General features: G+C 64.3%; 50 protein-coding genes, 1 other RNA gene and 1 pseudogene (1 of these 52 running past the window's edge). 23 read left to right on the top strand and 29 right to left on the bottom strand.

Annotated features, from left to right (window positions below; all coding sequences use genetic code 11):
* The coding region (locus QQJ84_RS13930; protein ID WP_284258904.1) for a transposase at nucleotides 1-376 on the top strand (376 nt) is incomplete at its 5' end.
* 217 nt (nucleotides 377-593) lie between these two features.
* Here QQJ84_RS13930 and QQJ84_RS13925 read toward each other — a convergent pair.
* Together QQJ84_RS13925 and QQJ84_RS13920 are read right to left on the bottom strand one after the other, a co-directional pair.
* Nucleotides 594-2,756, bottom strand: a complete 2,163-nt coding sequence (locus QQJ84_RS13925) for a malate synthase G (protein WP_284258903.1) — start codon at nucleotides 2,754-2,756, stop codon at nucleotides 594-596.
* Between the two features lie 134 nt (nucleotides 2,757-2,890).
* The gene (locus QQJ84_RS13920; protein WP_284258902.1) at nucleotides 2,891-5,053 is read right to left on the bottom strand and encodes a glycosyltransferase family 2 protein; all 2,163 of its coding nucleotides are present in this window, start codon (nucleotides 5,051-5,053) and stop codon (nucleotides 2,891-2,893) included.
* A 404-nt stretch (nucleotides 5,054-5,457) separates the two neighbouring features.
* On the opposite strand from QQJ84_RS13920, the gene QQJ84_RS13915 reads away from it, so the two are divergent.
* Together QQJ84_RS13915 and QQJ84_RS13910 are read left to right on the top strand one after the other, a co-directional pair.
* Entirely contained in the window at nucleotides 5,458-8,145 is a 2,688-nt protein-coding gene (locus QQJ84_RS13915) for an Rne/Rng family ribonuclease (protein ID WP_284258901.1), read from the top strand.
* Between the two features lie 192 nt (nucleotides 8,146-8,337).
* Nucleotides 8,338-9,120 (top strand): Bax inhibitor-1/YccA family protein, encoded by a 783-nt coding sequence (locus QQJ84_RS13910; RefSeq protein WP_284258900.1) that lies wholly within the window; start codon nucleotides 8,338-8,340, stop codon nucleotides 9,118-9,120.
* A 70-nt stretch (nucleotides 9,121-9,190) separates the two neighbouring features.
* Here QQJ84_RS13910 and thyX read toward each other — a convergent pair whose 3' ends face one another.
* On the bottom strand, nucleotides 9,191-10,093 hold the full coding sequence (gene thyX, locus QQJ84_RS13905; protein ID WP_284258898.1) for an FAD-dependent thymidylate synthase: 903 nt from the start codon (nucleotides 10,091-10,093) through the stop codon (nucleotides 9,191-9,193).
* Nucleotides 10,094-10,100: 7 nt separating this feature from the next.
* Between thyX and ssrA the strand changes: the two genes are divergently transcribed.
* Nucleotides 10,101-10,461: a transfer-messenger RNA gene (gene ssrA, locus QQJ84_RS13900) on the top strand.
* 287 nt (nucleotides 10,462-10,748) lie between these two features.
* Here the strand turns inward: ssrA and ispF are convergent.
* Nucleotides 10,749-11,231: pseudogene (ispF, locus tag QQJ84_RS13895) on the bottom strand (2-C-methyl-D-erythritol 2,4-cyclodiphosphate synthase); the annotation flags it as partial.
* A 123-nt stretch (nucleotides 11,232-11,354) separates the two neighbouring features.
* Between ispF and dusB the strand changes: the two are divergent.
* Genes dusB through ntrX form a run of 5 tightly spaced genes read left to right on the top strand, consistent with a single transcriptional unit; the run spans nucleotide 11,355 to nucleotide 18,654 of the window.
* Nucleotides 11,355-12,410: a tRNA dihydrouridine synthase DusB gene (gene dusB / locus QQJ84_RS13890; protein WP_284258897.1), complete on the top strand. Its 1,056-nt coding sequence runs from the start codon at nucleotides 11,355-11,357 to the stop codon at nucleotides 12,408-12,410.
* 22 nt (nucleotides 12,411-12,432) lie between these two features.
* Nucleotides 12,433-13,581, top strand: a complete 1,149-nt coding sequence (locus QQJ84_RS13885; protein WP_284258895.1) for a two-component system sensor histidine kinase NtrB — start codon at nucleotides 12,433-12,435, stop codon at nucleotides 13,579-13,581.
* Nucleotides 13,581-15,038, top strand: a complete 1,458-nt coding sequence (ntrC, locus tag QQJ84_RS13880) for a nitrogen regulation protein NR(I) (RefSeq protein ID WP_284258894.1) — start codon at nucleotides 13,581-13,583, stop codon at nucleotides 15,036-15,038. Before QQJ84_RS13885 ends, ntrC begins: the two co-directional genes overlap by 1 nt.
* Nucleotides 15,038-17,260: a sensor histidine kinase NtrY-like gene (locus QQJ84_RS13875; RefSeq protein WP_284258893.1), complete on the top strand. Its 2,223-nt coding sequence runs from the start codon at nucleotides 15,038-15,040 to the stop codon at nucleotides 17,258-17,260. The genes ntrC and QQJ84_RS13875 overlap by 1 nt, the downstream gene beginning before the upstream one ends.
* Entirely contained in the window at nucleotides 17,257-18,654 is a 1,398-nt protein-coding gene (gene ntrX, locus QQJ84_RS13870; RefSeq protein ID WP_284258892.1) for a nitrogen assimilation response regulator NtrX, read from the top strand. The genes QQJ84_RS13875 and ntrX overlap by 4 nt, the downstream gene beginning before the upstream one ends.
* A gap of 14 nt (nucleotides 18,655-18,668) precedes the next feature.
* Here ntrX and QQJ84_RS13865 read toward each other — a convergent pair whose 3' ends face one another.
* The 3 genes from QQJ84_RS13865 to QQJ84_RS13855 are packed head-to-tail and all read right to left on the bottom strand — an operon-like array spanning nucleotide 18,669 to nucleotide 21,843.
* Entirely contained in the window at nucleotides 18,669-20,114 is a 1,446-nt protein-coding gene (locus QQJ84_RS13865) for a sensor histidine kinase (protein ID WP_284258891.1), read from the bottom strand.
* 23 nt (nucleotides 20,115-20,137) lie between these two features.
* Entirely contained in the window at nucleotides 20,138-20,821 is a 684-nt protein-coding gene (locus tag QQJ84_RS13860; protein WP_284258890.1) for a winged helix-turn-helix domain-containing protein, read from the bottom strand.
* A 2-nt stretch (nucleotides 20,822-20,823) separates the two neighbouring features.
* Nucleotides 20,824-21,843, bottom strand: a complete 1,020-nt coding sequence (locus QQJ84_RS13855) for a S1C family serine protease (RefSeq protein ID WP_284258889.1) — start codon at nucleotides 21,841-21,843, stop codon at nucleotides 20,824-20,826.
* A gap of 173 nt (nucleotides 21,844-22,016) precedes the next feature.
* Here QQJ84_RS13855 and QQJ84_RS13850 point away from each other — a divergent pair, with 173 nt between their 5' ends.
* Nucleotides 22,017-22,355 carry a hypothetical protein gene (locus QQJ84_RS13850; RefSeq protein ID WP_284258888.1) on the top strand — a complete coding sequence of 113 codons (339 nt, stop codon included), beginning with the start codon at nucleotides 22,017-22,019 and terminating at the stop codon, nucleotides 22,353-22,355.
* 7 nt (nucleotides 22,356-22,362) lie between these two features.
* Nucleotides 22,363-22,752: a hypothetical protein gene (locus QQJ84_RS13845; protein ID WP_284258887.1), complete on the top strand. Its 390-nt coding sequence runs from the start codon at nucleotides 22,363-22,365 to the stop codon at nucleotides 22,750-22,752.
* Nucleotides 22,753-22,858: 106 nt separating this feature from the next.
* On the opposite strand, the gene QQJ84_RS13840 is transcribed toward QQJ84_RS13845, so the two are convergent.
* From QQJ84_RS13840 to QQJ84_RS13785, 12 genes are all read right to left on the bottom strand, one after another.
* Nucleotides 22,859-23,173: a hypothetical protein gene (locus tag QQJ84_RS13840; protein WP_284258886.1), complete on the bottom strand. Its 315-nt coding sequence runs from the start codon at nucleotides 23,171-23,173 to the stop codon at nucleotides 22,859-22,861.
* Nucleotides 23,174-23,186: 13 nt separating this feature from the next.
* Entirely contained in the window at nucleotides 23,187-25,115 is a 1,929-nt protein-coding gene (locus tag QQJ84_RS13835; protein WP_284258885.1) for a linalool dehydratase/isomerase domain-containing protein, read from the bottom strand.
* Nucleotides 25,116-25,228: 113 nt separating this feature from the next.
* Complete coding sequence (locus tag QQJ84_RS13830) at nucleotides 25,229-25,807, bottom strand: hypothetical protein (protein ID WP_284258884.1); 579 nt, start codon at nucleotides 25,805-25,807, stop codon at nucleotides 25,229-25,231.
* A 28-nt stretch (nucleotides 25,808-25,835) separates the two neighbouring features.
* Entirely contained in the window at nucleotides 25,836-26,447 is a 612-nt protein-coding gene (locus QQJ84_RS13825; RefSeq protein ID WP_284258883.1) for an endonuclease/exonuclease/phosphatase family protein, read from the bottom strand.
* Nucleotides 26,431-27,846 carry a phospholipase D-like domain-containing protein gene (locus tag QQJ84_RS13820; RefSeq protein ID WP_284258881.1) on the bottom strand — a complete coding sequence of 472 codons (1,416 nt, stop codon included), beginning with the start codon at nucleotides 27,844-27,846 and terminating at the stop codon, nucleotides 26,431-26,433. The genes QQJ84_RS13825 and QQJ84_RS13820 overlap by 17 nt, the downstream gene beginning before the upstream one ends.
* Before the next feature lie 9 nt (nucleotides 27,847-27,855).
* Entirely contained in the window at nucleotides 27,856-28,374 is a 519-nt protein-coding gene (locus QQJ84_RS13815) for a hypothetical protein (RefSeq protein WP_284258880.1), read from the bottom strand.
* A 71-nt stretch (nucleotides 28,375-28,445) separates the two neighbouring features.
* A complete protein-coding gene (locus tag QQJ84_RS13810) occupies nucleotides 28,446-29,774 on the bottom strand; it encodes an NRAMP family divalent metal transporter (RefSeq protein WP_284258878.1) in 1,329 nt (442 codons plus the stop codon).
* Between the two features lie 150 nt (nucleotides 29,775-29,924).
* Nucleotides 29,925-30,920, bottom strand: a complete 996-nt coding sequence (locus QQJ84_RS13805; protein ID WP_284258877.1) for a CorA family divalent cation transporter — start codon at nucleotides 30,918-30,920, stop codon at nucleotides 29,925-29,927.
* Nucleotides 30,921-30,924: 4 nt separating this feature from the next.
* Nucleotides 30,925-31,701, bottom strand: a complete 777-nt coding sequence (gene panB, locus QQJ84_RS13800) for a 3-methyl-2-oxobutanoate hydroxymethyltransferase (protein WP_284258876.1) — start codon at nucleotides 31,699-31,701, stop codon at nucleotides 30,925-30,927.
* Nucleotides 31,698-32,165: a CinA family protein gene (locus QQJ84_RS13795; RefSeq protein WP_284258875.1), complete on the bottom strand. Its 468-nt coding sequence runs from the start codon at nucleotides 32,163-32,165 to the stop codon at nucleotides 31,698-31,700. The genes panB and QQJ84_RS13795 overlap by 4 nt, the downstream gene beginning before the upstream one ends.
* Entirely contained in the window at nucleotides 32,162-32,608 is a 447-nt protein-coding gene (locus QQJ84_RS13790; RefSeq protein ID WP_284258874.1) for a phosphatidylglycerophosphatase A family protein, read from the bottom strand. Before QQJ84_RS13790 ends, QQJ84_RS13795 begins: the two co-directional genes overlap by 4 nt.
* A gap of 118 nt (nucleotides 32,609-32,726) precedes the next feature.
* A complete protein-coding gene (locus QQJ84_RS13785) occupies nucleotides 32,727-34,298 on the bottom strand; it encodes a lytic transglycosylase domain-containing protein (RefSeq protein WP_284258873.1) in 1,572 nt (523 codons plus the stop codon).
* 76 nt (nucleotides 34,299-34,374) lie between these two features.
* Here QQJ84_RS13785 and dapA point away from each other — a divergent pair, with 76 nt between their 5' ends.
* A complete protein-coding gene (dapA, locus tag QQJ84_RS13780; RefSeq protein ID WP_284258872.1) occupies nucleotides 34,375-35,253 on the top strand; it encodes a 4-hydroxy-tetrahydrodipicolinate synthase in 879 nt (292 codons plus the stop codon).
* Nucleotides 35,250-35,741: an SsrA-binding protein SmpB gene (gene smpB / locus QQJ84_RS13775; RefSeq protein ID WP_284258870.1), complete on the top strand. Its 492-nt coding sequence runs from the start codon at nucleotides 35,250-35,252 to the stop codon at nucleotides 35,739-35,741. Before dapA ends, smpB begins: the two co-directional genes overlap by 4 nt.
* 87 nt (nucleotides 35,742-35,828) lie before the next feature.
* Here the strand turns inward: smpB and QQJ84_RS13770 are convergent, their stop codons facing one another.
* Together QQJ84_RS13770 and QQJ84_RS13765 are read right to left on the bottom strand one after the other, a co-directional pair.
* Entirely contained in the window at nucleotides 35,829-36,455 is a 627-nt protein-coding gene (locus QQJ84_RS13770; RefSeq protein WP_284258869.1) for a uracil-DNA glycosylase, read from the bottom strand.
* Complete coding sequence (locus QQJ84_RS13765) at nucleotides 36,455-37,030, bottom strand: LabA-like NYN domain-containing protein (protein WP_284258868.1); 576 nt, start codon at nucleotides 37,028-37,030, stop codon at nucleotides 36,455-36,457. The genes QQJ84_RS13770 and QQJ84_RS13765 overlap by 1 nt, the downstream gene beginning before the upstream one ends.
* Before the next feature lie 129 nt (nucleotides 37,031-37,159).
* Here QQJ84_RS13765 and folK point away from each other — a divergent pair, with 129 nt between their 5' ends.
* The 7 genes from folK to QQJ84_RS13730 all read left to right on the top strand — a co-directional run bounded on the left by folK (nucleotide 37,160) and on the right by QQJ84_RS13730 (nucleotide 44,544).
* Entirely contained in the window at nucleotides 37,160-37,663 is a 504-nt protein-coding gene (gene folK / locus QQJ84_RS13760) for a 2-amino-4-hydroxy-6-hydroxymethyldihydropteridine diphosphokinase (RefSeq protein WP_284258867.1), read from the top strand.
* A 65-nt stretch (nucleotides 37,664-37,728) separates the two neighbouring features.
* Nucleotides 37,729-38,136: a DNA-directed RNA polymerase subunit omega gene (rpoZ, locus tag QQJ84_RS13755; protein ID WP_284258865.1), complete on the top strand. Its 408-nt coding sequence runs from the start codon at nucleotides 37,729-37,731 to the stop codon at nucleotides 38,134-38,136.
* Between the two features lie 220 nt (nucleotides 38,137-38,356).
* On the top strand, nucleotides 38,357-40,615 hold the full coding sequence (locus tag QQJ84_RS13750) for a RelA/SpoT family protein (protein WP_284258864.1): 2,259 nt from the start codon (nucleotides 38,357-38,359) through the stop codon (nucleotides 40,613-40,615).
* Entirely contained in the window at nucleotides 40,612-41,022 is a 411-nt protein-coding gene (acpS, locus tag QQJ84_RS13745; RefSeq protein WP_284258863.1) for a holo-ACP synthase, read from the top strand. The genes QQJ84_RS13750 and acpS overlap by 4 nt, the downstream gene beginning before the upstream one ends.
* Before the next feature lie 74 nt (nucleotides 41,023-41,096).
* The gene (locus tag QQJ84_RS13740; RefSeq protein WP_284258862.1) at nucleotides 41,097-42,377 is read left to right on the top strand and encodes a diguanylate cyclase domain-containing protein; all 1,281 of its coding nucleotides are present in this window, start codon (nucleotides 41,097-41,099) and stop codon (nucleotides 42,375-42,377) included.
* A 154-nt stretch (nucleotides 42,378-42,531) separates the two neighbouring features.
* Nucleotides 42,532-43,890 carry a GGDEF domain-containing protein gene (locus QQJ84_RS13735; RefSeq protein WP_284258861.1) on the top strand — a complete coding sequence of 453 codons (1,359 nt, stop codon included), beginning with the start codon at nucleotides 42,532-42,534 and terminating at the stop codon, nucleotides 43,888-43,890.
* Nucleotides 43,891-43,911: 21 nt separating this feature from the next.
* Nucleotides 43,912-44,544: a flavin reductase family protein gene (locus tag QQJ84_RS13730; RefSeq protein WP_284258860.1), complete on the top strand. Its 633-nt coding sequence runs from the start codon at nucleotides 43,912-43,914 to the stop codon at nucleotides 44,542-44,544.
* A gap of 233 nt (nucleotides 44,545-44,777) precedes the next feature.
* Here QQJ84_RS13730 and chrA read toward each other — a convergent pair whose 3' ends face one another.
* From chrA to hisB, 8 genes are all read right to left on the bottom strand, one after another.
* Nucleotides 44,778-45,977, bottom strand: coding sequence for a chromate efflux transporter (gene chrA, locus QQJ84_RS13725; RefSeq protein ID WP_284258859.1), 1,200 nt, complete (start codon nucleotides 45,975-45,977; stop codon nucleotides 44,778-44,780).
* Complete coding sequence (locus QQJ84_RS13720) at nucleotides 45,974-46,336, bottom strand: histidine triad nucleotide-binding protein (protein WP_284258858.1); 363 nt, start codon at nucleotides 46,334-46,336, stop codon at nucleotides 45,974-45,976. Before QQJ84_RS13720 ends, chrA begins: the two co-directional genes overlap by 4 nt.
* A gap of 66 nt (nucleotides 46,337-46,402) precedes the next feature.
* The gene (locus QQJ84_RS13715; protein WP_284258909.1) at nucleotides 46,403-46,780 is read right to left on the bottom strand and encodes a phosphoribosyl-ATP diphosphatase; all 378 of its coding nucleotides are present in this window, start codon (nucleotides 46,778-46,780) and stop codon (nucleotides 46,403-46,405) included.
* A 96-nt stretch (nucleotides 46,781-46,876) separates the two neighbouring features.
* Entirely contained in the window at nucleotides 46,877-47,653 is a 777-nt protein-coding gene (gene hisF, locus QQJ84_RS13710; protein ID WP_284258857.1) for an imidazole glycerol phosphate synthase subunit HisF, read from the bottom strand.
* A complete protein-coding gene (gene hisA, locus QQJ84_RS13705) occupies nucleotides 47,647-48,378 on the bottom strand; it encodes a 1-(5-phosphoribosyl)-5-[(5-phosphoribosylamino)methylideneamino]imidazole-4-carboxamide isomerase (RefSeq protein ID WP_284258856.1) in 732 nt (243 codons plus the stop codon). The genes hisF and hisA overlap by 7 nt, the downstream gene beginning before the upstream one ends.
* The gene (locus QQJ84_RS13700) at nucleotides 48,375-48,908 is read right to left on the bottom strand and encodes a GNAT family N-acetyltransferase (RefSeq protein WP_284258855.1); all 534 of its coding nucleotides are present in this window, start codon (nucleotides 48,906-48,908) and stop codon (nucleotides 48,375-48,377) included. The genes hisA and QQJ84_RS13700 overlap by 4 nt, the downstream gene beginning before the upstream one ends.
* Before the next feature lie 71 nt (nucleotides 48,909-48,979).
* Nucleotides 48,980-49,615 (bottom strand): imidazole glycerol phosphate synthase subunit HisH, encoded by a 636-nt coding sequence (gene hisH, locus QQJ84_RS13695; RefSeq protein ID WP_284258854.1) that lies wholly within the window; start codon nucleotides 49,613-49,615, stop codon nucleotides 48,980-48,982.
* Nucleotides 49,616-49,620: 5 nt separating this feature from the next.
* Complete coding sequence (gene hisB / locus QQJ84_RS13690; protein ID WP_284258853.1) at nucleotides 49,621-50,211, bottom strand: imidazoleglycerol-phosphate dehydratase HisB; 591 nt, start codon at nucleotides 50,209-50,211, stop codon at nucleotides 49,621-49,623.
* 113 nt (nucleotides 50,212-50,324) lie between these two features.
* Here hisB and QQJ84_RS13685 point away from each other — a divergent pair, with 113 nt between their 5' ends.
* The 3 genes from QQJ84_RS13685 to QQJ84_RS13675 form a co-directional block, all read left to right on the top strand.
* On the top strand, nucleotides 50,325-51,518 hold the full coding sequence (locus tag QQJ84_RS13685; protein ID WP_284258852.1) for a multidrug effflux MFS transporter: 1,194 nt from the start codon (nucleotides 50,325-50,327) through the stop codon (nucleotides 51,516-51,518).
* Nucleotides 51,519-51,525: 7 nt separating this feature from the next.
* Nucleotides 51,526-52,263, top strand: coding sequence for a gamma-glutamyl-gamma-aminobutyrate hydrolase family protein (locus QQJ84_RS13680; protein WP_284258851.1), 738 nt, complete (start codon nucleotides 51,526-51,528; stop codon nucleotides 52,261-52,263).
* A gap of 90 nt (nucleotides 52,264-52,353) precedes the next feature.
* Nucleotides 52,354-52,788: the 5' portion of a hypothetical protein gene (locus QQJ84_RS13675; RefSeq protein ID WP_284258850.1), read on the top strand. It continues 45 nt past the right edge of the window; only the first 435 of its 480 coding nucleotides appear in the window; its start codon is at nucleotides 52,354-52,356; its stop codon lies beyond the right edge, outside the window.

The raw sequence follows: 52,788 nt of genomic DNA, 5'->3' as shown, positions 1-52,788 counted from the left end.
CTCGGAGGTGTGGCTCGTCGGCGAGCGGCGGTCGACAGGCGAGCAAAAATATTATGTGTCGAACCTACCGGCCGATACCCCTATCAAGACGCTGGCCGCCGCGATTAAAGCCAGGTGGGTCTGTGAGCAGGCGCACCAGCAACTCAAAGAGGAACTTGGCCTCGATCACTTCGAAGGCAGGTCCTGGATCGGGTTACATCGACATGTCCTGATGGCAATGATCGCCTACGCCTTCCTCCAATCCCGCCGCCTCAAAGCAGCGGGACGGAAAAAAAAGAATCGAGGGACCACCGCCGCAACCGACCATGCCCGCAATCAGAAACGCGATCCTCAATCTCTTGGCACAGCCTCCACCTCGACGATGCCCGCACTATGACACGCTCCTGACAAAAAACGATAATAAAAATATGCCAAAGTAGTGCTAGTACAACGCCTTGCCGGTGCGTTTTGCGCACGCCTGCAACAGCGCACGCTGCCGGGCGTTTATTGTTTAACACCTTTGCGATCATGCACGGCCGGTCCCAGGGGGAACTGTCCCCTGGGACCGGTCCCCCTGGTCTCGCCTGCTTAAATACCGGCCGGTATTTTCAGGATTACCCGGCGGCTTTCGCCTCGCGGCGGCGGCGGGTCAGCACGAACTCGGTATAGCCGTTGGGCTGGTTGCGGCCCTCGAACACCAGTTCGCAGGCGGCGGCGAAGGCCGGGCCGTCATAGCCGGGGGCGAGCGGGGTATAGGCCGGATCGCCAGCGTTTTGTTTGTCCACCACCAGGGCCATGCGCTTGAGGGTTTCCATCACCTGTTCCTTGCTGGCGATGCCATGGTGCAGCCAGTTGGCGATGTGCTGGGAGGAGATGCGCAGTGTGGCGCGGTCTTCCATCAGGCCGACATCGTGGATGTCCGGCACTTTCGAGCAGCCCACCCCCTGGTCCACCCAGCGCACCACATAACCGAGCAGCCCCTGCGCGTTGTTGTCCAGCTCCTGCTGCACTTGCGCGGGGTTCCAGTTCGGCCGGCCGGCCAGCGGAATGGTGAGCAGGTCTTCCAATTTGGCGGGCGGGCGGGTTTTAAGCTCGTCCTGGCGGGCGAACACGTCCACCGCGTGGTAGTGCAGCGCATGCAGCGTGGCGGCGGTGGGGGAGGGCACCCAGGCGGTGTTGGCGCCCGCGCGCGGGTGGGCGATTTTCTGTTCCAGCATCGCCGCCATCTGGTCGGGTGCGGCCCACATGCCCTTGCCGATCTGCGCGCGCCCCTGCAACCCGCATTCCAGGCCGAAGTCCACGTTGCGGTCCTCGTAGGATTTGATCCAGGGCTGGTTCTTGATATCGCCCTTGCGCAGAAACGCCCCGGCCTCGATGGAGGTGTGGATCTCATCGCCGGTGCGGTCGAGGAAGCCGGTGTTGATGAACACCACGCGCGACTTCGCCGCCGCGATGCAGGCCTTGAGGTTGGCGCTGGTGCGGCGTTCCTCGTCCATGATGCCCATTTTCAACGTGTTGGCGGGTAGGTCAAGCAATTTTTCCACCGCGCCGAACAGCGCCACCGCGTTGGCCACCTCCTCCGGCCCGTGCAGCTTGGGCTTCACGATATAAACCGAGCCGGTGCGCGAGTTGCGCCGGGCCTTCAGGTCATGCATCGCGATCAGCGAGGTGATCACCGCATCGATGATGGTCTCGGGAACCTCATTGCCTTGCGCATCGAGAATCGCATCGGTGAGCATGTGGTGGCCGACATTGCGCACCAGCATCAGCGAGCGGCCGTGCAGGGTGAGCGTGCCGCCATCCGGCGCGGTGTATACGCGGTCCGGGTTCAGCCTGCGCTCGAATGTTTTGCCGCCTTTCTCCACCGGCGCGCTGAGCGTGCCCTGCATCAGCCCCAGCCAGCTGCGATACACATCCACCTTGTCGTGCGCATCCACCGCGGCAACACTGTCCTCACAATCCATGATGGTGCTGATCGCCGATTCCATGATGATATCGGCCACCCCGGCGGCGTCATCCCGGCCGATGGCGTTTTGCGGGTTGATCACCAGCTCGGCGTGCAGATTATGGTTCTTGAGCAAAACGCCGGTTGGCTGGCCGGCGTCGCCGGTGTAGCCCGCGAACTGCGCGCCGTTCTTCAATCCAACCTCGCCGCTGGGCAACACCACGGCCAGGTGCCCGTGGCGCACGCGGTAGGCCCGCGCATCGGCATGGCTGCCGTCGGCCAGGGGAAAATGCGCGTCGAGAAAGGCGCGGCCACGGGCCACCACCAGCGCCGCGCGGGCCTTGTTCAGGCCCCCGGCGGATCTGGCGGCCCCTTCGGTCTCGGGGATGGCGTCGGTGCCGTAGAGCGCGTCATAGAGGCTGCCCCAGCGGGCGTTGGCGGCGTTGAGCGCGTAGCGGGCGTTGCTCACCGGCACCACCAGCTGCGGCCCGGCGATATGCGCGATCTCATCGTCCACCCGGTCAGTGTCGACGCTGAAGGGCGCCGGGTCAGGCAGCAGATAGCCGATTTCGCGCAAAAATGCCTCATAGGCGGCGGGATTGTGCGGCTGGCCCTTGTGCGCCAGGTGCCAGGCGTCGATTTTTGCCTGCAGCGCGTCGCGCTTGGCCATCAGCGTGGCGTTTGTGGCCGAGAATTCCTTGATGACCGCAGCGAAACCGGCCCAGAAGGCGGCGGGATCAACCCCGGTGCCGGGCAGCGCCTCGCTCACCACGAAATCATATAGAACAGTGGCGGGATTGATATCGTTGATCGCGGTGCGGGCGTCGGACATGCTGGGCGGCTCCTTGACGTGGCTTTCCCCCGCCTGATGCCGCAAGGGAGGGGCGAAAGGCAAGGGGGGGCTGAATTTGGCGCACCCGGCGCCGCGCTGTAGTCTCGCCATGTAAAATAAGGGGGGTGGCTCTCTCAGAGTGTCCCGCCCGGATGTGTCATGGCGCCGAACACCTCGACCTGATCCAGATGCAGGTAGTCGCGCCCCAGCAGGGTGACGCGCACAAACCGCGCCCAGGCGGCGCCGGGGCCAGCCCAGATGAAGGGAGCGCCGCCGCCGCCCACCACTTCGTCATCTTCCTCGCGCGTGATCTCCGTCCATGACTCGCCGTCGATGGACACGCTGAGGCTGAAGCTGGCGCCGCGAGGGGCGTGGACCCGGATTTCGCGGATCGTGGCGAAACCGCCGAGATCGACCTGCCAACAGGGAGCTGCGGCTGGTATGGGGCTTTGCATGACCGGCTTGCCACGGCTGATATTGCCGTCGCTGACGAAAGCATGATCCGGCGCGGCGAGGGCAGGTGGATCGCCTTGATGCCCTAGATACGCTTCCAGCGATGCAAACTCATTGGTGGTTCCGATTATCGGGGCAAGTTCGTCTGGCGCGGCGGCGGCAATCTCGGCCAGGAACGCGCGCATTTGCGCGTCCTCGCGCCAGACATGGCGATAAACCGGCTCCGCGCCCAGCTCCATCAGCAATCGGCCATTGGCTTGCAGCTCTTCCGGGGTTCCGGACGTCACCGAGGGAACGCCCCGCAATCCGCCGTCAATGACATAGAACAGTGCCTTTTGCCCCGCGGCCTCCTGCACGGTAATGCCACCATGCCCGGTTCTCAGCGCGCGGAAGGATAAGTCGGAATGTTCGTGGCCATAACGGCCGAAACGCACGTCCATGTAGCCAATGGAGGCCAGGATGAAACGATTGAACGCCAGTGCCCAGCCCGGAATGGTGGATGCCAGACCCGGATCGGCGGCCGTGAGCGCACCGGCAACGAGTGAGTTTTTATAGGCCGGATGGGCGTGATTCACATGTCCATAGCGCCAGGCTGCCTCGATCCACTCCACCTCCCAGCCGGGGGTCACGGGCACGATGTCATCGTCAAGCAGAATAATGACATCGCATTGCGAGACATGCAGCAGATAATAAATGCCGCGATTTTTGTTCCAGGCGATACCGCGGTTGGTGCCCCCGATAACACGCACCCCCATCGCCCGCAGGGTCTGCGCCGTGCCGTCGGTTGAGCCGTCGTCGCAAACAACCAGCTCATGGGGGCCACTCGTGAGCGCGCGGATTTTCACGGCGAGATCAACCACCAGCTCGCGCCGGTTGAAGGTGGTGATGGCAATGCCCAGGCGTAAACCCGGCGGCATTGCCGCCGCGGGAGCGGGCCGCGCATTGGCTGGTTGTGCCTTGCCGGCCTCGTTTTGCTGGAATTCAGCAAGCCGACGGTCCTCCACCGCGTTCACTGAAGCAAGGAATTCGCGATACCGCTCTGGCTCCGCCGCCAACTCGCCCCAGATTTTCTCGCCGGCGAAATTGCCATTCAACCCCCGCGCCACGCGGCCGGCAAAGGCCTGTTCGGAGCGAAAGGCGTAATGGTGGATCATGGCGGTGGCGAAAAGTCTCTCCTGCCGAGGCGGATGGCGGGCGAACGCCGCCGCACCGGCAGGAAAATCGGCGTAATATCCGGCCATATCCTCCCCCAGCACATTCACCGAGCGGATCGGCCGGGCGAGATATTCATCCAGCCGGTGGACGAAGGAGTTGTCCAGGCACTTTTGGAAAAGCTGCGGATCGTTGAAGACTGTGCTGCGCGCTACATATTTGGTGAAAGGGTGCACCAGGGCTTCGCGCCGCGTGTAGGATTCCAGCACCGGGCGGTCCGGCGGCGTCTTGTGACCGTTGGGACCGAAGAATACCCAGTTGAACAGCACGCAGTCGGCCACCGGGGCAAGCGGCGCGATGAACTGGGCGATGCTCTGGCCCGGCGGCAGACGGATGAACTCGTCGAGGTCGAGAAAGCTGATCCATTCTGCGGCGTGTTGGTCGTGTGCCAGAAAGTGCAGCATCATTTTGCGATGTTGCCCCTGGTCGGGATAAAACCGAAAGGTGACGAAGGGGGCCGGGCCCTGGGTGAAGGGCAGCACCGTCTCATAGAGCGCGCGCGGATCGTCGTCGTTGCAGTAGAGATAGACATGCTCGAAGCCGATGGCGCGGTGGTAGTTTAGCCACTCCACGGCGTAGCGAGTCTCCCAGCGCGCGCAGGCGGCAATCACGAAGCGGTATTTATGCGTCATTGGCCGTGCCGCCCTCCTGTCTGCGGCGCCATTCTGCCCGAGGCAGCCGCCCTCCGCCAGCCGGGCGTTTCACGCAGGGCTGGCAGTAACCCCCTTGCGGATGCGCGGTATTTCCGTCATCAACAACCCCAGGTGCTCGATTAAGAGCGGATTTTGGCCTTTTCCGGCCGTTTCCGCCACCCGAACCCTGAGGAATACCCACATGGCCTGGCGCGCAAGCCCTGGCCTACGAGATCAAGGACCGATGACCGCTCTGCCGACCGACTTTAATTTTTTCCGTTCGGATATGGCGTGGCTCCGGTCTGCACCCCTTAACTTACATCAAAATCGTGGCGTTGCGGCATTGAGAGCCATTACAGGCTCATGGCTGCCCGCGGATGCCGCGCATCGGAGCTCCCATTTAAATGACGAAAAAAATGTTAATCGACGCCAGCCACGCGGAAGAAACGCGCGTGGTGGTACTGGACGGCAACCGGCTTGAGGATTTCGACGTTGAGACGGCCAATCGCAAGCAGATAAAAGGCAATATCTACCTCGCCAAGGTTATCCGGGTTGAACCCAGCCTGCAGGCGGCGTTTGTGGAATACGGCGGAAACCGCCACGGATTCCTGGCCTTTGGCGAAATCCACCCTGATTATTACCAGATTCCGGTGGCTGACCGTAACCGCCTGCTGGCTCTGCAGGCCGAGGACGAGCGCGAGGAAGCCCGCGCCGCCGATGCACGCGAGGAGCAGGCCGCCGAACCCTCCGAGGCCGAGGCCGAGGCCGCGCCGGATCATGGTGCCGCGCAGGCGCTGAGCGTCACTCCGATTGAAATTATCTCCGCGCCGCCGCCGGAAGAGACCGGCGAAGCCGTGGCCGCAACCGAGGCCGAAGTGGCGCCTGAACGCGCCAGCGCCGAGGAAACCGGAGACGGCAGCGAAAGCAGCGCCGAGGGTGAGGCCGAACCGGCCAACGGCCATGATGCTGACGAAGCCCCCGCCGCCCCGCCGCCGGAAAACCTGGGCGGTGATGGCGATGACGCCGCCGAGGCGCGCGAGCGCCGCCAGCGCCAGCGCTTTTTGCGCAACTACAAAATCCAGGACGTTATTCACCGCCGCCAGATCATGCTGATCCAGGTGGTAAAGGAGGAGCGCGGCAACAAAGGTGCGGCCCTCACCACCTATCTCTCCCTGGCCGGGCGTTTCTCCGTGCTCATGCCCAACTCGCCCTCCGGCGGCGGCGTTTCGCGCAAAATCACCTCGGTGGCTGACCGCCGCCGCCTGAAGGAAGCCATGGCCGAGCTGGACGTGCCCGAGGGCATGGGCCTGATCGTGCGCACAGCCGGCGCCAACCGGCCCAAGCCCGAGATCAAGCGCGACTGCGAATATCTGCTCCGCCTGTGGGACGACATCCGCGAGCGCACCATGGAATCCGTGGCCCCGGCGCTCATCTACGAGGAAGCCAGCCTGATCAAGCGCACCATCCGCGATGTTTATACGCGCGACGTGGAAGAGGTGCTGGTCGATGGCGAGGAGGGCTTCAAGGCCGCGCGGGACTTTATGCGCATGCTCATGCCCAGCCACGCCAAAAAGGTGCAGTTGTGGACCGAGGGCCAGCCGCTGTTCGCCCGCTACCAGGTGGAAGCCCAGCTCGACGCGATGCTCAACCCGATCGTGCAACTTCGCTCGGGCGGCTACATCGTCATCAACCAGACCGAGGCGCTGGTCGCCATCGATGTGAACTCAGGGCGCTCCACCCGCGAGCGCAGCATCGAGGACACGGCTCTGCGCACCAATCTGGAAGCCGCCGAGGAGGTGGCCAAGCAGTTGCGCATGCGCGATCTGGCCGGGCTTATCGTCATCGACTTCATCGACATGGAGAGCCGCAAGAACAACACGGCGGTCGAGCGCAAGCTCAAGGATTCACTGAAGAACGACCGCGCCCGCATCCAGATCGGCTCGATCAGCCATTTCGGCCTGATGGAGATGAGCCGCCAGCGCCTGCGCCCCTCGCTCACCGAGGCGTCACTCATCACCTGCCCGCATTGCGCGGGTATGGGCTCCATCCGCAGCCCCGAGAGCGCGGCGCTGCACATCCTGCGCGCCATCGAGGACGAGGGCGGCAAGTTCCGCGCCGCCGAGATCGCCGTGGTGCTGCCGCCGGAAATCGCGTTCTACCTGTTCAACCACAAGCGCGAGCGGCTTTCCGCCATCGAGGCGCGTTATGCCATGCGGGTGATCTTCACGCCCGACGCCGCGATGACCGGCACGAGCTTCCGCATCGAGAAAATCCGCGCGCAGACGATCACCGCGCCAGTGGTGGCGCCTGCCTCCTACACCGGGCCGATCACCCCGGAACGCAACCTGGAGCGCGCAGTGGCCGTTCCGGTGGCCGAAGAGGTGGAGGCCGAGGAGGAAGAACAGGACACCGACGCGCCCAACGCCAACGATACGGCCGAGGAAGGTGAGCGCAAGCGCCGCCGCCGCCGCCGCCGTGGCAAGCGCCGTGGTGAAAACGGCGCGGGTGAGGCCGCCGCGGGTGAAGCCGGAGCGGAAACCCCGGCCCCTGCCGCTGAAGGCGAGGCCCCAGCCGCACCTGCCCCGGCAGTTCCCGATGACCAGCCGACCGAGATTGATCTGGTGATGGCCGCCGAACTGGGCGAACCAGCCGAGGAAGCCCCGGTGCTGACCGAGGAACCAGCCCCGCGCCGCCGCCGCACCCGTGGCGGCACGCGCCGCCGCCGCGCCGGCGAGGATGAGACCCCGGCCGCCGAGGTTGCCCCGGCTGAGCCCGTGTATGCCGATGTCGCCGATATTTTCGAGGCGGCCGAGCGCGCCGAGGAGCAGCGCCTGCGCCTGCGTGATCTGGCACAGGCGGCACCCGAGCCTGTGGTGACACCAGAAGCTCCTGCCGCCGTGGCAGAAGGCGTTGCCGCGCCCGAGCCTGCCCCAGCGGTTGAAGCCGCCCCGGTTGAAGCCCCGGCCGAAGCCGCTACCGAAGCTTCGGGCGAAACCCCGGCTGCGGCGCCGGAGCCCTTGGTCAAGCCGCGTGTCATCGGCGGTGATGATGTGCCGGTCGCCGAGAAAAAACGCGGCTGGTGGCGCCGCTAGCCTAACTTTGTCCTTGACCGGCGCTATTGCCGCCGGTCAAGGACAAAAGCGCTTTTGTTGCCTGAGTGCCTTTTCTTGCCTGTGCAAAATGTCCCGCTGGTGGGATGAATACGTTGTCACTTGAAATGTAACCAGAAACAACGAATCTGTAGCGCATGGCCGCATGGCCATTTTCAGGAGCGAATATATTCCATGGCTTATGACCCCAATGCCAATTCCTATCGCACGGCACAGTCCGGCTACGCAGCCTCCGGCGCCGCGGCGCTGGACGCGGGCCTGCGCGCCTACATGCTGCATGTCTACAACTGGATGTCCTCCGGCCTGGTGCTGACCGGGCTGGTCGCCTTCGGTATCGCGCATACCAGCCTGATGAACGCCTTCTACCCGCTGCGCCAGATGGCGGACGGCAGCTACGCCAATGTGCCCTCCGGCCTGGCCTATATCAGCATCTTTGCACCCCTCGCCTTCGTCATGGTGCTCAGCTTCGGCGTGAACAAGCTCTCCACCACCGCCGCGCAGGCGCTGTTCTGGGCCTTTTGCGCCGCCATGGGCGCCAGTCTGACCAATATCTTCCTCATCTACACCCAGACCTCCATCACGGAAGTCTTCTTCATCACCGCAGGCACCTTCGCGGGCACCAGCCTTTACGGTTACGCCACCAAGCGTGACCTCACCAGCATGGGCAGCTTCCTCATGATGGGCCTGATCGGCATCCTCATCGCCATGGTGGTGAACATCTTCCTGCACTCACCGGCGGTCGCCTTCGCGGTCAGCATCCTCGGCGTGCTCATCTTCACCGGCCTCACCGCGTATGACACGCAGCGGATTAAAACCACCTACCTGCAATATGGCTCGTCCTACGGTGTGGAAATGGCGGGCAAGCGCAGTGTTTATGACGCGCTGACCCTGTATCTGAACTTCATCAACCTGTTCATGTTCCTGCTGCAACTCTTCGGCCAGCGCAACAGCCGGTAATCTGGCTGCAAAATCCAGCCTTGCCTTTAACGGCGCCCCTCGCGGGCGCCGTTTTTGTTGCCGCCCGAGGTTACCGCCCCAGTGCGGCCAGCATCTCGCTCCACTCGCGCTTGGAGAGGCCAGAGCCGGCCTGTTCCACCGGCTCATCAGCCAGAAGCTTCTTCAGCACCGTCATCATTTTCGCCGAAAATGTCACCGCGCCCAGCCGGTAGTCGCAGAACGCACCGTAGGAGAGCGGAACCCAGGCCTTCACCGTCTCCATCATCGCCTCGGCGTAGACGCGGATTTCATACTGGGCGTGGCTATCGGCGCGCAGGCGCAGGAAGTGGAAGAGATTGTGCAGATCCGTCTTCCAATACCATTGCGTATACGTGTTCAGCGTCAGGTTCATGCGCGCCAGTTCGCGCGCCAGGCCGATCTCCTCGCCCAGCATGTCCTCATAATGGCCATAGGTCTGCTCCGCGTCCGCGCGCAGCAGGTTGAGCACGCGCTCGGCGGTTGGCTGATCCAGCACCTCGCCACGCCCTTGCCGGTTATCGGAGGACTGCGCGGCAAGCTGCCCGGGGGCCGGGATGTAGTAATCCTTGTCCATGATGGAGTAGCGCGCCGAATATTCGTTCACATTCGCGGTGCGATGGCGAATCCACTGCCGCGCCACGAAGATCGGCAGTTTTATGTGAAATTTGATCTCGCACATCTCAAACGGCGTGGAATGGTGGTGGCGCATGAGGTAGCGGATCAGCCCTTCATCCTCCAGCGCCTTGCGGGTGCCGCGCCCGTAGGAGACCCGTGCGGCCTGCACCACGGCGGAATCGTCGCCCATATAGTCCACCACGCGGATAAACCCGTGGTCCAGCACCGGAATGGCGGTGAAGAGCATGGCCTCCAGCGCCGGCACGGTGGGGCGCAACGTAGGCGTGGCGCCACCCCGCGCGGTTTCGATCTCAGTTTGCTGTTCCGGCGTGAGGGTCATGAATCTCTCTCTTTCATATCCCTCATAACGCGCCTATATAGGTTCTGCCAGCTTGCTGGCTATGGTGATAAACGGTGCGTGGAATAATCGTTGTGGACCCGGGGGCAGTACCCGGCACCTCCACCAGTTGCTCCAGGCGTCCCGATGACGAAGCGGCGTTGCCGCGTAGTCTGAATCGGGCCGCCCGGATTTACGGGGGTGAAACAGACTCGACACGCGTGGTAAAGACCCACCTTTTGCTCGGCATTGTACCGCCGTTATCGGGCTATAACTTAAATGCGAACGATAACAACGTAGCATTCGCGGTCGCTGCCTAAACAGCAGCTAAGCGCGGTTCGGGGGGCACCGGGCAACAGAAGCCCCCCACTTTCTTTTCTGCTCGTGAGGTTTCGCTTAACCTCCGCCCGTGGGGTTTGGCTTAACGCGGAGCACCCCAACAAAAAAAAGGCGGCGCATACAGCGCCGCCAAGTTTAGGGAGGAAACGTCCAAGAAAGCAGGAGAGCAAGCTCATCCTGCTGAAGCCTTTATATGCGGGCAGGGGGGTCTGCCGCAACAAGCTTTTGCGCAGTGCAGCAATGCTCTTTCGCGCGGGACAATGCAGTCTTTTTCATTGCTTAGCCCGGTGTCCTTAAGCCGCTGCAACATCATACAGGTTTATGCGGGCACCAGCACGATCACCGCCGCCTGCGCCGCGATGCCCTCGCCCCGGCCGGTGAAACCCAACTGCTCGGTGGTCGTCGCCTTCACTGAAATTGCGTCAATGCCAACACCCAGCAGCTCCGCCAGCCTGGCCCGCATGGCGGGGGCGTGCGGCGTGATTTTTGGCCGTTCGCAGATGATGGTGACATCGGCATTGGCGAGTCTGCCCCCGCGCGCCGCGATCCGCTCCGCCGCATGGCGCAGAAACCGCGCGCTGTCGGCGTCTTTCCAGGTGTTCTCGGAGGGGGGGAAATGCCGTCCGATATCGCCCTCCGCCAGCGCGCCGTAAATCGCGTCGCATAAGGCGTGGATGCCGACATCGGCGTCGGAATGTCCGGCCAGCCCTTTTTCGAACGGTATCGTCACGCCGCAGATAATCATGGGGCGCCCTTCCGCCATGGCGTGAACGTCAAACCCGGTACCGATGCGCGGAATCATGCCAGTCTCTCCAATGTAATCCGCCGCAGATGTGAAGCCGCCATGGCTTAACGTCAACCGTGCCACGGAAATGTCCAAAAGGTGATTGCGCCCGCCGCGTGCGGACGGTAGTTTGCCCAAATCATGAGCAATGTTTCGCCCCCTCTTATCAAGCCGATCACCCTGGGCAACGGGCCGCGCGCGGTCACGTTGGAAACCCCGGTTATCCTGGCCCCGCTTTCGGGCGTCACCGATCTGCCGTTCCGCGCCCTGGCCAAATCGCTCGGCGCTGGCCTTGTGGTCTCCGAGATGATCGCCTCCTGGGCGATGGTGCGCGAAAACCGCAACACCATGCGCATGGCCGAGGTCGTGGCTGGTGGCGGCCCGTCCTCGGTGCAGCTTGCCGGCTGCGAGCCCGATGCCATGGCCGAGGCCGCGCGCATCGCGGTGGCCAACGGCGCGGACCTGATCGACATCAATTTTGGCTGCCCGGTGAAAAAAGTGGCGGTCGGCCAGGCCGCCGGGTCCGCGTTGATGCGCGATGAAATTCTGGCCGGTAAAATCCTGGCCGCCACCGTGGGGGCGGTGGATGTGCCGGTGACGCTTAAAATGCGCATGGGCTGGGACCATAACAGCCTGAACGCGCCCACCCTGGCGCGAATTGCGGAAGCGTCGGGCATCGCCATGGTTACCGTGCATGGCCGCACCCGCCAGCAGTTCTATGAGGGCGTGGCGGACTGGGATTTCATCGCCAGCGTCAAAAACGCGGTCAAAATCCCCCTCATCGTCAATGGCGACATCACCACCGAGGCAAAAGCCGCCGAGGCGCTGCGCCGCTCGGGGGCTGATGGCGTGATGATCGGCCGCGGCGCCTACGGGCGCCCCTGGTTTCTCAAGCAGGTGGCGGACTATCTGCTTACCGGCGCGCACACCGCCCCGCCCACCCTGGCCGCGCAGAAGGAAATCCTGCTGCGCCACTACGCCGCCATCCGCGCGCATTTTGGCGAAAAGGGCGGCGTGCGCCTCGCGCGCAAACATGTCTCCTGGTACAGCCACGGCCTACGCGGCTCGGCCGCCTTCCGCGCGCAGATGAACCGGCTGGACAATGGCGCGGCGGTGGAAGCGCTGATTGACGCATTTTATGACCCGCTGATCGAATCCGGCTTTATCCGTCAGGACGAAATGGCGCTGGCGGCGTGACTATTTACGCAAGGGGCGCAAAGTGAGCGGTATCAGAAAAGCCTTTGGCATGGTCAATCGCAAGCCCGTGGCCGCACGTGAGGTCCGGGTAGACCCCCTGCAAATTTTTGACGCGCTACCGCTGGCGGTGGCCGTGCTGGACGAGAACGACACGTTCTGTTCGGTGAATTACGCGGCGGAGGAGTTTTTCGGCTCCTCCAAGGCGCTGCTGCTGCATAGCAACTTGTGTGACATTCTGCCGCTGGACCACCCGCTTTTCCTGCTGCTGGAGCGGGCGCGGCGCGCCGGTGTTACCGTCGCCGAGCATGACATGATCCTGGAGGGTCCCCGCCTGCTGCGCAGGGGTTGCACCGTGCAGGCCGCCCCGTTGCAGGAAGTGCCCGGCTGCGTGGTGCTTACCTTGCAGGACGAATCGGCGGCGCGCGCGTTGGACCAGCAGATGTCCGCCCGTAACGCGGCGCGCAGCATCACCGGCATGGCGGCGATTCTGGCGCATGAGGTGAAAAACCCCCTGTCGGGAATCAGGGGTGCCGCGCAGTTGCTGGAGGCCAGCGCCACGGCCGAGGACCGTGAGCTTGCCGTGCTGATCCGCGAGGAGGCCGACCGCATCCGCGCCATGGTTGAGCGCATGGAAACCTTTGGCGAGAAGAAGCTGGAGCGTCAGGCGGTGAACATTCACCGCGTTTTGGAACATGTGCGCAAGCTCGCCCGTTCAGGCTTCGCGCAGCGCATTAAATTCATCGAATCCTACGACCCAAGCCTGCCGCATGTGCAGGGCAGCCGCGACCAGCTCATCCAGGTGCTGCTCAACCTGGTCAAAAACGCCGCCGAATCCATTGACAGCATGGACCGCCCGGACGGCGAAATTCACCTCACCACCGGCTTCCAGCATGGCGTGCGTCTCTCCGCCTCCTCCGGGCGGGGCCGCGCCAACCTGCCGATCTTCGTCTCGGTGCGCGATAACGGCCCCGGCATCCCCGAGGACATCCGCCGCCATCTGTTCGAGCCCTTCATCACCACCAAGGCCGCGGGCAGCGGGCTGGGCCTGGCGCTGGTCGCCAAAATCGTCGCCGACCACGGCGGGTTGATCGACGTGGACAGCCGCCCCGGCCGTACCGAATTTCGCATCCATCTGCCCGTCTACGAAGACCCCCCGGAAAGTAACCATTGATGAGCACCGTGCCAACCGTTCTGATCGCCGATGACGACCGCTCGATCCGCACCGTGCTGACCCAGGCGCTAGGCCGCTCGGGCTATCAGGTGCGCGCCACCTCCTCGGCGGCCACGCTGTGGCGCTGGGTGGAGGACGGCGAGGGCGACGTGGTGATCACCGATGTCATCATGCCCGATGAGAACGGCCTGGACCTGATCCCGCGCATCAAACGCATCCGCCCCGAACTGCCGATCATCGTGATGAGCGCGCAATCCACCCTCACCACCGCGGTGCAGGCCACCCAGCGCGGCGCATTTGACTATCTGCCAAAACCTTTTGACCTCGGCGAACTGCTCGCAGTGGTGGACCGCGCGCTGAAACAGCCGGTCTATGCCGCCGGCGGCACGCAGGCGCCCAAGCCCACGGGCGATGAAAATCTGCCGCTGATCGGCCGCAGCCCGGCGATGCAGGAAATCTACCGCATCATCGCCCGCCTCACCACCACTGACCTCACCGTGATGATCAACGGCGAATCCGGCGCCGGCAAGGAACTCGTCGCCCGCGCCCTGCATGACTACGGCCGCCGCCGCGCCGGGCCGTTCGTCGCCATCAACATGGCGGCGATCCCGCGCGAGCTGATTGAGAGTGAGTTGTTCGGCCACGAGCGAGGCGCCTTCACCGGCGCCACCAACCGCCATGTCGGCCGTTTTGAGCAGGCTGCGGGCGGCACGCTCTTCCTGGATGAAATCGGCGACATGCCGCCAGAAGCCCAGACCCGCCTGCTGCGCGTTTTGCAGGAAGGCGAGTTCACCACCGTCGGCGGCCGTCAGCCCATCCGCGCCAATGCCCGCATTGTCGCTGCCACCCACCGTGACCTGCGGGCGCTCATCCGCTCGGGCCAGTTCCGCGAAGACCTGTTCTACCGCCTCAACGTCGTGCCCATCCGCCTGCCGCCCCTGCGTGAGCGCCCCGATGATATCCCCGTGCTGGCCCAGCACTTTCTCAACAAGGCGCAGAGCGAGGGCCTGCCCGGCAAGACCATCGACGCGGCGGCAATGGCCATGCTCTCCGCCTACCGCTGGCCGGGGAATGTGCGCGAGCTTGAAAACCTGATCCGCCGCCTCGCCGCCCTGGTGCCGCAGCCGGTCATCACCGAAGCCATACTGACGCAGGAACTCGCCGATTACACCGTGGCCGAGGAGCCTCAGACCGTCCCCGGCGACGAAGCCGACACCATGGCCGCCGTGGTGGAACGCCATGTCGCGCGCCTGCTTGCCGCGATCCGCGAGTCAGGCGAGGAGGGTGTGCTCTACGAACGCGCCCTGGCCGAGCTGGAGCGGCCGCTGATCCGCATGACGCTTGCGGAAACCCGCGGCAACCAGATCCGCGCCGCCGCCCTGCTGGGCCTCAACCGCAACACCCTGCGCAAAAAAATCCGCGAGCACGGCATCGGCGTGCAGCGCCGGGTGGGATGATGCCGGGCGCCGCTACAACGCCGCGAACCCTGCGCGGGTCTTTGCTGGACATCATGCTGGGCCGGGTCTCGACCCTGCTGGTGGCCTCGATCGCCTTGTTCCTCGGCATCGCCTCGTTCGCGATCCTGGCGGGGCGGGTGAAGCTGGATGTCCATTCGGGCGTGGCAATCGGCCTGATCGTCGCCGATTTCGCGGCGCTGCTGTTGCTCATCATCCTGCTGGTCGGGCGCGTGGTGCGCGTGGTGCTGGAACACAGGCGCGGCGCCGCCGGGGCGCGGTTGCATGTGCAGCTGGTGTTTCTTTTCGGCGGCGTGGCGGCGGTGCCCGCGATTCTGGTGGCCGTGTTCGCCATCGTGTTCTTCAATTTCGGCATTCAGGCCTGGTTCAACCAGAGGGTTCAAACCGCGCTGGACGAGAGCAACCAGGTCGCCCAGGGCTACCTCGCCGAACATGACAACGACATCCGGCTCGACGCCCTGGCCATGGCCAATGATCTCTCCCAGAATGGCTCGGTGTTTTTTGGCGACCCCAACGAGTTTGCCCGCTATCTGGTCAATCAGGCGACGATACGCGGCCTCACCCAGGCGGTGATCTTCGAGCCGCTGAACGGCGAGATCGTCGCCTCCGCCGGGCTGTTCGCCGGTTTCGCCGCCTCGGTGCCCGACCAGCGCCAGATATCCCTGGCGCAGACCGGCCAGGTTCCGGTTTTCAGCCCGCAGGGCAGCACGGTGGAGCAGGCGGTCATCAAGCTCGACATCACGCCGCCGATGATGCTGATGATCGAGAAGCCGATCGACCCGGCGATTCTCGACCATGTGAACAAGACCGAGCAGGCCGTGGCCGAATACCAGCGGCTCTCGAAAAACCGCGCCGGGTTGGAAATCTCCTTCGCGCTGGTCATCGCCATTCTCTCCCTGCTGGTGCTCTCGGCGCTGGTCGGTTTTGGTCTGGTCATCGCCAACCAGATCGCCAAGCCGATCGGCCACTTAATCCGCGCGGCGGAGAATGTGCGCGCGGGTGATCTCTCCGTGCGTGTGCCCGAGCGTGATACGGGCGATGAGATGGCCGGGCTCTCGCGCGCCTTCAACCGCATGACGGCACAGCTCGCTGCACAACGCACGGAGCTGATGGATGTCAACGGCCAGCTCGACGCGCGGCGGCGTTTTACTGAGACCGTGCTGGCGGGTGTTTCCGCCGGGGTGATCGGGCTGGACAACAAGGGCCGCATCGAGCTGCCCAACCGCGCCGCCTCCGAATTGCTGCGCATCGGCCTGGAGGCGGAAATCGGCCAGTATCTGGTCGAAATCGTGCCTGAATTCGAGGGTCTCATCAACGCCGTGATGGCCAATCCCGAGCGCCCGGTGACCGCGGAAATCGAACACGGCCCGGCAATGCACAAGCGCGTGCTGCTGGTGCGCATCGGCGCGGAAATGAAGGCCGGCGAGCCGGACGGCTTCATCGTCACCTTTGATGACGTGACCGAGCTGCTCTCCGCCCAGCGCAAGGCCGCCTGGGCCGACGTGGCCCGGCGCATCGCGCATGAGATCAAAAACCCGCTCACACCCATCCAGCTTTCCGCCGAACGCCTGAAGCGCCGCTTCACCAAGGAGATCACCTCCGACCCTGAAGGCTTCTCCCAATGCGCCGACACCATTGTGCGCCATGTGGGTGACATCGGCCGCATGGTGGACGAATTCTCCACCTTCGCGCGCATGCCCGCCCCGGTGATGCGCGAGGAGTCGCTGGAGCGCATCGCGCGCGAGGCCATGGTGCTGCAGCGCGTCGCGCACCGCGAGATCAACTGGGATGTCCGCATTGCAACCTCCTTGCGCGCCATCTGCGACCGCCGCCTCATCGGCCAGGCGCTCACCAACCTGCTCGCCAACGCGGCCGATGCAGTGGCCATGCGCCCGGGCGCCAGCCATGTCACTTTGACCCTCGCCGCGCAGGACGATCATGCGGTACTCAGCGTGACAGACGACGGCATCGGCCTGCCCGAGACCGACCGCGCCCGGCTGACCGAACCCTATGTGACGCACAAGCCCAAAGGCACCGGGCTTGGTCTTGCCATTGTCCGCAAGATCATGGAGGACCATGGAGGGCGGCTGGAACTTGACCAGTTGCCGGATGGACCCGGCGCCAAGGTCAGCCTTATTCTGCCCGCGCTGCCGGTTGAGCCTGAAAGCAAAAACGATAATGTTAAGGAGTTGCCCGCGACATGACTGAAATCCTGATCGTCGACGACGAGCCGGATATCCGCCTGCTGGTCGAAGCGATTCTCCGCGACGAAGGTTTCGAGGCCCGCAGCGCCGGCAATTCGGACGATGCCATTGCCGCCTACCGCGCCCGCCGCCCCGCGCTGGTGATCCTCGATGTCTGGCTGCAAGGCTCCAAGCTCGATGGCATCGGCATTCTCGACGTGCTGCACCAGGAGCAGCCGCGCGTCCCGGTGGTGATGATCTCCGGCCACGGCACCATTGAAACCGCGGTCGCGGCGATCCAGCGCGGCGCGTATGACTTTATCGAAAAACCCTTCAACTCGGACCGTCTGCTGCTGGTCGTGCGCCGCGCCCTGGAAGCGGCCCGGCTGGAGGCGGAAAACGCGGAGTTGCGCCTGCGCGTCGGCTCCGAGACCAGCCTGACCGGCGAGGGGCACGGCATCGTCAGCCTGAAAGCCTCGATCGACCGCGTCGCCCCCACCGGCTCGCGTGTGCTCATCACCGGCGCTCCCGGCTCCGGCAAGGAAACCGTGGCGCGCATGATCCACGCGCAGTCCCGCCGTGCCGATGGCCCCTTCGTCGCCCTCAACTGTGCCATTCTCGCGCCCGAGCGCTTCGAGGTGGAGCTTTTCGGCGTCGAGGCAGGCGCCGACCCCCACGCCGCCCCGCGCAAGGTGGGCGTGCTGGAGCGCGCCCATGGCGGCACCCTGCTGCTCGACGAAGTGGCCGATATGCCGCTGGAAACCCAGGGTAAGATCGCCCGCGTATTACAGGAGCAAAGCTTCGAGCGAGTCGGCGGCGGCGCCAATTCGCGTGTGAAGGTGGATATCCGCGTGCTGGCCTCCACCGCCAAGGACCTCGCCAGCGCGATCGCCGCCGGTCATTTCCGCGAGGATCTCTACTACCGCCTGGCCGTGGTGCCGCTGCGCGTGCCCTCGCTGAAGGAGCGCCGCGAGGATATCCCCGCCCTGGCGGCTGATTTTCTGGCCCGCGCGGCCGAAATTTCCGGCCTGCCGCCGCGCACCCTGGGGTCGGACGCCATCGCCGCCCTGCAGGCGCATGACTGGCCCGGCAACGTCCGCCAGCTGCGCAACATCATGGACTGGCTGATGATCATGCGCTCCAGCGAGACCGAGGTTTTCCGCGCCGAACACCTGCCCACCGAACTCTCCGCCCACGCCCCGCGCGCCCTGGCCATAGACCCCGCCGCCGATGTCATGGCCCTGCCGCTGCGCGAAGCGCGCGACGTGTTCGAAACTCAGTACCTGCAATCCCAGTTGCTGCGCTTTGGCGGCAATATCAGCCGCACCGCTCATTTCGTCGGCATGGAACGCAGCGCCCTGCACCGCAAGCTCAAGCAGCTTGGCATAGGCGCCGAGGACCGCCTGCAAGCGTAAACAGGCCGGTTGATCTACCCCCGCCGCGCCGGAAGCGTGATGATGGCCCGCAGGCCGGGGTTGTTGTTGGCCAGGCGCAGTGTGCCGTTGTGGAGTTGTGCGACAGCGGCGACGAGGGCGAGCCCGAGGCCGGAGCCTGCGGTCGAGCGCGCGGATTCAGCGCGGAAGAAGCGTTCGGTGGCGCGGTTGCGGTCTTCATCGGAGATTCCAGGGCCGCTATCGGCGATGCTGATTTCGATCAGGGATTCTTCCATCCGGGCGGTGAAGCCGATGGTGGTTCCTGATGCCGAGAATTTCAGCGCATTGTCGAGCAGGTTGGCGACCGCCTGTTGCACCAGCTCGCGGTCGCCGAGCAGGGGCAGGGGGCTGTCGATCTTGGTATCCAAAATCAACCCGCGTTCCTCGGCGACGGCGCGGTAGAGTTCGTCGATATCATGCAGCATCGGCGCGAGGTCGATGGGGGCGAAGGCGGCGCGGCGCGATCCCGCCTCGATCTCCGCAATACGCAGCAGCGCCTCAAACACGCCAACGACACCATCCAGGTCCAGCATCGCCCGCTCGATGGCCGATTGCAGGTCTTCCTCGGTATGGGCGTGCAGGGCCGCGTCTTCCAGGCGGGTGCGCGCGCGGGTGATGGGTGTGCGCAGGTCATGGGCGATGGCGTTGGAGACCTGGCGCACGCCGTCCATCAGCCGGGAAATACGCTCCAGCATATCGTTGATGATTTCCGCCAATTCGTCGAATTCGTCGCCATCGCCATGCTTGGGGATACGCCGTGTCAGATCGCCGAGCGCGATGGCGCGCGTGGTGGTCGAGATATCGCGGATCATGCGCCGGAACATCGAGCGTATGAGCACAGCGCCGAGCAGGCCGAGCAGGATCATCAGGCCCAGGGCCCAGAGCAGCGCATCGCGCATCACGTTGCGCAGCTGCGCCCTGGCGCTCACGTCCCGGCCGATCAGCAGCTGCTCGCCGCCGCTCAGCGTATAGGCGCGCAGCAGCGAAACAGAGCGCACGCCCTTGCGGGTGACGGGCAGTTCATACCAGGTGTTGATCTGGTTGAGGCCCTGAGGCCATTGGTCCAGGTTGCCGATGATATGGTTGCCGAGCGGGTCGAGCAGCAGATAAATGCCGTCGCTGTCGCCTGAATCGGTCAACCGGCCATGGATGGCGTTGATGAGCGAGGGCAGGCCGCCGATCTGGTAGTGCTCATTCAGCGCCGTGGCATCGTTGAGAATCGCGAATTCCACCTGGCGCTGCAGCAGGCCGACCGTGGAATACCACAGTGAAAACGCCAGGGTGAAGGCCGAGAGGCCAAACACCACGGCATAGGTCACCGCAAAGCGGATGCCGGTTGATTTAATCAGCGGCTTTGCCCGGGCGCGGGCCTCGCGGGGCGGTTTTACCCGCCCGGGTTTGCGCTCGGCCGGTTCAGGCCCCGGTGCCGGGATTGTCTCCATCTAAAATCCCGCTGGTTGCCGCGTTACACCTCTTCCGCGCGCAGCATGTAACCGGCGTTGCGCACCGTATGCAGCAGCGGCAGCTCGAAGGGTTTGTCGATCTTCTGGCGCAGGCGCGATACATGCACGTCGATCACATTGGTCTGCGGGTCGAAATGATAGTCCCACACGCCCTCCAGCAGCATGGTGCGCGTCACCACCTGTCCGGCGTGGCGCATCAGATATTCCAGCAGGCGGAATTCGCGCGGCTGCAGGTCTATCTTCTGCGTGCCCCGGCGCACGCTGCGCGAGAGTAAATCCATTTCCAGGTCCCCCACGGTCAGCTTGGTGGCCGGGCCGTCGCTCTTGCCGCGCCGGGTCAGCGCCTCCACCCTGGCCAGCAGCTCGGCGAAGGCGAAAGGCTTGGTCAGGTAGTCATCGCCACCGGCCTTCAGCCCTTTCACCCGGTCATCCACCTGGCTCAGCGCCGAGAGGAAGAGCACCGGCGTCGCGTTATCCTGCGCGCGCAATGTCTCCAGCAGGCGTAACCCGTCGATCCCGCCGGGCAGCATCCGGTCCAGGATGATGGCGTCAAAGTTCTCCGACGCGGCAAGGAACAACCCATCCCGCCCGTTATCGGCATGTTCCACGGTATGCCCCGCCTCGCGCAGGCCCTTCAAAACAAATCCAGCAACGTCCTTATCGTCTTCGACGACGAGTATACGCATCGCTATTCTCCCAATTGTACCGGCCTGCGGTCGATTGTTACCGGCAGGTCGAATATGTGTTGATTATCACTAACCCCAAGCCGCACCTTAGTCCCCGGCGCCATGGAGGCAATGGCCCGTGTCAGCGCGGTGGCGCCCGCAACCGGCTGGCCATTGACTGAAATCACGATCTCCGCGGCGGTCAAACCCGCCCTGGCGGCGGGGCCGCCGGGCTCCACGCCGGTAATCTGCGCCCCTTGGCCCGCGCCGTTGGACGGGTCGGCAACCGAGATGCCGAGCCACCCGCGCGCGATCTCTCCATGCGCGATCAACGCCATCACGATGGGCCGCGCGCTGTTGCTGGGAATGGCGAAGCCGATGCCCACCGAACCGCCGGAAGGCGAGACGATGGCTGAATTTATACCAATGACCGCCCCCGCCATATTGAACGCGGGGCCGCCCGAATTGCCGGGGTTGATCGGCGCGTCCAGCTGAAGAAAATGGTCGAACGGCCCATCGCCGATATCGCGCCCTTCGGCGGAAATAATACCCAGGGTGAACGAGTTGCCCAGCGCGAAGGGGTTGCCCGCCGCCAGCACCCAGTCGCCCACCTGGGCGTTGGCCGAGTTGCCCCAGGCCGCCGTGGGCAGCGGATGGGGTGACGTAATTTTAATAATGGCGATATCGGTCAGATCGTCCGCCCCCGCCAGTTTCGCCGGAAATTGCTCACCGTCGTTTAGCGTCACCATAATCCGGGCCGCTCCGGCGATGACATGGTCGTTGGTGACAATCATTCCATCCCGGCTGATGATGAAGCCCGAACCGGCAGCCTCCGCAACGCCGCCCGCCGGGCCGGATTTAGCCGGCGTGCCGGGCGCTTGTGTTACGGTAATGCCAACAACAACCGGCGCCACCGCGCGCACCAGCGGCGCCAGGGAGACCGGCGCACCCATCATCGCCGCCGCCGCCGGGCCGCCGGCCCCGAGCGAAAGCGCCACAAAAAGAATCGGGCCGGCAATAAACAGGTCAAGGAATCGCTGCATACCCTAAGCGACATGCCACCGCCCCCCGCGTGGTGCAAGACAAGCAAGCAGGCACCAGCTCCGGCCCTTGTCCGTTTCAGTATGAGATTGTGTAAGATAAGCAATGATAGCTGTTTAGTGTCAAAAAGCTTATACTCTGTTGCGCTATAGCAGCCCCTTCAGGAGTTCAGAGCATGACCGGCCCCCATACTGATACCGACGCCACCGAGATCAATTTCCTGAAACAGGAGTTCAACCGCTTCCGCGCCGAACTGGCCGGAATGAAGACCAAACTCAGCGCCAACCCCGCGGAGGCACTGGAACATTTCAACACCTATCTGCACAGCGAGGAAGTGGCGGCGCGGCTGGCGGCCCTTGAGCACCAGCTGGAGAGTTTTGGCGGCAAGGCTAAGGATGCCGGCAAGGGCGCGGTCTCCCGGCTCGAGAAGGAAGTCGCCGAGCGCCCCGTCACCAGCGTCGCCATCGCTTTTGGCATCGGCTTATTGGCGGCCAATTTGCTGCGCCATCGCTAGGCGCGCCGTGTCTCTCTCCCGGCATGTGAGCTTCTATGCCAGGGCTTCGGCCCTTTGGGGGGCCATGGGTGTGGCCGTTCTGGCGCTGGCACTCGCGGCCCTCGGGTTTTTCATCGCCGCCACCTATATATGGTTGTGCGGGCATTTTACCCCTGCGGTTGCCTGTCTCATCACCGGCGGCACCCTGCTGGCGCTGGCCGCGGCCAGCGGACTGATCGGCAGCGCCGCGCTGCGTGCTGCCCAGGCCCGGGAGCGCGCGAGGCTGGCGCAGTTTAACGTCACAATCAGCACAGCCCTGAGCCTAGCCGCCTATCTGGTCCGCCGTGACCCCAAAAAGGCGATCATTTTCTCGCTCCTCGCAGGCGTCCTGGCGGAATTTCTCAGTGGTGAGAGCTGAGCCCTCGCCGGGCGCCCGATCAAGCAATACGGAAAAAAAAGCAGTCGAGCGCAATAGCGGCATAAATCAGCGATGCCCGCCCGCGCTCTCGCGGCGCCGGTTAATTTCAGTGGCAGTAAGGCAGCAGCGCGCTCACCGGCAGGCCGGACAGCAGAGCAAATTGCAGCATCAACCGCGCCACATGCAGCGAATAGGCGATGTAGAGTGAAAACGGCATCATCACCGCGCTCATCGCCAATTGCGCGCGCAGCGGCCGCGCCCAGGTCAGGCTGGCCTGCTCGGGTGTAGCCGCGTTCAACCGCCACATTGCGGCATTGGGCCTTTCTACGGCCACCGGCGCCAGACCCAACAGCCCGCGCACCGCGCGCACCGCCCGCATCAAAAAACCGAAAATGATCGCTCCGAGAATACAGCAGCCCATGCCTACAATCCTCTCACCCGCGCACGGGCGTAATGCTCACTTGGGTGCGGCCCTCGAGCATAACCTCAATCTCGGCGCCGCCTTGCGCATCGGCGGAAAATACCAACCCTTCAGGCGCCAGCGCGTAGCTCCGGCCCGGGCGTAGCCGCCCCAGCTTCAGCTTCTGCGGCCCCGCCGCGCCGCCGGCATACAGTACCAGCTCCAGCGCCTCGCCATCACTATACGCTTTTGCCACCAGAACATCAGGATATTTCGCTTCCGCCAGCACTGGCCCGCTCAGCGCGCCCGGCGGCGGCCCATCGCGCAGCAGCCCGCGCATATCAAAGCGCCGCAGCAGCCGGCCCATGATAATGGTCGCGTTATTCACGTTGGACGCCTTGGCGTAGGAGACCACGCCATCGCGTTCCACGCGCCCGAAATCCTTATCCAGCTTGCGCAATATCGCCTCGGCCACCTCCTGGTCGCCCTGCTCGCGCGCGAGCATCAAAAATTGCGCATACAGCCCCGCCTCGCTCTTTTTGTAATTGCCGGTATCAATCCGGTCATAGGCTTCCGCCGCCAGCGTAATTTCGCCATCGCCGCCAAAACTCACGCATTCCTCGCGCGAGGCCGCCCAGGTGCGGCGGCTCAGGTCGGGGAAAAACGGCGAGGCCATCCAACCCCACATCGCCGCCACATGGTTGCAGGTATAAACCGGAATCCTGATCCCCAGCGCGGTCATCCGCCCCGCATGGGGCGATCCGTCAATACCCATCATCTCCGACATATGCAGCGGTTTCAGATCATGCAGCAGTTTGGGGGCATGATTTGTCGCGAAGATCCGGTCGGCGGTCAGGTGCGCCATCTGCCCCCATAAATTGCACGCGCTATAGGTCAGGCGCGGCTCGCACGGATACAGCGGCGCATACACCGCCTCGCGCTGATTTTTCCGCCCCGCTTCCAGCACGGTGCGCAAGTCGTGTTTGAACACAATGCTTTCATTCCAGCGGAAGGTCAGCGAGCCAGGCTCCAAATACCGTTCATCGCCGGTCAGCGCTGTATAAAGTGCAATGTGGTTACTGGAGAAGCCGCCGAACATGATGTTGTCCTTGGCGATCGGGTCCAGATTGAAGCTGAAATTGCCAAGCAGATTTTCCCACCGCCACCACTTCCACACCATCGGCACGGTCAGCTTGCCGATCAGGTTGCGCTGCGCCTGATTCAGATACCCATGGAAATTCGGCGTATAATAACATTGCGAAAGTTGCAGCGCCCATAACAGATAATCGATCTGGTAGCGCACCGAGGATGTCTGGAACTGCTCGATCACGTCGAACCCGGCAAAGCCATCCACCGGCTGTAATCCCCGCTCCAGCGCATAGCGCAAACTGGCGAGGTCCGCCGGGCTCATCTCCCGCTCACCGGCCGCCGGGGCGTCCACCGCGCGCGCATCAACCGCAGCCATGGCCGCCGGCAGATAAATCGCCCGCGCATCGCGCCGTGCGGCCTCGCCCGCCATGGTGCGACGGCTCAAATAGCTGCAACCCGCGAAGAACCCCGCCGTCAGCAACAGCGTTGCCCATGGGGCCCAAGGGGCAATATGCCCGCCTGCCAGTCCACCGGCCAGCGCCGCGCCGCCAAACCACACCACCAGCGGTGCCACGGCATTGGCCATTAGCACCCAGGAGGCAAAGGCGGCGAACATCAACGCCACGGCAAAGGGAAACAGCAGCACCGCCCAGCCGCCATCGGCCAGGAAACCGGCGCCGGGGCAGATCACCCCAAGCCCCGCGGCCTGCCATCCGGCCGAGAGATGCAGCGCCAGCGGCGCCACGCCCAGCCCCACCAGCAGCGCATAGACCATTTGCGCCCGGCGCCGCAGTCTCCCACTCGCCACCGCGGCGCCGAATTGCGCCACCTGATCAGCCGGGGGCAGTTCCCCCGCCGCAATCGCCACAGACATCACTTTTCCCCTTTGCGCGCCGGTGTCCGGGCGCATTCTTTGTTTTCAGGGGCAAGTCTACACATTTCTCAGCGAATAGTGAACATCTATATATTGATCTAGCGCACCAAATCTCAGCTCCGCCGGCGGAACCCCAGCCTCGCCGCCAGCACCTGGCGGATCGCCGCAAAACGCCTGATGATACCCGCCCGGCTGCGGCGCAGCAGCCGCAGTGCCAGCTCTTTGCCCGGCCGTATCTTCTCCAGCACCCAGTCGCGCCCGCGCAGCGCCTGCCGGTGAACCACCGCGAACCAGCGGATGGAGAGCAGCTTGCGTTCGCAGCTCTGGTAGATCCACACCACCATCAGCGTGGCGCTGCCTTTAATCACGATTCCAGCCACCATCGCGGCCGCCCACTCCCCGCGGGTGACCAGATAGGCCGCCCAGAACCCGCCGATATGGCTTAAAATCTCGGGTACCAGAAACAGCGGCAGAATAACCGGGGCGGGCAGTGCCATAAGTTGCTTCTGCAAGGCCCTTACCGGCCAGGTCCGCGCAATCTGGCGCAGCAGCGCCGTCGCCCCGTTCCAGAAAATCTCCTCGATGATCACGTACAGCAGGGCAGGGGGCAGCAGCAGCGCATCGCGCAACTGCCTTACCCATTTGCGCCGCATGATCTCGTTACTCGGATTAGGCCGCCGCGCATCACTCATACGCGCTTGTAGCTCATGCCGGGGGGCTTCAACCAGATGCCAGCACAACCAGCAGTGGCCGGTGGTCGGAGGCGCCTTGCGCCAACACCTCGGCAGAGACGCAGCTCAGCCCGCGCACGAAGCAGCGGTCCAGCCGCAGCGGCACCACCCCGCTCATCCGGTGCGTCGCGATCCGCGCGCCCACATCCTCAAAGCCCGGCAGCAGCGGCGCGCCCAGCAGGTTGCAGTCGCCCAGAATCGCCGCCCGGTGCGGCAGCACACTGGCAATCCGGCGCAACTGCCGCCGGTTGAGCAACTGCCCGTGCGATAGATGCACATTCGCCACGCTGAAACCGCCGAGGTCGAGTATCTGGCATACCCGCCGCACCACCATGCCGCGCTGCAAGGCCAAACTCCCCGCCGGCGCATGAAACGGGCGCTTGCTCCAGGCTGCCAGCCCGTGGTGGCGGCCCGGCAGCGCCACGCGTGCATAATGCCCGCCCAGCCGCTCCGGCAGATCGTCGATCCCCGCCGTCGCCTCCTGCATCAAACATAAATCAGGGTCGTGCTGCTCGATCAGCGCCCGCACATGCGAGGCCTCGGCCCCCACTGAGTGCAGCAGATTCCAGCTGATGATCCTGAACTCAGCGGGCAGCGTCATTCCGGCTCGCCCACCAGAGTCTCAACCCCCGCACCACCAGCCCCACGCCGGGCCAAAGCGCGAAGGCCGCAACCGCCCAGGCGATCACCCGCGGCAGAAAAACCGCCACGGCCCCGAACACGAGCAACACCAGCCCGCCGCCCAGCACCACCAGTGATTCCGTGGGATCGAGCTGGCGCCGCCGGGTGAAGGAGGCGTTCAGCGTGCTGCCAAGGCCGATAGCGCCCGAGAGCAGCCGCCCGGCCTTGGCGGGGGAGCGCTCCTGCGCATGGCCATCAGGCGCCACCGGCCTTGGTATCCCGCTGCGCCCGCGCGCCAGCACCACCTCGGTCGCGTTGGTCATGTCCGCCTCGTACATCGCCTCCATCTGCCCTGCGAGCGCATGGTCCTTTATGGTCACGTCCAGCTCACGGTTGGTGATCCAGCTCGCCAGATTGGAGTTGCTCGACCCGATCCGGCTCCAGCACCCATCCGCCACGGCGGTCTTGGCGTGCAACATCGGCCCGTTCCACTCAAACACCCGCACCCCCGCCTGCAGCAGCGGGCGGTAGGCTGATTTCGAGAGCGCGCCCACCAGCGGCCAGTCGCTGGAGCCGGGCACCAGCAGCCGCACATCCACCCCCGCGCGCGCCGCCCCGGCCAGGGCGCGCACATAGGCGGTGGTGGCGACAAAATACCCATCCGTCAGCCAGAGCCTGCGCTCCGCGATCTCCGCGATCAGCTGCTCCAGCCGGTATAATCCCAGACTATCCGGCCGCCCCGCGATCACCGAGACATCCACGTCCCCTGGCAGCACAGGGGCGCCCGGCGCAACCTCCATATCGCGTTGCGGCAGCCCGCCGGCCGCCTCCCAGCTATCCACGAAAGCGGCATCCAGATACGGCACAGCCGGACCCTCGATCGCCACCGCCGTATCGCGCCACGGCGCAATATTGCGCGCCGCATCCCCCGCCCAGTCCTGACCGATGCATAAGCCCCCGGTAAAGGCGCTATCCCCATCCACGCAGAGCACCTTGCGATGGTCCCGGCTGATCCAATGCAACGGATGCAGCACATTTGGCCGATTATATTCGCGCACCTCGACTCCGCCCGCGCGCAGCTTCTGCCAGAAGCTCGGGCTGGTCCGGCGCAGGCAGCCCAGCCAGTCATACAGCACCCGCACCGCCACCCCGCGCCCCGCCGCCGCGATCAGCGCCTGCGCGAACGTGGCCCCTGTGGCATCTTCCTGGATGATGTAGTTCTCCAGCCACACATACCGCTTCGCCGTATTGATCGCGCTCAGCCATGCGGCAAACGTCTCCGGCCCGTCGCGCAGCAGCCGCACCCGGTTTCCCGCCGCATGCCGCGCCTCGGCGACACGGCGGAAATCCTCGGCCATCAGTGCGTCAAGCAACTCCATGCGTCCGCCTCAGAGCTGTACCTCATGCGCATGCACATCATGGGCGGAATGCTCGCGCAGGATTTGCAGCGCCTTCTCTTCCTGGGCGGCGTCGCGCACGCCCACCCACAGCACCAGCCCGCCGCGTTCCAGTTGCTCCTTCACCCGCGCGGCATGGTGGTGGTGGATCAATCCGCCCATCGCGGCGCCGAGCAAAAATCCGCCGCCGGCCGCGATCACGGCCGGCAAGGCCACGGTGGCGCCCGCAAACATCAGGCCGCCGATGGCAGCCAGGGCAGGGGCCGGCAAATAGGTTGCCTCCAGCCGGGAGATCCGCGAATAAAACGTATCGCGCGGGGCTGCCGGATTATCCTCCATTTCCTTGACCAGCTGATAGCGGTGGCCAAGCTTCTGCTCCACCGCTTCCTCGCTGGCCAGCAGCGAGAACGCGGCACGGTCAAACCCATGCGTCTCCAGCGCGAATACCGCCGCGTCGAGCGCCTCGGCAGTATCGAACACGGCGACGGCTTCCCGGTAAGTGGCTGACATGGCGTTGTCTCTCCTGTGTTGTTCCGGTGCGCCGACACTGCGCCTGTTTCCCGCCCAAGCAAACCCCGGCTTCAGGGCAGCAATGTGGCAAACATTCCCAGCGCGCACATCCCCATGACGCCAAAGGTCAGCCACACCAGCGTCCGCGATATCGGGCCGCCCCGGTTTAATCCCAATATCTCCTGGCTGGCATTGATCCGCGCGATGATGAACAACAGCGGCACCGCGGCGATGCCGTTGAACACGGCGGTGAACACCAGCGCCTTCATCGGGTTGATATGCGTGAAATTCAGCAGCAGGCCGACCCCCGTTGAGACGATAATGACGCCATAAAACCCGCGCGCCTCGCCAAACTTGCGCGACAATCCCTCCCGCCACTGAAAGGCCTCGGCCATCGCATAGGCCGCCGAGCCAGCCAGCACCGGAATCGCGAGCAGCCCCAGGCCGATCACCCCCACGGCGAACAAATCGCGCGCCACCTGGCCGGAGTTGGGGAAGGAGCGCACCAGCGGCTCCAGCGCCGCCGCCGCGTCGGCCGCCGTGGCGATATTCGTGATCCCATGGCGAAACAGCACCGAGCCGGTGGTGATTATGATGAACCATTGCGCCAGCTCCGCGAAGACCATGCCAACCGCGGTATCGATGCGCATATTGCTGAGAAAGTCCCAGGGCAGCCGGGGTTGTCCGTCATCCCCGTTGGTCACCCCCAGGGCGATTTCCTCCTCAACTTCCTCGGATGCCTGCCAGAAAAACATATATGGCGAGATCGAGGTGCCGAACACGCCGGTGACGATGAAGAGAAATTGAAACGAAAACTCAACATGCGGAATCACGGTGGCGCGCAAAATCTCGCCCCACGGCTCCTTGATCATGAAAGCCGTCGCCGGATAGGCCAGCAGCGCCAGCGCCAGCCATTTCAGCGCCTTCGCGTAGGTTTTATAGCTGATCTGCACCTCCAGCGTCACCACGATCACCGTGGTCAACACCGTGAACACCCAGAGCGGCGCCTTCACCACCAGCTGCGCCGCCGCCGCCACCGCGCCGATGTCCGCGCCGATGTTGATGGTGTTGGCCACCACCACGAGCAGCACCATCACAACCAGGATCGAGCGGCTGTAATGCTGGCGGATCACCCCGGCCAGGCCCTGGCCGGTCACCGAGCCGATCCGCGCGCAGCATTCCTGCACCGCCACCATCAGCGGTATCTGGTAAAGTGCTGTCCAGAGCTGGCCAAAGCCGAATTGTGCGCCGGTCTGGGAGTAGGTGGCGATGCCGGAGGGATCATCATCCGCCGCGCCGGTGATCACCCCCGGCCCCAGCAGCCTGAAAAACCGCCGGAGCGCACCCGCGGGGCGGGGGTCCTCAGGCAGGGCATCGGGTTTCTCGGAGAATTGTTGCACAGGCCTCCATGGTCGGCCCGCGAGGTGAAACCAGGCCTTTCGTCCGCATGCTTACCGGCAATCTCCCCGGCAGTGCAATCCGCTCGGCGCGCGGAGCGATTCCACCGGGCCATGAACCGGTGCGCCGAACTGGCCGCCGGGATTATAAACTCAGAGCAATCTCAAACGCTTCAGCCACGCAACCACGGCGATAACCACGAGCACCGGCAGCAATATCCCCAGCATGAGAAATGCTCCGCCGCCGCTGATCAGGCGTTCCAGCCAGAAAAAATTCATGCCGAAAAACCCGGTCAGAAAGGTCAGCGGCAGAAAAATAAGCGACACGATCGTCAGGCGGTTGATCTGTTCGCCCTGGCGCTGCGCGATGGCCGTGGCATAATCCTGCGACATTTTCGCGGCCCACTCGCTGCGCTCATGCAACCGCCGCTCCACATCGGCCACCTGGCTGGCATAATCGTTCAGCTCGCGGGCGGCATGCCGGTTCATTCCCGGCAAAGCCTCCACGCCGACAATGGCGGTGCGCACCGCGCTGCTGTAGCGGTCGATATTCGACCACGCCGATTGCAGCGTCTGGAACCGCCCGGTCAGCGCCGGAAAATCAACGCTCTCCGGCTTTTGCCCAAGCTGCATCTCAATCGTCTGAAACCGGTCGTCGAGCTCGCTGATCGCCAGTTGCAGCGTGCCCAGCAGAAGCTGCAACAGAATCCCCGCCGCATGGTGCGGGCTTTTCTCCAGCGCCGCGGCCCGTTCGGCGAAATGCTCCCGTATTTCGTCCAGCACGGCTGAGGTGCCGTTCCACACGGTCAGCAGGCTGGTGCTGGTGCAAAGCACATGTATCTCCACCAACCCCCGGCCGTGTTCCGCCACCCAGGTCACCGCCAGCAACCGCTCACGCTCTATGGTCATCCGCCCCGTCTGGCCAAAGCGTTGCAGCCAGGTGGCGTCGGCCTCGTCCAGCTCCAGCTCGCTGAGCAGTTCCGCCCGCGCGGCCACACTGCCACCGGCGATATCGAGCCAAAAAAACCGCCCCCCCGCGGCCAGCTCCCGCAGCCTGGCTTTCGACTCCACCTGCCGCACCCCGTCCGCGCTGACAAAGGTGGCGGCCAACGCCGCTGGCGGTTTGGTTGCGGCGCCTGGTTTGGGCATGCGGCTAAACCGGGAACTTTCCGTCCCGCACGTCGGCGGCGTAATCACTCAGCGCCGCCTGCATCAGCGCCGCGCCGTTCACATACTGGCGGGCAAACCCTGGCGCGCGGTCCATGTTCAGCCCCAGCACATCGTGCAGCACCAGCACCTGTCCGTCCGTGCCCGGCCCGGCGCCAATGCCGATTGTCGGCACGCTCAGCCGTTTGGTGATCTCGGCTGCCAGTTCGCTGGGGATCGCCTCCATCAGCACCATGCGCGCCCCGGCCTCCTCCAGCGCGATTGCCTCATCGAAAATCCGCGTCGCGGCTTCCTGCGTCTTGCCCTGGCGCTTGAACCCGCCCAACTGGCGCACATGCTGCGGCGTCAGCCCGATATGCGCGCACACCGGGATCGCCCGCTGCGAGAGATATCTCACCGTCTCCACCATCGGCATTCCGCCCTCCAGCTTCACGATATCCGCGCCCGCCTTCAGCAATCTCGCCGCCGCCGCGAAGGCCTGCGCCGGGCCTTCCTCAAAGCTGCCAAACGGCAGATCGGCCATTACCAGCGCTTTGGCCACGCCCTTCGCCACAATGCGCGTATGATACACCATCTGCTCGAGTGAAACCTTCAGCGTATCGGCATCGCCGGCCACCATCATGCCCAGCGAATCGCCCACCAGCACGGCGTCCACCCCGGCCGCGTCGGCGAGGCGCGCAAAAGGGTAGTCATAGGCCGTTATCATGCTCATCTTGCGGCCCTCGCGCTTGGCTTTTTCCCATACGCCCAAATTCTTGCTCATGCGTGCGCTCCCTCGCTCAACAGCTCCAGGGCGAATGCCACACTCGCCTGCCGCACTTCATCGCGGCCGCCGCTGAAAACCTTATGATAGATGGTGACCCCGCTGGCCATCGCCAGGCCGAACCACACCGTTCCCACGGGCTTGAGCGCGCTGCCGCCATCTGGCCCCGCGATCCCGGTGACCGAAACCGCCAGATCCGCCCCTGATTTCTCCCGCGCCTCAATGGCCATGCACCCCGCCACCGCTTCCGATACCGCGCCAACCTCCGCGATCAGCTCATCGGGCACGCCCAGCATCTGCGTCTTCGCGGCGTTGGAGTAGGTGACAAACCCATGGGTAAACACCGCCGAGGCCCCTGGCACCGCGGTAATGGCGGCGGCGATCATCCCGCCCGTGCAGCTCTCCGCCGTGGCGATGGTCAGCCCCTTGGCCTTGCAAACCTCCACCAGCCGCGCGGCGCTCATAGCGGCAGCACCAGGCGCAACAGCGCCACCACAACCGCCGCCATCACCCCGGCGATCAGGTCATCGCCCATCACGCCATATTCATCATGCCGCGCATCGGCCCAGCCCACCGGCCCGGGCTTGAAAATATCGAACAGCCGGAACAGCGCGAAACTGAATACCATCCCCATAACTCCCACATGGCTGAGCATCAGAAGCGGGATCATCTGCCCGGCGATCTCGTCAACCACAATCCATTTGGGGTCGTGCGCGGCATTGCCCGTTGCGCGGATCGCCTCCACCCCCACCACCGAGAACACCACGATCCCCAGCAGCAGCGGCAGATGCCCATAATACAACAGCGCCGCCCCGAGCGCCAATCCCACGAGTGAGCCAAACGTGCCCGGCGCCTTGGGCGCGTAGCCCGCGCCAAAGCCGGAGGCGAGAATTGTCCAGAATTTCATTTCCGCATCCAGGGGCTAGATCGATATTGATTTGGATTGAATCGCCCGATTCGATCCAAATCAATGAAATCGATCGCTAAACAAAGATTTGAGCCTGATTGATATACAGCAATCAGGCTCAAAACGGAAAATCCGCCGAGCCGGTAAGCTGCGCCCGGTAGATGGTAATGCTTTCGCAGACCCGCTGCACATAATTGCGCGTCTCGTTGAAGGGAATTTCCTCCACCCAGTCTATCATATCCGCCCCGCCGGGATTGGCACCCAGCTCCGGGTCGCCATATTCGGCGAGCCAGTTGGCAACATTGGTCGGCCCGGCGTTATACGCGGCGATCGCCAGCGGCAGGCTATTCCCGAAATGGCGCACCAGCCCGGCGAAGTAGGCGCTCCCCAGCATCATGTTCTGCGCCGGGTCGAACAAATTGTCATAGTTCAGGCCGTTTTTCCTGGCGGTCAGCTGCGCGGTGGCCGGCATCAGCTGCATCAGCCCCACCGCCCCGGCGCCGGAAACCACCGTCGCATCGAAACTGCTCTCCTGGCGCATGATGCCGTAGGCGACAGCCGGCTCCAGCGCCCCCTGCGGTGGCGTCACGGCCAGCGGCCAGCCCTCGCGCACCAGCATCTGGCCGTCGCTTCCGGCGGTGCGCGCAATCGCCACCGCGCTCTGTGGAATCCCCAGCCCCAGCGCCAGCTTCGCGGCCAGCTCGCGGGTGCGGTCGTCAATCGCCACCTGCCCCAGCCGGTTCAAAAATATCGCCGCGTCCCTGGGGTCGTTCATCTGCACCAGCAGCGCGGCGGCGCGGGGCAGCTCCATCAGGCCAAAGTCCAGCGCGTCGGCGGCGCTGAATGCAGGCTCCCCGGCGCTCAAAATCCGCGCCGCCAATTGCTGCGGCGTATCGCCCAGCGCGATTGCGGCCAACTGCCCGTAATATGTATCCGGATACTGCGCCGCGCGGGCAAAATCAGCCTGCGCCTGCGCCCCGCTCTGGCTGCGCCCCAACCAGTACCATGCCCGCGCCTGCGTAATCACTGAAGGCGACAGGCTGGCCAGGTTGGTGAACCAGATTGCCGCCTGATCGGGTTGTTTCAGGAACCGCAGTTGCAGAAATCCAGCCAGAAAATCCCGGTCCTCCACCTGTTCCTGCGCTTTGAGGCCATCGGCCGGCGGGTTTACGGCGGTCACCACGGCGTAGGCATCCTTGGCATCCCCCGCCGCGAGCAACGCCCGCGCCAGCGCGTTCTGCGCCGGCCAGAACATCAACTGCTGCTCAAAATCCGCCGCCGCCGCCGCCGCCTTGCCCTGCGCTGCCCAAACCGCCGCCGCCTGGGTATCCTGCCCGGCCGCGTGCAAGGCTTTCACCTCGGTCAAAAAATCCGGCACCGTGTTGACCATGCTGGGCGATTGCGTACCCGCCGCCTGCGCCTGGCGCAGCGCCAGAAGCCCCTGTTCCGGCCAGTCAGGATTGGCATTGATGAACGCCCCGATCTCATCCGCCGTGCCGCCGCCCGGGTCCAGCAGCTTAAAAAACGTCACGAGCTTCACCATCAGCGGGTCGCCGGTGGCGGCCGCCAGGGCTTGCGCCCCGCTAAAATCACCGGCCTTCACATCCGCCATAATTTGCGGCGAGGCCGGGGTTTGCGCGAAACCCAGAACCGGGACGAGGGTAATAAGCAGGGCAGCCAGACATCTCATGCACGGTCTTGTAGCAGCTGGCGGCTTGCAGGCTACCCCCGGGACGATTACGTCACATTCCTAGCAGGAGTAGATAATGTTTCATGGTTCACTAACCGCTTTGGTGACGCCGATGCACGAGGACGGCAGCATCGACGAAGCCGCCTATACGCGTCTGATCGACTGGCAGATTGAGCAGGGCACGCAGGGTATCGTCCCCGTGGGCACCACGGGCGAATCGCCGACGCTCTCGCATGAGGAACATAAACGCGTGGTCGAACTGGCCATCGCCGCGGCGCGGGGCAGGGTGCCCGTCATCGCCGGCGCCGGCTCAAATTCCACCGCCGAGGCCATCAGCCTGGCCGCCCACGCCAAACGCGCGGGCGCCGATGCGGTACTGGTCGTCACCCCCTATTACAACAAGCCGACCCAGGAAGGCCTGTTCCGCCACTACATGGCGATCGCGGATTCGGTGGACATCCCGCTGTTCATCTACAATATCCCCGGCCGCTCGGTCATCGACATGTCGGTGGAAACCATGTCTCGCCTCGCCGCGCATAAAAACATCGTGGGCGTGAAGGACGCGACCGCCAATCTCGCCCGCCCGCTGCACACGCTGCGCGCCTGCGGACCTGAGTTCATCCAGCTCTCCGGCGAGGACCATACGGCCCTGGCCTATCTGGCTGCCGGCGGGAGCGGCTGCATCTCGGTCACCGCCAACGTCGCCCCCAAGCTCTGCGCGCAACTGCACGCCGCCTGGGCGCGCGGCGACCTCAAGGAGGCTATGGCCATCCAGATGCGCCTGCTGCCCTTGCATGACGCCATGTTCTGCGAGAGCAACCCCGGCCCGGTTAAATATGCGGCCTCGCTGCTTGGCTTTGGCGCCAACACGGTGCGCCTGCCGCTGGCCGAGGTCACCGCCGAATCCGCGGGGCGCATCAAGGCGGCGATGCTGGAAGTGGGCCTGCTCGCTTGACCGCCAACGACAAGGAAAAAAGCAAATCGGGCTACATCTCGCACGGGATCGCGTCGCAGAACCGTAAGGCCCGGTTTGACTATAAAATCCTCTCCACCATCGAGGCCGGGATCGTGCTCAAGGGCGTCGAGGTGAAGTCGCTGCGCCTGGGCCGCGCCACGCTGAGTGAAGCCTGGGCCGGCGAGCGCGACGGCGAACTCTACCTCTTCAACGCCTATATCCCCGAATACCAGGGCGGCGTGCTCTCGCGGTTTGACGTGCGCGGCACCCGCAAGCTCCTGGTCAAGAAAAAAGAACGCAACCAGCTGTTCGGCGCCATTAACCGCGAGGGCGCCACCGTGGTCCCGCTGGACATCCACTTCAACCCGCGCGGCCTCGCCAAGGTGACGCTGGGCATCGCCGAAGGCCGCCAGAAACACGACAAACGCCACGCCATCGCCGCCCGCGACTGGCAGCGCGACAAAGCCCGGCTGCTACGCAACAAATAGCCCCGCCGACCATCCCGCCAGCGCCTTGCCGTCACGCCAGCACCCCAACGTCATGCCAGCGTAAGCTGGCATCCCCCCGCACACCCGCTACGCCCTTAAAGCCTCCAACATCCCCGCGACCACCTTCTCAAACATCGCAGCGTTCAACCGCTTCGTGCTCGTGTTGTAGCGTGACACATGGTAGCTGTCGGCCAGCAGCAGCCCTGGGCGCGGCTCGTGCATCGCCCCATGCGCGAATACATGTCCTGCCGCCTTCACCCCCAGCGCCTTCAGCACCATCAGATGTGAAATCCCCCCCAGCGCCAATATCGCCCGCAGATTTGGCATCGCCGCAATTTCCGCCCGCAAGAACGGATTGCAATGCGCCTTGTCGGAGGTTTCCACCTTATGCTGTGGCGGCGCGCAGCGCACCGCATTGGTGATCCGGCAGTTCACCAGCTCCAGCCCGTCATCGGCCCGCTCCTGATACACCCCCCGGGCAAGGCCGAACTTCACCAACGTGTCATACAACAGCACCCCGGCATAATCCCCGGTAAAGGGCCGCCCCGTCCGGTTTGCCCCATTCACCCCCGGCGCCTGCCCAACCACCAGCAACGCCGCGTCCAGCCCGCCAAAACTCGGCACCGGCGCATTAAACCACCCCGGCTCGCGTGCGCGATATTCCTCCCGGTACGCCACCAGCCTGGGGCAGCGCGGGCAATCGCGGTCCGGCATCAAGCGAAGTCATCCTCCCGATTCGCCATCGGCCCGCGCGGCTCGCGGGGCTTGCGCGTAAATTCGGCGGCAATCTCGGCCAGCTCGGCAAACTGGTCCGCCTGCCGGCGTAACTCATCGGCAATCATCGGCGGATTGGTTTTTACCGTCGAAATCACCGTCACGCGCACGCCCTTGCGTTGTACCGCCTCCACCAGACGGCGAAAATCCGAATCACCGGAAAACAACACGGCATGGTCAAGCCGCGGGGCCAGCTCCAGCATGTCGATCGCCAGCTCGATGTCCATATTACCCTTTATCCGCCGGCGCCCCAGCGCATCGGTGAACTCTTTCGCGGGTTTTGTGACAAGGCTGTAGCCGTTATATGCCAGCCAGTCGGTTAGCGGCTTCAGCGGCGAATACTCCTCCGTATCCAGCAGCGCCGAATAGTAATAAGCCCTTACCAGATTGGATCTTTCGCTGAAATAATCCAGCAACCTGCGGTAGTCCACATCAAACCCCAAACTGCGCGTCGCCGCATAGAGATTTGCGCCATCTATGAATAAAGCCATGCGTTCCTGCGGGACAAAGCGCATATGGGTCATTTCCTAAAAGTAAAAAAATAGTTAAACGTGATATACAATATTGCAATAAATGTTAGAATATAGACACTCCTAATTAATCTTACCATTTTCTGGAAGGAAAGTCGTGAAGCGCTTTCAGTTATGATCCTCATTGCGATTGGTGCCAATCTCACCGGGGTGGATGGTTCCACCCCCGTTGAGACCTGCCGCGCCGCCGTGCCGCTGCTGTGTAGCATTTCTGGACTGTCGTTTGTCGCCTTGTCCAACTGGTACCGCACGGCGCCGCAGCCGCGCGGCGGCCAGCCAGACTATTGCAACGGCGTCATCCGCTTTTTCGGCGAGATCGGCCCGGTGGAGCTGCTCACGCGCCTGCACGAGATCGAAGCCCATTTCGGCCGCCGGCGCGCCGAGCCTAACGCCGCGCGCACGCTCGATCTTGACATCATTGACCTCAACGGGATGATCCGCGCCACCCCGGACCCCATCCTGCCGCACCCGCGAGCGCATCAGCGTGCCTTCGTGCTCCGCCCGATCCTGGACGTGGCCCCAGGCTGGCGCCACCCCACCCTGCGCCAGAATGTTGCCACCCTGCTGGCCGAACTCCCCCCGCAAGGCATACAGCCCTGGCATGAGGACCCCTCGTAAAGGGTTGCATCGCACCAGCCCGCAGGCTAAGGCGAGCGTTCAATTTTCTGCCTGGAGCATTTCGGATGGCCCGCGTCACCGTTGAAGACTGCGTTTTAAAAGTGCCGAACCGGTTTGAACTGGTTCTGCTGGCCGCTCAGCGCGCCCGCAACATCAGCCGTGGCGAGCAACTGACCATCGACCGGGACAACGATAAAAACCCGGTCGTCGCCCTGCGTGAAATCGCCGAGGAGACCCTGGCCCTGCCGGAACTCGAGCAGGATCTGGTCAAATCCCTCTCGCGCGTGCCCGAGCCGGAGCCTATTGACGAGGAAGTGGCCGACCTGATCCCGACCGACCAGAATATTTTCGGCCTGCAGGATGTCTCCGCCGAGGAAGAAGCCGCCGCCATGGCCGCCGAAGCCGAGGAAATGACCCCGGAAGACATCCAGGCAGCCATCGAGGCAGAACTCGGCGGCAAAACCCGCCGCTGATTCTAGAGCCGGATGACATTACATCAAATCGCTCCGCGATTTTATGCAATGTCTGAATCCACCTCTAAATCAAAGAAGTAGAGGTCAATTCAGACATTATGTTCGCGCGCAAAGCGAGCGCATCTAATGTCATTGCGCTCTAAAGTTTTTTTGCCTCCCGCGGCTTCGGCCGCATTCAGTGCTTTGCACCGCAGCATAGCTGCCGTAAGCTGACCCCATCATGCTAACAGCTTGCAGGGCACCAGTTATTTGTTTTGCGCCGGAGGGCGTGGGGGCTGGCGGGTTCCACCCGGAACTGGGCGGCCTGCTCTCGCGTATCTCCGCTTACGACAGCAAGGCAGACCCGGCGGTCATCGACGACGCCTATACCGTGGCCCTCAAGGCGCATGAGGACCAGAAGCGCGACGACGGCGAACCCTACATCACCCATCCGCTGGCGGTGGCGGGCATCCTGGCCGGCTACCGTCTGGACTCTTCTTCCATCATCACCGCGCTCCTGCACGACGTTGTGGAGGACACCTCCGTCACCCTGCCCATGGTGCAGAAGCGCTTCGGGGCCGAGGTCGCCGGCCTGGTCGATGGCGTAACCAAGCTCACCCGCCTGGAGCTGCAATCAGACCGTACCAAGCAGGCCGAGAACTTCCGCAAGCTCGTGCTGGCCATGAGCAAGGACATCCGGGTCCTCATCGTCAAGCTCGCGGACCGCCTGCACAATATGCGCACCATTGGCGCCATCGGCGCCGCCCATAAGCGCCAGCGCATCGCGCGCGAGACCATGGAAATCTATGCGCCGCTGGCCGAGCGCATCGGCATGGAATCGCTGAAGACCGAGCTGCAAACCCGTTCTTTTGCCGAAATCGACCCCGAGGCATACGATACCATTCAGGCCCGCCTCAACTTTCTGCGCGGCCAGGGTGCCGATGTCATCGAGGAAGTCCGCCAGGAGCTGCTGCGCGTCTGCCGCGAGGCGGGGGTAGATGTTGTCGAAATTTCCGGGCGCGAGAAATCGCCTTATTCCATCTGGGAAAAAATGCAGCGCCGCAACGTGGCGTTCGAGCAGTTGTCGGACATCATGGCCTTCCGCATCATCGTGCCGACGCGCGAGGCCTGCTACGTCGCGCTGGGCGGCATCCACGCCGCCTATCCCGTCATCGCCGGGCGCTTCAAGGACTACATCTCAACCCCCAAGGCCAACGGCTACCAGTCGCTGCACACCGGCGTCACCCTGCGTCATCCGCGCAACCAGAAAATCGAAATCCAGATCCGCACCGCCGAGATGCAGATGGTCGCGGAAAACGGCGTTGCCGCCCACTGGCTCTACAAACAATCCGACGCCTCCCAGTCGGATATCAAACAATTCCGCTGGGTGCAGGATCTTCTGGAAATTCTGGAAAACTCCGCGGCGCCGGATGATTTTCTGGAAAACACCAAGCTCGAGCTCTACCAGGACCAGGTGTTCTGCTTCACCCCCAAGGGGCAGCTCATCCAGCTGCCGCGCGGTGCCACCTCGGTGGATTTCGCCTACGCCGTCCACAGCCAGATCGGCGACGCGTGCGTCGGCGCGCGCATCAACGGCCGGTTGATGCCGCTTCGTTACGAATTGCAGAACGGCGATCAGGTCGAAATTCTAACCGCGCGCGGCGGCACGCCATCCCCGGCGTGGGAGCGTTTCGTCGTCACCGGCAAGGCGCGTGCGCGCATCCGCCGTTTCCTCACGCAGCAGGTGCGCGAGCAGCACCGCGATGCCGGCAAATCCACCCTGGCCAAGGCCTTCCGCCAGGAAGGTGTCGACGGCTCTGAAAAAGTACTGGAAGCCACGGCAAAAACGCTCAAGCAGGCCTCGCTCGACGATCTTTTCGTCGCGGTCGCCACCGGTGCGCTGGGCCCCAAGGATGTCGTCTACGCCGCCTACCCGGAGCTGAAGGAAGTCCGCGCCCCGCGCATGCTCCCGGCCTTCATGGGCCAGTCGCTCACCGCCCGCTCGCCCCGCGGCGCGGGCCACAAGGCCGAAACCGGCATGGCTGTCACCGGCCTCGTCGCGGGGATGGATGTCCACTACGCCGGCTGTTGCCACCCGCTGCCCGGCGACAAAATTGTCGGCATCGTCGCCAACGGCAAAGGTGTCACCGTCCACGCCAAGGATTGCGCGACCCTGGAGACCTTCGCCGCCACGCCGGAACGCTTCATCGACGTTGACTGGGACACCACCCACCTCGGCCGCGCCGATTCCAAATCCCCCCGTTTCACCGGCCGCATCAGCGTTATCGCCAACAACGGCCCCGGCGCGCTCGCAGCACTGACCAACGCCGTCGCGAAACAGGACGGCTCCATCGCCAATCTGAAGATCACGCATCGCCAGCAGGATTTTTTCGAAGCCCTCGTCGATGTCGAAGTCCGCGACTCCCGCCACCTCGGCCAGGTCATCGCGGGCCTGCGCGGCGCCGCCGGCATCGCCCAGGTCGAACGCGCCAAGTCATGATCCTCGGCCTTGGTTCCGACCTGTGCGACATCCGCCGCATTGAGGCGAGCCTGGCCCGGTTTGGCGAGCGTTTCACCCACCGCACATTTTCCGAGGGCGAGCGTGCGCGCGCCGATCTGCGGCCGGTTACGCGCGCAGCCAGCTACGCCAAGCGTTTCGCGGCGAAGGAGGCCTGTGCGAAAGCTCTGGGCACGGGCTTCCGCGATGGTATCTTCCTCTCCGACCTGCGCGTGGTGAATTTGCCCAACGGCCAGCCGGCGATGCAGCTGCACGGCGCGGCGCTGGCGCGCTTGCACGCCATGGTGCCGCCGGGGCACGCGCCGCACATCGCCTTGTCGCTGACTGATGAATATCCCTACGCCTTCGCCCAGGTGATTATTTCCGCCGAGCCGTTAGCCACCGATTAACTCTGTGACTGCTAGCATATGAAAGACACCGGATCTTAACAAATCCGGCAGATTTATTTCCAAGGTGGAACAAAATGCTCGCAAACACATTTGGCGCGATTGCGTATATTGCGATGGCCATGGCCGTTAACGACATGTTCACGGCCAGCGAAACCTCCGTGCTCGGGCAGCGGCGGGGGGTGCTGCTTGCGGTACTCAGCACCGGGGCGCTGGTGCAGATGCTGCTGGGGCTTGCCGCGCATTTCAATTTTCCCGTTGCCCTGCCGGCTCTGCAGATGCTGGCGGCGGCCTGCCTGGTGGCCTTGCCGCTCAATTTCTGGCCGGTGGTGGCGCGCATCAGGCGTGGCCAGTTGCGTATCCTCAACAGCCGGCTGCTGGCGCGCGCGCAACGCGCCGAGGCGGCGGCGGCGGCGGCGCGCAACTGGCTGGCATTGGCCGAGCAGAGCGGGCATGTCGGGCATTGGCAGCTTAGCGTGCCGGACTACCAGTTGAGCTGGTCGGATGAGATGTATCGCATTCACGGCCTGTGGCGCGAGCACTACAAGCCGCGCCTCGAGAGCGCGCTGGCGGCCTTCCACCCGGTGGACGGCAAGCGGATCGGGGTGTTGCTGCAGGAGGCTGCCGTCAACCAGAACAATTTCGAGGTCGCGGCGCGCCTGCGCCGTCCTGACGGCGAGATACGCCATGTCATTCTGCGCGGCGCGGCGGCGCTGGATGCCAGCGGGCAGGTGGGGGAGCTGAACGGCGTGATGGTGGATGTCACCGAGCCCAAACGGGCTGAGGCAATCTCCGCGCTTTCCGCCGCGCGCGGCCTGCCGCTGGAGGATGAACTCACCGGCCTGGCTGACCGCCGCCAGTTCGACCTCAGCCTTGGTTACGAGTTCAAACGTGCCGTGCGCAGCCGCAAGCCGCTGGGCATGGTGCTGCTGGAAATCGACCATTTCCGCGCATTCGCCGCCTATTACGGGGCGTTGGACGCCGATGCCTGCCTGCGCGCGGTGGCCCAGGCGGTGCAGGCGGTCCCCCGCCGTACCGGCGATGTCGTGGCCCGTTACGGCGACACTGAAATCGCTGTGCTGCTGCCTTTGGCTGACTCCGCCGGAGCCCAGCGCGTGGCCACCCAAATCCTTGAGGCCGTGCGCGCCCTCGCCCTGCCCAACGCCGGGCATGAAACGGGGGGGCTCACCGCCTCCTGCGGCGCCGCCGCGTTTGTCGGCATGGACGATCTTTATAACCCGCTGGAACTCACCCGCCGCGCCGCCCGCGCCCTGGCTGACGCCAAGGAAGCTGGCGGCAACCGTGCCAGCGGCTACCGTGAGGTGGAACTGCTCAGTGTCCTCGCCGCGCGCGGCTGAATCCGCGCCGGTTAGCCGAATATTAAACCCTTGCCCCCTAGGTTGAGCCACGCCCGGACATTGGGATCACCGGATGGGTTTCCGGCCTGATGATTTGGCCTTGATAATTTAATTTGGCGGCGCAGGCGCGAGCCTGCCCAGGAGGTTGAAGCCAATGACGATCGGGCAAGCTGAACTCTCCGCGTTGATGAGCGCCCTGGCCTATGCTTCGGTGACTCTTGCTCTGCTGCAAGTCTTCCGGGCGCGCGATGCCAATATTTTGGGTAACCGCCGCTGGATCGTCGCTTGTGTGCTCGCCGCCGAAGCCGGGCTGCAAACCCTGCTGCTGCTCGGGCTCGCGCACAAATGGCAAGGCGCTGCCTCGGCCCTGCCCCTGGCCGCCGCCGCCGGGCAACTGGTCATCGGCCTTAGCCTGTGGCCTTTGCTGGCTGGCATGAAATCGCAGTTGGCCCGCGCCATGGGGCGGTGTCTGCGGCGGCGGATCGAGCATGCCAATTCCGTGGCCGAGAGCGCCCGTGCCATGCTGGAGCTAGCCGAATCGGCGGCACAATTCGGCCATTGGCGGGTGGATCTGGCGGGCAGGGTGTTCGAGTGGTCAGCCGCCATGTACCGCCTGCACGGTGTCACCCAGGCTGGTTTCCTCCCGGCGATGGATACCGTGCTGGAGCTGTTTCCCTCCGAAGACCGCCAATCGCTGTCGAATACTCTTGCCGCCACCATGGCCGAAGGCGGCGAGTTTGAACTTAAGCTGCGCCTGTGCCGCCCTGATGGCGAGCAGCGCCACGTCATCATGCGCGGCCGCGCCATTGGCCGCGCCACGGCCGCTGGCGTGCTGGTGGATGTCACCCTCCAGCACCAGGCCGAAGCCAGCCTGCGCGAGGCCAACACCGCTGTCCTGCAGGCCAACGCCGCCCTGCGGGAACTGACCCTTGAGGACGATCTCACCGGGCTCTCCAACCGCCGCCAGTTCGATCTCAGCCTGGTCCATGAATTCAAACGCGCGGTGCGCAGCAGTCTCCCGTTGGGGCTGGCGCTCATCGATATCGACAATTTCCGCGACTACAATAAAATTTATGGCAGCATCGCCGGCGATGCCTGCCTGCGCCGTGTCGCCCAGGCGATCAAATCCGTGCCCCGCCGCACGGGGGATGTGGTAGCCCGCCACCGGGGCGGGCAAATCGCCGTTCTGTTACCCCTGGCGGACGACAAAGGCGCCGCGCGCGTCGCCAGCGTCATTTTGGAAACCGTGCAGGCGCTGCAAATCGCCCATACAGGCAGCGGCACCGGCTTCCTCACCATCAGCTGCGGCGCCGCCGCCTTCTCCAGCCTCGCCGATGCCAACAACCCGCAGGAGCTGGTGCGCCGCGCCGGTCAGGCATTGGATAAAGCCAAAACCGAAGGCCGCAACCGTGTCGTCAGATTCGATCTGGCCATGAACGGCGACCTGCATGAATTCCACAACCCGCCCCAGTCGCTGGACATGGAACGCCTGATTAAAAGCCGCGTGAGTTGATCTAGGGCGTCTCGGAGGCATATGCTGCCACATATGGACGGCACAAAATATTTCTACGAACCCGCATCAGGCCACGGCCTCGCGCATGACCCGTTCAACGCAATCGTCGGCCCCCGGCCGATCGGCTGGGTTTCCACCCAGGGTGCTGACGGCTCGGTCAATCTGGCGCCCTACAGTTTTTTCAACGCCTTCAACTATCACCCGCCGATCATCGGCTTCTCCAGCATCGGCGCCAAGGATTCACTGCGCAATGTGCGCGAGACCGGAGAGTTCGTGTGGAACCTCACCACCCGCACGCTGGCGGCGGCGATGAATGAGACCAGCGCCCCAGTTCCTTACGGCACGGATGAATTCACCCTGGCGGGCCTCACCAAAGCCCCTTCGCGTTTGGTCGCCCCGCCGCGCGTGGCTGAAAGCCCGGTGAATTTTGAGTGCAAGCTGGCCGACATCATCCAGCTCAAATCCGCCGCAGGCGCCCTTGTGCCAAGCTGGCTTGTCCTGGGGGAGGTCGTGGGCATCCATATCGCTCCTGTCTTGCTCAAAGACGGTGTGTTCGACACGTTCGGCGCGGGCATCATATTGCGCGCCGGCGGGGCCTCCGCCTACGCTGAAATTCAGCCTCAAGCCCGTCTGGATATCACCCGGCCAAAATAAGCCGCGCCGGAGTCCCACCAGTCCACATCACCTGGAGCGCGATCGTTTGAGGTTCGCTCAACCGAGCGAGCCGAAAGCGTGAATCGCCCTCAGAAAAACGGCTTTAGCCTGATCGCACTTAAAGCGATCAGGCTAAAGCGCGATCGTTTGAGGTTCGCTCAACCGAGCGAGCCGAAAGCGTGAATCGCCCTCAGAAAAACGGCTTTAGCCTGATCGCACTTAAAGCGATCAGGCTAAAGCACCATCCCGGCGGCGGCGCAGAACACCACCACCAGCAGCGGCCTTGCGCGCCCCACCGTGAGCAGCAGCAGCGCAGCGGCGGTAATAGGCAAATCCCAGACGCTCCGCATCGTGCTCAGGGTCAACAGATTAATCAACGCCGCTCCCAGCAACCCGACCACGGCGGCATTCACGCCCATCATCGCCGACGCCAGGCCGCGCCGGCCGCGCAAAACCTCCCAGTAGGGGAGGGTGGCCGCCACTATCAGCAGGCCCGGCAGAAAAATCGCCATGGTGGCAACCGTGGCCCCCAATAGGCCACCGGGGCCGCCGCTGGCCAGCGCGCCCAAAAACGCCGCCACGGTGAACAATGGCCCCGGCACGGCCTGCGCCGCGCCATAACCGGCCAAAAACCACCGCGGCGAAATCCAGCCCGGCACCACCACCGCGTCGCGCAGCAGCGGCAGCACCACATGCCCGCCGCCGAATACCAGCGCCCCCGCGCGGTAAAACGCCCCGAACAGCGCCAGCACGCCGCTCTCAGGCGCCAGAAAGGCCAGTATAAGCAACACCAGAAACGCCAGCATGCACAGCAGCGCCGCGCGATGCGTCCGCAGGGATATCCCCGCAGCCGGCCTGAAAGGTGCTGCGGGCCTGTCCTGCTCCAGCGCCAGGCGGCCAATCACCGCGCCGATCACCAACACCAATATCTGTCCGGCCGTATCAGGCTGCAGCCCCAAAATCGCCGCCGCCAGCAGTGCGAGCGCCCGGCGCGGCGTATCAGGACAAAGGCTGCGCGCCATCACGCACACCGCCTGCGCCACCACGGCCACTGCCGCCAGCTGCAACCCATGCAGCGCCCCGCGCGCCATCGGCATGCCCTGGAACATGTCCATCCAATGCGCCAGGGCCAGCATCAGCAAAGCCGAGGGCAGGGTGAACCCCACCCAGGCCGCCAGCCCGCCCCGCCACCCGGCGCGTTTCAGCCCTATGCAAAAGCCGGTCTGGCTGGATGCCGGTCCCGGCAGAAACTGGCATAGCGCAAGCAGCCCGGAGTAATCATGCTCGCTCAGCCAGGCGCGTTTTTCCACAAACTCCCGGCGAAAATACCCAAAATGCGCCACCGGTCCGCCAAACGATGTCAGCCCCAGCACAAAAAACGCCCGCAGCACTTCCAGCGCGGAGCCTTCCGGTTGGGGGGAGGGCGGCTTCATGCGGGAGTAAGCAATGGTCCGAGTCTGCGCCCCCCGAGGATATGCACATGGAAATGCGGCACTTCCTGATGGCTATCCGGCCCGGCATTGGCGAGCAGCCGGTAGCCGCTCTCCTCAACACCTAAGCGCTTGGCCACCAGCGCCACGGCGCGAAAAAACCCGGTAATCTCTTCCGGGCTGGCCTTGGCGCCAAAATCGGCGATGGAAATATACGCCCCCTTGGGGATCACCAGCACATGGCAGGGCGCGGCCGGCCGAATATCGGGAAACGCCAGCGCAAACTCATCTTCGTAGAGTTTTTCGCACGGTATTTCACCGCGCAAAATCCGGGCGAAAACATTCATGGTATCATAGCTCATGACACCTCCATAATGTAATTTTGGTCTCAGGAAAGCAGTCTGACCCGGCTATTTCAAAAAAATTCTTTATGGAATTTTTTTTGTCGGCAACCCCTCCATCGCCAAAGGCTTGCGCGCTGCCTTTTCCGCGATTCCGCTCAACCCCTCGCGGCGGCTCAGCTCCGCCCATATGTGTTCAGGCCGCAAGCCTGCATCTACCCATAGCACGAGCAGATGGTAGAGCACATCAGCACTTTCGGCGATCAGCGAAGGCTTGTGCCCGGCCACCGCCTCGATCACGCATTCCACCGCCTCTTCGCCAAACTTCTGCGCGATCTTCGCGGTCCCGCGCGCCAACAGCCGGGCTGAATGGCTCTCTGAGGGGCTGGCATCCTTGCGCGAGAGCACCGTTGCCCACAGCCGGTCCAGCACGCGCGCATCCGGTGCATCCAGCGGCGGCGGCATGGTCACGGTGCTGGCGCGCGAAACCTGCTTCTTCTTCGGCACGGCAGCGGTGGATTTGGCGATTTTCTTGGCCATCGGCGGTTCTTGCGACTCCTTCTAGCTTTGGAGTATCGCGCGCGGCAGGCGCACCGGCAAGCCTGCAGCCGCCAAAGCCTCCTTAACCTGGGTGATGGTGAACTGGCCAAAATGGAACACGCTGGCGGCCAGCAGCCCGGTCGCCCCGGCCTGCGCGCCCTCCACGAAGTGCTGCAGCGTCCCCACCCCGCCCGAGGCGATCACCGGCAGGCGCACCGCCGCGCAGATGCGCCGCAGCAACTCCAGGTCAAACCCCTTGCCGGTGCCGTCGCGGTCCATCGAGGTCAGCAAAATTTCTCCCGCCCCCAGGCTTTCCATCTGCTTCGCCCACTCAATCACATCCAGCCCGGTATTGGTCCGCCCGCCGTGCGAGAACACCTCCCATTTGTCCGGGGCGGACTGACGCGCATCAATCGCCACCACCACGCACTGGCTGCCAAATTTCCGCGCCGCCTCGGCCACCAGCTCCGGCCGGCTGATCGCGGCCGAGTTGATGCTGCATTTATCCGCCCCCGCCAGCAGCAGCCGGCGCATATCACCGGTGCTGCGTATTCCCCCACCCACGGTCAGCGGCAGAAACACCTTCTCCGCTGTGCGCGAGACCACATCGAGGATCGTATCGCGGTTGTCCGAGCTTGCGGTAATATCCAGAAACGTCAGCTCATCCGCCCCGGCGGCGTCATACACCACCGCCTGCTCCACCGGGTCTCCGGCATCGCGCAGCGAGACGAAGTTAACGCCCTTCACCACGCGCCCGTCCTTCACATCCAGGCAGGGGATCACCCGCAACTTCAGCATGCCGCCAGCGCCTCGGCGGGCTTCAGGCTACCGTCATAAAGCGCGCGCCCGAGAATCGCGCCGTTTAGATTGGGGCTTTGCCGCGCCGCCGCCTTCAGCGCCACAATATCGGCGACTCCGGCGACTCCGCCCGAGGCGATCACCGGCACATTCACCGCATCGGCCAGCGCCGCCGTCTCCTCCAGGTTCAACCCGGTCTTCATCCCGTCACGCGCGATATCGGTGTAGATTATCCCGGCAATCCCCGCATCCTGCAGCCGCACCGCCAAATCCGCCGCCCGCAGGTTCGATGTCTCAGCCCATCCCTCGGTCGCCACCATGCCCGCCTTGGCATCGATGCCCACCACAATCCGCCCTGGAAATTTTTGGCACGCCTCAAACACCAGCGCCGGGTTTTTCGCAGCCGCGCTGCCCAGAATCACCCGGTTCACCCCGGCCGCCAGCCAGCTCTCAATCCCCGCCAAGTCCCTTATCCCGCCGCCCAACTGCACAGGCACGCTCACGGCAGCCAAAATCGCCCTTACCGCCTCGCCATTCACCGGCCGCCCGGCAAACGCGCCGTTCAAATCCACCACATGAATCCAGCCAAACCCCGCCGCCTCCCAGGCCTGCGCCTGTTTGCCAGGATCTTCCCCATAAACCGTCGCCTGGTCCATCTCGCCGCGCAGCAGCCGCACGCAGGCACCATCCTTCAGGTCGATTGCCGGATACAGCGTTAAGGTCATTTGCTCAGCTTCTTGTAATAAAAATGCCCCGCCACAGTGGCCCCCTTCACCCGCGCATAGGCCGGATGCGTCCCCCAGCGCGTAAACCCGCAAGCCTCATAGAGCGAAATCGCCCCGGTCTGCGTCTCGCGCACATCCAGGTTCAACACCTGATACCCCAGTTTGAGCGCCTGATCCTCGGCACAAAGCAGCATCAGCCGCGCCAGCCCGTGCCCGCGCGCATAGGGCGCCACGAAATGATGCATCAGCGTGGCCGCAAACGCCTGCGCCTCGTTATTGCGCGAGGGCCGCACGAGTTGGATCGCGCCATAAATCACGCCGTCCATCCGCCCCACGATCAACTCGCGTTCCGGCACCAGCGCCACGCCTTTAAAATATTGCTCGACCACGCTGGCCTTCGGCGGCTTCACCCAGCCGAACCCGCCGCCATTGAGAATCGCCGCGATCGTGGCCTCTGCCAGCGCATGCACATCCGCCTCATGCTCGAAGCGTTCCAGTCGTTCGGCCAACAGCGTGGCCGGTGGGGGCATATCTTGTTTCACCGCTGCCTAATCGCGCGTGCGGCCCGCGTAATCAAGTCATCTACCGTGAAGATGCCACTTTAAGGCGACCATTCCAGGAAGTTGCCCAAAATCCGCAAACCCACCTGCTGACTCTTCTCGGCATGAAACTGCGTGCCCGCCCGGTTGCCATGCGCCACCATCGCCACCACCGGCCCGCCGTAATCGGTCGTGGCCAGCAATTGCGCCGGGTCGGCCCCGGCCAGCGCGTAGGAATGCACGAAATAAGCATGGTCGCCCGGCTGCAGGCCCTCCAGCAATTTATGCGACCCCGGCTCGAACGCCAGCTCGTTCCAGCCCATATGCGGCAGGCGCAGCCCTGGCGCGGGCAGCGCCCGGATCTCGCCGCGCACCCAGCCGAAACCCGGCGTCACCTCATGCTCCAGCCCGCGCTCGGCCATCAGCTGCATGCCAACGCAAATGCCCAGAAACGGCGCCCCCGCGTCCACGCGCGCAAACATGGCCTCTTCCAGCCCGTCCACCCCCGCCAGCCCGGCGGCGCAATCGGCGAACGCCCCCTGGCCCGGCAGCACAATCCGATCCGCCCGCGCCACCACATCCGGGTCGGCGGTAATACGCACATCCGCCTTTATGCCGCGCTGCGCCGCCGCCAGCACAAGCCCCCGCGCCGCGGACGCCAGATTTCCGCTGTTGTAGTCAATGACCGTTACAAGCATGGTCCTTAGATCACGCCCTTGGTCGAGGGTATCTCCCCCGCCGCGCGCGGCTCAATCGCCACCGCCATCTTCAACGCCCGCGCCACCGCCTTGAACGTGGCCTCCGCGACGTGATGCGCATTGGTCCCGGCGAGCTGGCGCACATGCAGGTTGAACAGCCCGTTCCCCGCCAGCGCGCGGAAAAACTCCTCGATCAGCTGCGTATCCATGCCGCCCAGCATCGGCCGCTCGAAGCTGACCCCCCAGGCGACAAACGGCCGCCCGGACAAATCCACCACCGCCTCCACCAGCGCCTCATCCATCGGCACGCTGGCCTGGCCAAACCGGCTGATCCCGCGCTTCACATCCAGCGCCGAGCCCAGCGTCTGCCCGAGCACGATGCCCACATCCTCAACCGTGTGGTGCGCGTCGATATGCAGATCCCCCACCGCGCGGATGTTCAGGTCAAACAGCCCATGCCGGCCAAAGGCGTTCAGCATGTGGTCAAAAAACCCAACCCCGGTCGCGATCTCGGTCCTGCCGGTGCCATCAAGGTCCAGCCGGACCACAATATCGGTTTCAGAAGTCTTTCTGCTCAGTTCAGATGTGCGTGCCATGGCCCATGGCCTACAACAAACCCCCGGAAATTTAAACCGGGAAGCTCCAATTCAGGTCTCGGTTGCATTTTTCAGGGGTTCCGGCGCTCCCATTGCCCCTTTAAGTTCAGCGCATGGCCCGGCTAATCAATAAAAATCTTCCGATTCTGCTGGGCTTCCTCATCGCCGTCGGCCCCGTCTCGACCGACATGTACCTCCCGGCCTTCCCCGCCATCGCGCGCGACCTTCACAGCGCGGCGGCGCCGCAATATTCGCTGGCCGCCTATTTCATCGGCCTTGCCATCGGCCAGATGACCCAGGGCGCCCTGGCTGACCGCATGGGCCGGCGCACGCCGCTGCTGGCGGGCCTCATCATCTACACCATCGCCAGCACCGGCTGCTGGCTGAGCTGGAATGTCGAGAGCTTCATCGTCTTTCGTTTTCTCACGGCGCTCGGCGCCTCGGCGGGTGTTGTCATCCCTCGCGCCATGGTGCGCGATCTGGCCGATGGCCCAGCCGCCGCCAGATTGTTTTCCAAACTCATGCTGGTCATGGGCGCCGCCCCCGTCGCCGCGCCCATGCTGGGCTCGCTTTGTGTCATGTTCGCGAGCTGGCGGATTATTTTCGCCATCTGCACGCTCTACGGCGTGGCGGCGGTCGCCGCCATCTGGTTCTTCCTGCCCGACACCTTGCCCCTCTCGCGCCGCACCCGCCTTGGCTTCATCCCCGTGCTGCTTCGCTACGGCGCGATCTTCCGCGAACGCGCCTTTCTCACCCATGCCTGCGTAGGCGCCTTCACCTCGGCGGCCCTGTTCGCCTATCTCGCCGCCACGCCCCAGGTCTTCATCAACGAATACGGATGGAACACCACCGGCTACGCGGCACTGTTTGGCGTCAACTCCATCGCCTACATCGGCTTCAACCAGCTTAACCCCGCGCTGGTGACACGTTTTGGCGTTGCGCGGGTCATCACCCTGGCAGGCGCCGTCCTGCTCATCGCCTGCCTCGGCCTGGTGGTCATGGCCTGGAACCCGCACGGCCCTTACCCGCTCGCGGGCATGCTCGCTTTCTCCGAACTCGGCTTCGGCCTTTTGCTGCCCTGTTCCCTGGTCGGCGCCCTCTCGCGCCACCAGGCGCATGCCGGCAGCGCCTCGGCCCTGCTCGGCACCATGCAATTCATCGGTGGCGCCATCACCGGCCTGCTCATGGGCGTGCTGGCCGACGGCACGGCCAGACCCATGGCCGCCGCGATGCTGCTATGCGCCGCCGCCGTGGTGCTTGCCGCCGCCCTGCGCCCCAGTTTAAGTTTTTCTCCAACGGAGAGTTAAAAAGAGCATGACCCAGAGCATCATCGGCATTCCCGCCTGCACCAAATTCATCGCCGGCTACGTCCAGCACGCCACCCCGGCGCGCTACGGCGCCTCGCTGATCGCCGCTTCCAACGCCATTCCCATCCTCATCCCCCCCGAGGGCGAGCAGATGCGCGGCCTGCTCGACCGCCTTGACGGCATCATGTTCAACGGCAGCCCCTCCAACGTCGCCCCGCTGCGCTACGGCGCCGATTTTGACGCCACCCCCGACGCCCATGACCCCGAGCGCGACGCCACCACCATCCCGCTCATCCTCGCGGCGCTGGACCGTGGCATCCCCGTTTTATGCATCTGCCGCGGCATGCAGGAGCTCAACGTCGCCCTCGGCGGCACCTTGTTCCAGGAGGTTCACCTCCAGCCCGGCCGCATGGACCACCGCTCCGGCGAGGGCGAACACCGCTTCGCTGTCAAGCACGAGGTCACGCTCTCAGGTGAACTCGCCCGCATCTCCGGCGCGGAAACAATCCAGGTGAACTCCCTCCACGGCCAGGCGATTGACCAGCTGGCCGCCGGCCTGGTGGTCGAGGGCACGGCACCGGACGGCACCATCGAGGCCGTGCGCGTCGAGGGCGCGAAAAATTTCGCCATCGCCGTGCAATGGCACCCGGAATGGGAAGTCACCCATTTCCCCGACCGCAAACGCCTCTTCAACGCCTTCGGCGACGCCTGCGCCGCCTATCGCCAGTCTCGCGATTCCGTATAAGTTTGCCTAAAACCCCATACCAGGGGTTGCAAAATCCCTGATTCCGGCGATTTATTCGGTCTATAGGCGTTTCAGAAGAGGGCCGTGGCTATGGACATCCAGACCATCGACAGCAACTACAACCAGCTACAGTCTCAGGCCCAGCAGACCGTGGCGGAGCTGAAGGAGCTGGCGGTCAAGCTGCAAGCCGCCGTTCAGGCGGGTGACCCCAACGCGCGGGAATGGTTCCTCGACCTTAAAAGCATCGCCCTGGCCATCCAGGCGGAGCAGAATCAGGTCTCCAACCTGCTCCAATCGCTGCATAATTTTGTCGAGGCCCAGCAGACGCAAGCCCAGCAGACCCAGGCCCAGCAGCCGCAGGTCCAGCAACTCCCGCCGCAATCCTCGCCCTGGGGCAACCAGCCCGCTGCCTACCCGCCGCCGAACAACGGCTACTACCCGCAGCAGAACAACATGCAAAACAACATGGGCGGCCTGCTCGGCGGCCTGCTCAACTCCGGCTTCGGCCGCGCCATCGTCACCGGC

Source organism: Acidocella aquatica, assembly GCF_030160635.1.
GTDB classification, from domain to species: domain Bacteria; phylum Pseudomonadota; class Alphaproteobacteria; order Acetobacterales; family Acetobacteraceae; genus Acidocella; species Acidocella aquatica.
The sequence above is the reverse complement of the archived record's forward strand: the minus strand, read 5'-3'. Positions and strand labels throughout refer to the sequence as shown.

What these genes read in the sequence shown, in the direction of transcription:
- acpS (WP_284258863.1), top strand. Translation starts at nt 40,612, where the DNA reads ATGATCCTCGGCCTTGGTTCCGACCTGTGCGACATCCGCCGCATTGAG.
- hisH (WP_284258854.1), bottom strand. Translation starts at nt 49,615, where the DNA reads ATGCTTGTAACGGTCATTGACTACAACAGCGGAAATCTGGCGTCCGCG.
- QQJ84_RS13735 (WP_284258861.1), top strand. Translation starts at nt 42,532, where the DNA reads ATGACGATCGGGCAAGCTGAACTCTCCGCGTTGATGAGCGCCCTGGCC.
- QQJ84_RS13715 (WP_284258909.1), bottom strand. Translation starts at nt 46,780, where the DNA reads ATGCCGCCGCCGCTGGATGCACCGGATGCGCGCGTGCTGGACCGGCTG.
- QQJ84_RS13925 (WP_284258903.1), bottom strand. Translation starts at nt 2,756, where the DNA reads ATGTCCGACGCCCGCACCGCGATCAACGATATCAATCCCGCCACTGTT.
- QQJ84_RS13860 (WP_284258890.1), bottom strand. Translation starts at nt 20,821, where the DNA reads ATGCGTATACTCGTCGTCGAAGACGATAAGGACGTTGCTGGATTTGTT.
- rpoZ (WP_284258865.1), top strand. Translation starts at nt 37,729, where the DNA reads ATGGCCCGCGTCACCGTTGAAGACTGCGTTTTAAAAGTGCCGAACCGG.
- QQJ84_RS13765 (WP_284258868.1), bottom strand. Translation starts at nt 37,030, where the DNA reads ATGCGCTTTGTCCCGCAGGAACGCATGGCTTTATTCATAGATGGCGCA.
- folK (WP_284258867.1), top strand. Translation starts at nt 37,160, where the DNA reads ATGATCCTCATTGCGATTGGTGCCAATCTCACCGGGGTGGATGGTTCC.
- QQJ84_RS13820 (WP_284258881.1), bottom strand. Translation starts at nt 27,846, where the DNA reads ATGGAGTTGCTTGACGCACTGATGGCCGAGGATTTCCGCCGTGTCGCC.
- ntrC (WP_284258894.1), top strand. Translation starts at nt 13,581, where the DNA reads ATGAGCACCGTGCCAACCGTTCTGATCGCCGATGACGACCGCTCGATC.
- QQJ84_RS13815 (WP_284258880.1), bottom strand. Translation starts at nt 28,374, where the DNA reads ATGTCAGCCACTTACCGGGAAGCCGTCGCCGTGTTCGATACTGCCGAG.
- QQJ84_RS13830 (WP_284258884.1), bottom strand. Translation starts at nt 25,807, where the DNA reads ATGAGTGATGCGCGGCGGCCTAATCCGAGTAACGAGATCATGCGGCGC.
- chrA (WP_284258859.1), bottom strand. Translation starts at nt 45,977, where the DNA reads ATGAAGCCGCCCTCCCCCCAACCGGAAGGCTCCGCGCTGGAAGTGCTG.
- QQJ84_RS13770 (WP_284258869.1), bottom strand. Translation starts at nt 36,455, where the DNA reads ATGCCGGACCGCGATTGCCCGCGCTGCCCCAGGCTGGTGGCGTACCGG.
- ntrX (WP_284258892.1), top strand. Translation starts at nt 17,257, where the DNA reads ATGACTGAAATCCTGATCGTCGACGACGAGCCGGATATCCGCCTGCTG.
- QQJ84_RS13730 (WP_284258860.1), top strand. Translation starts at nt 43,912, where the DNA reads ATGCTGCCACATATGGACGGCACAAAATATTTCTACGAACCCGCATCA.
- QQJ84_RS13920 (WP_284258902.1), bottom strand. Translation starts at nt 5,053, where the DNA reads ATGACGCATAAATACCGCTTCGTGATTGCCGCCTGCGCGCGCTGGGAG.
- thyX (WP_284258898.1), bottom strand. Translation starts at nt 10,093, where the DNA reads ATGACCCTCACGCCGGAACAGCAAACTGAGATCGAAACCGCGCGGGGT.
- QQJ84_RS13855 (WP_284258889.1), bottom strand. Translation starts at nt 21,843, where the DNA reads ATGCAGCGATTCCTTGACCTGTTTATTGCCGGCCCGATTCTTTTTGTG.
- QQJ84_RS13825 (WP_284258883.1), bottom strand. Translation starts at nt 26,447, where the DNA reads ATGACGCTGCCCGCTGAGTTCAGGATCATCAGCTGGAATCTGCTGCAC.
- QQJ84_RS13795 (WP_284258875.1), bottom strand. Translation starts at nt 32,165, where the DNA reads ATGAGCGCCGCGCGGCTGGTGGAGGTTTGCAAGGCCAAGGGGCTGACC.
- QQJ84_RS13875 (WP_284258893.1), top strand. Translation starts at nt 15,038, where the DNA reads ATGCCGGGCGCCGCTACAACGCCGCGAACCCTGCGCGGGTCTTTGCTG.
- hisB (WP_284258853.1), bottom strand. Translation starts at nt 50,211, where the DNA reads ATGGCACGCACATCTGAACTGAGCAGAAAGACTTCTGAAACCGATATT.
- QQJ84_RS13680 (WP_284258851.1), top strand. Translation starts at nt 51,526, where the DNA reads ATGACCCAGAGCATCATCGGCATTCCCGCCTGCACCAAATTCATCGCC.
- QQJ84_RS13720 (WP_284258858.1), bottom strand. Translation starts at nt 46,336, where the DNA reads ATGAGCTATGATACCATGAATGTTTTCGCCCGGATTTTGCGCGGTGAA.
- QQJ84_RS13785 (WP_284258873.1), bottom strand. Translation starts at nt 34,298, where the DNA reads ATGAGATGTCTGGCTGCCCTGCTTATTACCCTCGTCCCGGTTCTGGGT.
- QQJ84_RS13850 (WP_284258888.1), top strand. Translation starts at nt 22,017, where the DNA reads ATGACCGGCCCCCATACTGATACCGACGCCACCGAGATCAATTTCCTG.
- QQJ84_RS13835 (WP_284258885.1), bottom strand. Translation starts at nt 25,115, where the DNA reads ATGTCTGTGGCGATTGCGGCGGGGGAACTGCCCCCGGCTGATCAGGTG.
- QQJ84_RS13910 (WP_284258900.1), top strand. Translation starts at nt 8,338, where the DNA reads ATGGCTTATGACCCCAATGCCAATTCCTATCGCACGGCACAGTCCGGC.
- QQJ84_RS13685 (WP_284258852.1), top strand. Translation starts at nt 50,325, where the DNA reads ATGGCCCGGCTAATCAATAAAAATCTTCCGATTCTGCTGGGCTTCCTC.
- QQJ84_RS13805 (WP_284258877.1), bottom strand. Translation starts at nt 30,920, where the DNA reads ATGCCCAAACCAGGCGCCGCAACCAAACCGCCAGCGGCGTTGGCCGCC.
- QQJ84_RS13700 (WP_284258855.1), bottom strand. Translation starts at nt 48,908, where the DNA reads ATGCCCCCACCGGCCACGCTGTTGGCCGAACGACTGGAACGCTTCGAG.
- QQJ84_RS13915 (WP_284258901.1), top strand. Translation starts at nt 5,458, where the DNA reads ATGACGAAAAAAATGTTAATCGACGCCAGCCACGCGGAAGAAACGCGC.
- QQJ84_RS13840 (WP_284258886.1), bottom strand. Translation starts at nt 23,173, where the DNA reads ATGGGCTGCTGTATTCTCGGAGCGATCATTTTCGGTTTTTTGATGCGG.
- QQJ84_RS13865 (WP_284258891.1), bottom strand. Translation starts at nt 20,114, where the DNA reads ATGGAGACAATCCCGGCACCGGGGCCTGAACCGGCCGAGCGCAAACCC.
- QQJ84_RS13740 (WP_284258862.1), top strand. Translation starts at nt 41,097, where the DNA reads ATGCTCGCAAACACATTTGGCGCGATTGCGTATATTGCGATGGCCATG.
- dusB (WP_284258897.1), top strand. Translation starts at nt 11,355, where the DNA reads ATGAGCAATGTTTCGCCCCCTCTTATCAAGCCGATCACCCTGGGCAAC.
- panB (WP_284258876.1), bottom strand. Translation starts at nt 31,701, where the DNA reads ATGAGCAAGAATTTGGGCGTATGGGAAAAAGCCAAGCGCGAGGGCCGC.
- dapA (WP_284258872.1), top strand. Translation starts at nt 34,375, where the DNA reads ATGTTTCATGGTTCACTAACCGCTTTGGTGACGCCGATGCACGAGGAC.
- QQJ84_RS13790 (WP_284258874.1), bottom strand. Translation starts at nt 32,608, where the DNA reads ATGAAATTCTGGACAATTCTCGCCTCCGGCTTTGGCGCGGGCTACGCG.
- hisF (WP_284258857.1), bottom strand. Translation starts at nt 47,653, where the DNA reads ATGCTGAAGTTGCGGGTGATCCCCTGCCTGGATGTGAAGGACGGGCGC.
- hisA (WP_284258856.1), bottom strand. Translation starts at nt 48,378, where the DNA reads ATGACCTTAACGCTGTATCCGGCAATCGACCTGAAGGATGGTGCCTGC.
- QQJ84_RS13750 (WP_284258864.1), top strand. Translation starts at nt 38,357, where the DNA reads ATGCTAACAGCTTGCAGGGCACCAGTTATTTGTTTTGCGCCGGAGGGC.